Raw genomic sequence first — 57137 nt, 5'->3', positions numbered from 1 at the left:
AGCGGTGATCTGCTGCTCGACGCGCCGACCGACTTCTGGGACCCCTCCGCGCTCAACCAGGGGCTCACCGCCGTCCAGTGGTGCGGCATGTGGGCGATGCCGCAGATGCAGGAGGCACTCGGCGACGATCTCGGGATCTTCCCCTTCCCGAAGGTCACCGACGCGGGCGAACCGGCGGTCACCAACGGCGGTTGGTCGATGTTCGTCAACGCGAAGGGCAAGAACGTCGAGGCGGCCAAGGAGTACGTGAAGTGGCTGTGGATCGACCAGGAGGAGTACCAGGAGGACTGGGCGCTCTCCTACGGCTTCCACATCCCGCCGCGCACCTCGATCGCCCGGTCCGCCGACAAGCTCAGGACCGGCCTGCCGGCCGAGGGTGTCAGGCTGTTCAACGAGTTCGGGCACTTCGACAACATCGGCTGGACCCAGGCCATGATCACCGCCCTGGAGGACGTCCTCGCCGACTGCGTCCGCAAGGGCGGTGACCCGGAGAGTTCGCTCGACAAGGCCGACCGGACGGTCGACCGCGAGCTGCAGAAGCTGTTCGGATAGACCGGCGGACGGGCAGCGACGAGATGTCGACCACCACCGCGCGCGGTGCCGCCCGCCGCGCCCCGGCCGAGGGCTCCCCCCGGCCGCGGCGGCCGCTGCGGACCAGCAGCACCTTCAACTTCTGGCTGTTCGCCGGGCCCTTCCTGACCGGCCTGCTGATCTTCGTCTACGTGCCGATCCTGTGGAGCGCGTGGCTGTCCTTCTTCGAGGCCCGGTTCACCGTCACGCCCAGCGAGTTCACCGGCTTCGACAACTACCGGGTCATGCTCACGGACGACCGGTTCACGGGTTCCCTCGTCACCTTCACGGTGTTCGCGGCGCTCATCGTCCCGGCCACCTGGGCGCTGTCGCTGGCGCTCGCGCTCGCGGTGAACCGGCTGCGGTTCATGCGGGCCTTCTTCCGCTCGGTCTTCTTCCTGCCGACGGCGGTGAGTTATGTCGCCGCCTCGCTCGTCTGGAAGATGTCCATTTTCAACGGGGTCCGCTTCGGTCTGGCGAACACCGTGCTCGGTGTGTTCGGGGTGGACGACACCGCGTGGCTGGCGAACCCGAACCCGCCCTGGTACTGGCTGGTCATCGTGACCGTACGGCTGTGGCTCCAGGCGGGCTTCTACATGATCCTGTTCCTGGCCGCGCTGCAGAACATCCCGCGCGAACTGTACGAGGCTGCCGCCATCGACGGGGCCCGGCCCGGCTGGCAGACGTTCCGGTACATCACACTGCCGCAGGTGCGCGCGACCTCGACGGCCGTGATCCTTCTGCTGCTCGTGGCCGCGTACCAGGCCTTCGACGAGTTCTTCAACCTGCTGAGCAAGACCACGTGGGGGCGCCCGCCACTGGTCGAGCTGTATTACAAGGCCCTGGGCGACAACCAGGACTACGGTGCGGGCAGCGCGGGCGCGCTGATCCTCACGCTGCTGATCTGTCTGGTGACGCTGCTGCAGGGCCGGTTCATGGGCTTCGGCCGGGGGGAGGACGGCAGATGACCTCCGGTACGCCGAAGACGGCGGGCCCCGCACCGAACCGGTCGCGCCGGGGCGGCCCGCGCGCCGGGGTGCTCGGGTCCGCGGGCCTGTACGCCGCGACCGGCCTCGCCGCGGTCCTCTTCCTGGTCCCCTTCTACCTGATCGTCCGAGGCGCCCTGTCCACCGATCCCGAGATCACCGGCGAGGAGTGGGCGTTCTTCCCGTCGGACATCCAGTGGGGCAACATCACCGAGCCGTTCGAGGACCCGACGGTCGACTTCGCCCGCTCGCTGTGGAACTCGGCGGTCGTCGGAACACTGCACACGGTCGGTACCCTGCTGGTCTGTTCGCTCGCCGGGTACGGGCTGGCCCGCATCCCGTACCGGCACTCCACCAAGGTCTTCTACGCCGTCCTGGGGACCCTGATGGTGCCGACGGCGGTCACCTTCGTGCCCAGTTTCGTGCTCGTGTCGTCCCTCGGCTGGGTGGACAGCTACCGGGGTCTGATCATTCCGGGCCTCTTCAGCGGTTTCACGTGCTTCCTCTTCCGGCAGTACTTCCTGGGGTTCCCGAGAGAGCTGGAGGAGGCGGCGCGGGTGGACGGACTCGGCCACTGGGGCGCGTACTGGCGTGTCGTCGTCCCGAACTCGCTGAACTTCTTCGCCGCCCTCGCCACGATCACCTTCATCAGCGGCTGGAACTCCTTCCTGTGGCCGCTCGTCATCGGCCAGGACCCGAGCGCCTGGACCGTCCAGGTCGCCCTCTCCTCCTACATGACCAACCAGACCGTCAACTTCCATCTGATCTTCATGGTCACGGCCATTTCCATCCTGCCCCTGGTCTGCGTCTTCCTGTTCCTCCAGCGCTGGCTCGTCCAGGGCATCGCGCAGACCGGCATCAAGGGCTGACCCAGGAGACCCATGTCTTTGCACACGCGCACCACGGCGACCGACTACGTGGAGGACGTCTCCCCCGGCCGCGGGACCCTTCCCCCGCGTGCCCGGCACGCGTCCTCGGACGCGGCGTCCCTTTCCCTGAACGGCAGGTGGCGGCTGCGCCTGTCGGCGACCGCCGACGCCGAGGACGACGCGTTCGGCGTGCCCGGCTACGACGCCGGCGACTGGGCGGAGGTGACCGTCCCCGGCCACTGGGTGCTCCAGGGCGACGGCGCCTTCGGGGCCCCCGCCTACACGAACCACCTCTACCCGTTCCCCGTCGATCCGCCGTACGTCCCCACGGAGAACCCGACCGGCGACCATCTGCGCGTCTTCGACCTGCCGAAGGGCTGGCCCGCCCGGGCCGAGGGGGACGAGGCCGTGCTGCGCTTCGACGGGGTCGAGTCCTGTGCCCGGGTGTGGCTGAACGGCACGGGCATCGGGGAGTTCAAGGGTTCACGGCTGCCGCACGAGTTCGCGGTCGGGGCGTTGCTGAAGCCCGCCGGGAACGTGCTCGCGGTCCGCGTCCACCAGTGGTCGGCCGGCTCGTATCTGGAGGACCAGGACCAGTGGTGGCTGCCCGGCATCTTCCGTGACGTGACACTGCTGCACCGGCCGGCGGGCTGCGTCGGCGACTTCTTCGTGCACGCCTCCTACGACCACGTCACCGGCGAGGGCACCCTGCGCGTCGACGTCGACACCGACTCCGGTGCCGGCGGGCGGGTGACCGTGCCGGAGCTGGGCGTCGACATCGCGACCGGGGAGAGTGTGACGCTTCCGGTGGATCCCTGGTCGGCGGAGATCCCCCGGCTCTACGAAGGGGTGCTCGCCACGTCCGGTGAACGCGTCCCGCTGCGCGTGGGGTTCCGCACCGTCGCCCTGGAGGACGGCCTGCTCAAGGTCAACGGCAGGGCCGTCCTCTTCAAGGGCGTCAACCGGCACGAGTGGCATCCCGAGCGGGGCCGCGCACTCGACGTGGACACCATGCGCGAGGACGTGCTGCTGATGAAGCGGCACAACATCAACGCCGTCCGCACCTCCCACTACCCGCCGCACCCCGCCTTCCTCGACCTGTGCGACGAGTACGGCCTGTGGGTCGTCGACGAGTGCGACCTGGAGACCCACGGCTTCGTCGAGCAGGGCTGGCGCGACAACCCCACCGACGACGAACGCTGGACCCCCGCCCTGCTCGACCGCGCCGCCCGCATGGTCGAGCGGGACAAGAACCACCCGTCGGTCGTGATGTGGTCGCTCGGCAACGAGGCGGGCACCGGCCGCGGTCTGACCGCGATGGCCGACTGGATCCGCTCCCGGGACCCTGCCCGTCCGGTGCACTACGAGGGCGACGTCGACTGCCGTGACACGGACGTCTACTCACGGATGTACCCGCCGCACGCCGAGGTCGAGCGGATCGCCCGCGGGCTCGACGGCGGATCCCGCCGGCGCCGCCGGCTCCCGCTGATCCTCTGCGAGTACGCGCACGCCATGGGCAACGGCCCCGGCGGACTCGCCGACTACCAGTCCCTGTTCGAGCGGTACGACCGGCTCCAGGGCGGCTTCGTCTGGGAGTGGATCGACCACGGCGTCCGGCACCCCGAGCTCGGCTACGCGTACGGCGGCGACTTCGGCGAGGAGCTGCACGACGGCAACTTCGTGTGCGACGGGCTGCTGTTCCCGGACCGTACGCCCTCGCCGGGGCTGGTCGAGTACAAGAAGGTGATCGAGCCCGTCCGCATCGAGGCAGGTGAGGCGGACGGCACCGTGCGGGTGACCAACCGGTACGACTTCGCCGGCCTGTCCCATCTGGAGTTCGAGAGCTCCTACCTGGTCGACGGCCGGCCGGCCGGGGCGTGCCGCCTCACCGTGCCCGCGCTGGCCCCCGGCCGGTCGGCGGAGGTCGAGCTGCCCGGGGCGCCGGACGGAAAGGGCGAGGAGGTCCAGTGGACGGTACGCGCGCTGCTCGCCGACGACACCGCCTGGGCGGACCGGGGCCACGAAGTGGCGTGGGCGCAGCGGACGGTGGCCCCTCGCGCCCCCGCGGCCGCCGCGGCCGGCGTGCGGCCCGCCGTCGGGGGAGACGGGATCACGCTGGGCCCGGCGTCCTTCGACGCCCGCACCGGTGCGGTGCGCACGATCGCCGGTGTTCCGGTGAGCGGTCTGCGCCTGGACGTGTGGCGGGCGACGACCGACAACGACGACGGCGCGCCCTGGCAGCCGGACACCCGGTACGGCCCGCTCTGGCGTGAGCTGGGCCTGCACCGCATGCGGCACCGGACGGTCGCCGTCGGGACGGACGGCGACGCCCTGGTCGTACGGACCCGGGTGGCGTCCGCCGGCCGGGAGACGGGGCTGCGGGCGGCGTACCGCTGGACGTCCGACGGCAGGCACGTGCGGCTGACCGTCTCGGTCGTGCCGGAGGGCGACTGGCGGGTGCCGCTGCCCCGGCTCGGCATCCGCTTCGGGCTGGAGGGCTCACCGGAGGACGCCGTCTCCTGGTTCGGCGGCGGGGGCGAGGCGTATCCGGACACCAGGGCCGCGTCCAGGGACCTGCGGTGGGACGCGAGCGTCGAGGATCTGCAGACGCCCTACGTCCGCCCGCAGGAGAACGGCGCGCGGGCCGACGTGCGCTGGGTGGAGCTGGGCGGCCTGCGGATCGAGGGCGAGCCCGGGTTCTGGTTCACGGCCAGGCCCTGGACCACCGAACAGCTGGACGCGGCCCGGCATCTCACCGACCTCGTCCCCGGTGGCACGGTGTGGGTGAACCTCGACCACGCCCAGCACGGCATCGGCTCGCAGTCCTGTGGTCCGGGCCCGCTCCCGCGGTACGTACTGAGGGCCGAGCCCGCGGAGTTCTCGTTCGTCTTCTCCGCGCAGCCGGGTTCCGGCTGAGCCGGGCGGACCGCCTCCCGCCGGGCACGGGAACACCTGCGTCCGGCGGCGGGCAGCCGGCCAGGACGGCGGGGCGGGGCCCGTCGGTGGGAGCGCCCACGACAGGGTGCGCGGTGCGGGGGTGTCGTGGCGCACGCCGTCCGGGGCCGCCAGGTGCCCGAAGCCGTGGACGCCGACGGGTACGGCCGGCGGCTCGGGCGTCTCTCCTGCCCGGGTAACGGCCTGCACGCCCCCGTGGCGGCCCGGCGGTGCGGGACCGCCACGGGGGCGTGGGCGTGCGGGCCGGGGCGGGCCGGTCAGTGGTCCGCGCAGCAGGGCGTGGGGTCCGGGTACTCGAAGGGGACGAGGGTGCCGCCGGCGGCGGGCGCGGCGGCCAGGACGAGTAGGCCTTTCTGCCACTGCGGCCGGACGTGGTCCCTCGTCACCATCCGTGTCCCGGGGTCGGGTTCGCCCGGTGACCCGAGGACCGTCACGCGGTCGATGGCGGAGCCCGCGAGCAGATCGGCGACCGTCATCGTGCCGGTGAGCGCCGAGGCCCCCGGGTAGAGGACGGCACGGCCGGCTCCGTCGGGCGGGCCGGGCGACAGGTCGCCGTGTCCGGCCTCGGTGAGCCGCGCCCACGTGGTGCGCAGGTGCGCTTCCGACGGCAGGGTCAGGGAGACGGCCACACGCGGGCGGTCGTCGCGCACCAGGTGCGTACAACCGAACGTGCTCTCCGGCAGGTCCAGTCCGGCTGCCAGCCGCTGGAGCAGGTGGTCGGCGCCGCGCAGGTCCCCGGTGCCCGCGTCGACGGTGACGGTGTACGGCGTCACGAGGGCAGGACCCACACGGGGTTGGTGTAGAACCACAGGTCGCGCCACGGGTCGGCGTCACCGACGACGTCGATGGCGGGACCGGCCGGGTCGACCGCGGCGCCCATCGCTCCGACGGCGGTGCGGTTGCCGTCGGAGCCGCGCAGCCGGACGTACAGCGGACGGTCCACGCGGCCGAGGTCGTAGGTGACCCGGACCGTGCCGGCCGTCTTGCCGATGTCGTACGAGCGGGTGACCTTCGCGGTGGGCGCGGTGAAGGTGTCCTTGTCGGCGACGGGTCCGGTGACGTCGCCCCGGATGACGTCGACGCGGGCCAGCTTCGGCAGGAAGCCCGCCCAGTTGGTGCCGCCGGCGAGTGCGATGTCGGCCGTCAGGGTGACCCTGGTGCCCTTGCGCACGTGCAGCGCGCCACCGAGGGTGGCCCAGCGGCTCCCGCCGGAGACCCGGACGTCGAGGCCGCTGACGAGCTGGCCGTGGTCGACCCAGATGCGGCCGGCACGGATGCCGTCCATGACGGCGGCGTAGGTGAAGCCGTCGGCGCCCACGTGGGTGCGGCTGTACTGGCCGGGCCAGTAGTCGCCCTGGGTGACGTCGATCTGCCCGCCGTAGACGGGGTCCGGGTAGCGGCCGTCGGTGTGGAAGTCGCCGCCCGTGCCGCGGGCGCCGGTGTCGGCGTAGACCTGGTGGGAGTCGGAGTTGGCGGTGATCCACCAGGGGCGGCCCTCGGCGAGGAGGCTGTCCCACAGGCCGCCGACGGTGGCGGTCATCCAGTCGAAGCCGCCCCAGGTGCGGTAGCTCTCCAGCGGGTAGCCGGCGAAGGAGTTGGCGCCGGGGCTGCCGTCGTAGATGCCGCGGGCGCGGCCCATGCCGAGGGGCTTGGGCAGACCGGCCGCCTGGTGGCCGGGGGCGCCTTCGAAGCCGACGGCGATCCGGTGCTTCGCCGACGTGGCGTCGCGCCAGGCACGGATCTCGTGCGGGGAGTCGATGCCCTTGCGCGCCGGGTGGTTGGCGAGCATCAGGGCGTCCTGGACCTTGCGCCGCTTCACCTGCTCGGCGAGGAACTCCAGGCCCGCGACGGCAAGGGCCTCGTTGGCGGGGGTGGAGCTGGACGTGCCGTTGACGCTGCCGTCGTAGTCGGTCTCGAACTGCTTGAGGACGGCGACCTCGTTGCGGCCCGGGTGGACGAAGACGGTGCCGTGCTCGGCGGCCGGGATGTTCCATTCCAGGCCCTGGAAGACCAGCGTGTCCTTGTGGGTGGCGCGGGCCTCCTTGATGTCGGGGTTGACCTTCTCGACGCCGATCCTGGCGTGCGTGGTGTTGCCGTGGTCGGTGATGACCAGCCAGTCCATGCCGTGCTTGGCGCCCTGGCGGACCTGGTCGACGACGCGGTACTTGCCGTCGCTGCTGTACTGGGTGTGGATGTGGTGGTCACCGGCCAGCCACAGGAACCCCTTGCCCTTGCCCCGCCCGCTGCCGTGGCTGCTTCCACTTCCACCGGACTGGGCGGGGGCGGCGGCCGCGGTGCCCGTGGACAGCACGCTGCCGGCCGCGAGCCCGGCACCGAGCAGCCCGGCCCGGCGCAGGAGGGTACGGCGCGACTTCTGCTCCGGGGAGAGGGCCTCGTCGGGCACGGAGGTGTCGAAGGCGGCGGGCAGCGGCGCCGTCGCCTCGTGCCGGTGGTCGTCCCCGTGGTGATGGTGCGGCCCGTGACCGTGGCCGTGCGTGTGCCCGTGTCCCATAAGAGTGCCTCCTGGATGCCACCGGTGGGGGCGGCTGTCCTCCGCGGCGTGACCACGCCGTGTGTGGAGGATCGAGGCCCCGTGTGAACGTCGTACGACGTGGGGGTGAGCGCCGCATGCTCCCCGTGCGGCGGCTCACCGCATCCGCCCGTCCCGTGGCTCCGGGTCGCGGCGCGAACACCGTAGGTCGCGCACCACGGGCGTGTCGCTCCGCACCGGAGGTGCCCGCCCGGGCGTGCTCGCCCGCGCGGGGGCGTCCCGGGACGGGCGTCTGGCGCGCGAGGTGGACCTCTGCGGCGGCCTTCACCCGTGACGCCGACCGCGCGGGCCGCGGGTCGACCCACGTGAGGACGACGGTGCTGCGCGGGCTGCTGCGCGCCGCGCCCGGCTGCGAGGCCCTGCCGGTCCTGCGGGAGGCTCTCGTCGACGGGGCGGTGAGCGATCCGCACCGGGAGCACCTGCGCTGCCGGGGGTACCGGCTCGACCCGCCGTACGGCCCCCCCCCCGTCACCCGTGCACACCGCACAGGCGGTGCTCGCGCTCGGCCGTGCGGCACGCGTCCCGGGCGGGAGCCCGGCGGTGCGGGCCGCCCGTGAGGACGGCGTGCGCCGGCTGCTGTCCTGCCCCGACGCACCCCACCACGTCTGCCGTGACCTGGAGAACGGCCGCGAGGAGGCACGCCGTCCCCGCCCCGACGACCCGGCGCGCCACGAGGTGCTGAACGTGCGGCACTTCACCGCGTCCTGGGGGGTGCGCGCCCTGCTGTGCCGGGGCTCGCCGGAGGTGGCCCGGCAGGACGGCCCGGAGGAGTCCTGGCGGGAACTGCTGGACGGCGCGGCCGCCGGCCTGCGCCGGGCGGGGAGCAGGCGCGAGGCGGGCCTGCGGCACCCCGGTTCCGGTCGGGGTGCCGCAGGGGCTTCATCCCCTCCTGACCCGGCCCTCGGGCATCCCGCCGCCGAGACGGACGTGTACGTCGTAGGTGCCGGACGGGAGGTCGAAGTGGCAGGCGGTGGCGGTGCAGTTCTCCATGCCGAGGGCCGGCCGGTGGTCCCGCGTCCGGGCGGCGGCCGGGGCGGACGACAGCCCGAGCCCGCCGACGACCGTCGCGGCCGCCGCGGCTCCCGCGGCTCCCGCGGCTCCCGCGGCTCCCGCGGCTCCCGCGGCTCCCGCGACGACGGTCCGGGCCGTCCGTCTCCGGCGCGTCCTCATGTTCCGCGGGTCCACTGCTGGTTGTTCCCTCCGTTGCAGGTGTACGTGATGAGGGCGGCCGAGTTGGCGGTCGCGCCGCCGGACACGTCGAGGCATGCGCCGGTCGCACGGGACGTGAGGGTCACGTGGGAGCCGGTGGCGGCCACCGACCACTGCTGGGCGGTGGCCGCGGCGGAGGCGGAGCAGTTCTCCTGCGTGACGGTGCTCGCGTTCTCCTGGAGGCACAACGAGCTGTTGCGCACGACGAGTCGGTGGTAGCCGTTGCCGACCGGCTTGAACCAGAACCGCTGGTTGCCGCCGCCGTTGCAGTCGTACTGCTTGAGCTGGGCGCCCTGCCACAGCGACCGGCTCGTGATGTCGGCGCACTTCCCGCTGTGCCGGGCGGTGAGCGTGTGGTAGGTGGCGGAGGTGGCGCCGACCGTCCCGGCGGCGGTGTCGACGGTGATCTCGGGCGACCAGGACAGGGACATCGAGGTGGAGGACGGGAAGGTCAGCGGCAGCCACACGTACCGGGAGTCGTTGACCCTGCCGCCGAAGGAGTTGCCCCAGCGGTCCCCGAGATACAGGTAGGACGTGCCCGAGGACCCTTGTACCGGCAGGACGGACGCGGTCTGCGATCCGTAGGCGGTCGCGTCCCCCACGTCGCGCATCGCCGACCAGGGGCCGGCGATGCCGGTGGCGGTGGCGTACTGCTGCTGGTTGGGGTTCCAGCCGGTGGCGCCGGACGTCAGCATGAAGTACACGCCGTCCCGCTCGAACAGGGCGGGCGCCTCGCGGTGGCCGCCGGGCCACGGGTTGGCGACCAGGCCCGCGATGCCGGTGTGGTCGGCGGTGAGCCGGTAGATGTGCAGGTCGTAGTTCTCGCGGGCGGCCGAGACCAGGTAACCGGTGCCGTCGGTGTCGGTGAAGACGGTGAGGTCGCGGGACATGTGCTGCCCCAGCGGACGGAAGCTGCCCCGCCACTCGTAGTCGCCGTCCACGGTGTCGGAGACGGCGACGGCGGCGCGGGCCTCGCTGTAGTCGGAGCCGTTCTCCTTGTGCATCCACATCACGAACTTCCCGGTGGCCGCGTTGTACATGACCTTGGGCCGTTCGATGTTCGCGGTGGCCAGCTCCGGGTCGCTGGCCTCGGTGAGGACGTGGTTGCGGAACTCCCAGTTCTTCAGGTCGGTGGAGCGGTAGGCGTCGACGTACCGGAAGGTGTTGTCGTCGCCCCGGTGCTCGCCGAACCAGTAGTAGTACGCGCCGACCTTGATGATCCCGCCGCCGTGGGCGTGCACGGGGTTTCCGGTGACGTCGGTGAATTGGACGCCGTTGCCGATCGTCTGCGGTGCGGCCTGCGCGGGCCCGGCGGTGACGAGGGCGCCGGCGAGGGCGAGGCAGAAGGTGAGCACCACCGCGTACAGGCGTCTCATGTCACACCCCCGTGCCCCTGGCCGCTGCGGTCCCGTCGGCGACGGGGACGCCGAAGTCCGGGGTGCCGTCCGGCTTCCAGCCGAGGACCTGGGCGCGGGTGTGGCGGTTCGGGTCGTCGAGCGGGTCCCCGTCGATCTCCTTGTACTGGCGGGCGTGGTAGACGAGGACGTCGGTGCGGCCGTCCTCGGCGACGGTGAAGCAGCTGTGCCCGGGACCGTACTGCCGGGTCGTGTCGTTGCTGGTGAAGACGGGCACGGGCGACTTGGACCAGCTCGCGGTGTCCATGAGGTCGCTGTCGTCGGGGGCGGTGAGCAGGCCCATGCAGTAGTGGGCGTCGGTGGCGCTGGCGGAGTACGTCATGAAGACCCGGCCGTTGCGCTGGATCACGTACGGTCCCTCGTTGACCTTGTAGCCGATGCGTTCCCAGGCGTACTCCGGTGTGGACAACCGCACCTGGGGTCCCGTCAGGGTCCACGGGTCGGACATCTCGGAGAGCCAGATCGCGGTGTTGTTGTCCATGCCGGGCTCGTGCTGGGCCCAGGAGAGGTAGCGGGTGCCTCGGTGGGTGAAGGTGGTGGCGTCCAGGGAGAAGGTCTCCCACGCGGTCCTGATCCGCCCTTTCTCGACCCAGGTGCCCCGAAAGGGGTTGGGGCGGGCGCTCTCCAGTACCCAGATGCGGATGGCCCACACGTCCTCGGCGGGCGCGGCGGCGAAGTAGACGTACCACTTGCCGGCGACGCGGTGCATCTCCGGCGCCCAGATGTGGGCGCCCATGTCACCGGTGGGGTGGGCCCGCCAGATCACGGACTCGGCGGCGTTCCCGAGCCCGGCCAGCGTGCGGGAGCGGCGCAGGACGATCCGGTCGTACTCGGGGGCGGTGGCGGTGAAGTAGTAGAAGCCGTCGGTGTGACGGGTGATGTGCGGGTCGGCACGGTGGCGCACGAGGGGGTTCGCGTAGGGGGCCACCGCCTCCGGCCGGCCGGCGGGAGCCGAGGGGGCGGCGGCGTGGGCCACCGCGGGGGTGGCGGCCAGGGCGCCTGCCGCGAGGGCACTCTTCAGCAGCAGCCTGCGGGCGGGCGTGTGCGAGGGAGCGGACGACGGCTCGGAGAGGTGGGGGTGGGGGTGGGGGTGGGGGTGGGGCAGGTCGTCGGCGCGGCTCATGCGGTCTGCCTCTCGGGGAGGGGGTGGTCCGTGCACGGACTGTTCGGCTCGTTCCTTCCGTTCGGCATACCGAAAGTCATCTGACATGACGAACATCGGACGCCGAAAAGGTAAGCGCTTGTCATGATTGGGTCAACGGTTCGGACGAGCCGAAGCGGTACGTCCGCGGGAACGAAAAATTTTCGGGTGCCGTTGTCGAGAACCCGTGGCCGGCTCCGTCCCCACAGTGAACGCGACCAGAATGGGTCGCACAGCACCGAGGAGAAGCACCATGACCAAGTACCTGCTGCTGAAGCACTACCGCGGCGCCCCGGCCGCGGTCAACGACGTGCCCATGGACCAGTGGACGCCTGAGGAGATCTCGGCCCACATCCAGTACATGAACGACTTCGCCGCCCGGCTCGAGGGAACCGGCGAGTTCGTCGACGGTCAGGCCCTCTCCCCCGAGGGGACGTTCGTCCGGTACGACGGCGAGGGCCGCCCGCCGGTCACCGACGGCCCGTTCGCCGAGACCAAGGACCTCATCGCCGGCTGGATGGTGATCGACGTCGACAGCCACGAGCGCGCCGTCGAGCTGGCCGGGGAACTGTCGGCCGCCCCCGGGGCGGGCGGGAAGCCGATCCACGAGTGGCTCGAGGTGCGCCCGTTCCTGACCGCGCCGCCCACCATCACGGAATGACGACGGAAACGACGAGGCGATGACCTCCGAGGTGAACGATCTCCTCCTCCGGAGCCTCACACCGGGCGTGCTCGCGGTCCTCGTCCGCCGCGGAGCCGACTTCGCGGCGGCCGAGGACGCCGTCCAGGACGCGCTGGTCGAGGCGGTCCGGGTCTGGCCGGCCGACCCTCCGCGGGACGCCAAGGGCTGGCTGGTCACCGTGGCCTGGCGCCGGTTCCTCGACGCGACCCGCGCGGACACCGCCCGCCGCCGGCGTGAGGACCGCGTCGGCGAGGAACCGGCCCCCGGGCCCTCGCCCGCGGTGGACGACACGCTCCGGCTCTACTTCCTGTGCGCCCACCCGTCGCTGACGCCGTCGTCCGCGGTCGCGCTCACGCTGCGCGCCGTCGGCGGGCTCACCACCCGCCAGATCGCCCAGGCCTACCTGGTGCCCGAGGCGACCATGGCGCAGAGGATCAGCCGGGCCAAGCGCACCGTCTCCGGCGTGCGGTTCGAGCGGCCCGGCGACGTCGCCACCGTGCTGCGCGTCCTCTACCTGGTCTTCAACGAGGGCTACTCCGGCGACGTCGACCTCGCCGCCGAGGCCATCCGGCTCACCCGGCAGCTCGCGGCCGCGATCGACCACCCCGAGGTGGCGGGGCTGCTCGCCCTCATGCTGCTCCACCACGCCCGGCGCGCCGCCCGGACCACGCCCGACGGCAGCCTGGTGCCGCTCGCCGAGCAGGACCGCGGCCGATGGGACACCGCGACGATCGCCGAGGGGGTCGGGATCCTGCAGGCGGCCCTCGCCCGCGACCGGCTGGGCGAGTTCCAGGCCCAGGCCGCCATCGCGGCACTCCACGCCGACGCGCCCACCGCAGGGGAGACCGACTGGGTGCAGATCGTCGAGTGGTACGACGAGCTCACGCGCCTGACCGACAGCCCGGTCGTCCGGCTCAACCGCGCGGTGGCCGTCGGCGAGGCCGACGGGCCGCGCGCCGGCCTGGCGGCGCTCGCCGCACTGGACGACTCGCTGCCCCGCCACGCCGCGGTGGCGGCGTACCTCCACGAGCGCGACGGCGACCCGGTGACGGCGGCACGCCTGTACGCCGAGGCGGCCCGGAAGGCGTCCGACCTCGCCGAGCGCGACCACCTGACCCGCCGGGCCGCCCGGCTCAACGCCCGCCGGGAGCGCTGAGGGGCCGTGCCCGGGTTTTCGGAACCCCGCCCGGAGTGCGACGCGGTCCCCTGCCGGGGAGCCGCCCGGGACGCCCGCCCGTGCCCGGCCCACCGCTCTCGGTTCGACTACCGTCGACGGTATGCGCACCACCCCCGCCCCCGCCCTGGCCGGCCTTCTCGCCGCCGGCACAGCCGTTCTCGACGGCGGCATGTCCAACCAGCTGGCAGCGGCCGGGCACGACCTGAGCGACGAGCTGTGGTCGGCGCGCCTGCTCGCCGAGGACGCCGGGGCGATCACCGAGGCGCACCTCGCCTACTTCGAGGCGGGCGCGGACGTGGCGATCACCGCCAGCTACCAGGCGACGTTCGAGGGCTTCGCGCGACGCGGCATCGACCACGGCCGGACCACCGCCCTGCTCGCCCTGAGCGTCGGGTCGGCCCGCGAGGCGGCCCGGCGGGCGCGGGTCTCCCGCCCCCTGTGGGTGGCGGCCTCCGTCGGCCCGTACGGCGCGATGCTCGCCGACGGCTCCGAGTACCGGGGCCGGTACGGGCTGAGCGTGGCCGAGCTGGAGCGCTTCCACCGCCCGCGCATGGAGGCCCTGGCCGCCGCGGAGCCCGACGTCCTCGCCCTGGAGACGATCCCGGACACCGACGAGGCCGAGGCCCTCCTCCGCGTCCTGCCCGGCCTCGGCGTCCCGGCCTGGCTGTCGTACTCGGCGACGGGCGGCCGCACCCGCGCGGGCCAGCCCCTGGAGGACGCTTTCGCGCTCGCCGCCGAGGTGGACGAGGTCGTCGCGGTCGGCGTGAACTGCTGCACCCCCGAGGACGCCGACCACGCGGTCGCCCTCGCGGCCCGCGTCACCGGCAAACCGGTCGTGGTCTATCCCAACAGCGGCGAGACCTGGGACGCCGGGGCGCGCGCGTGGAGGGGTCACGCCACGTTCACCGCCGAGCGGGTCACGGGGTGGCGGGAGTCCGGGGCCCGGCTGATCGGAGGGTGCTGCCGGGTGGGCCCGAAGACGGTCTCGGCGATCGCCGCGACGCTACGGCGGCCGGCCTAGCGAACGCGCACCGGACGGCCTTCCCGGGGCCCCGCTCCCCCACCCCGCCCGCTGCCGCCCGCTGTCCTTCGCCCGCCCCGCGCCTCGTCTCCGTCTCCGCCGCGGCCGACTGATCGTCGTCCTGCCGGGAGCGGTTGTCAGGGGCAAGCGTTGTCCTCACCGAGCGCTTGCAACACATGTGTCGTACGACCACCGGGGGGTGTCCGTGCACGGCCGTGATCAGAATTTCCCTCAGGACTGTCCGGGTGGCCACCCGGACATGTCGACCGAGGCGGGAATCGACGTCCAACGCCAACTGGAGTCCCCGATCCAGGACTTCCGGGCGGGCGATCCGCCGATGCCGGTGATCGTGCTGCATGCCGAGGATCCCGCCGACAACGGCCGGGTCACCGACCTCATCGACGAACTGCGCGAGGGACAGCAGCAGCACGGCACGCGTCTGGCGGTCGCCTCGACCGAGCCGCAAACGGACGGGGGTGGGGACGGAGACGGGCACGGGCACGATGCCACGAGGCGGGCCACGCACCTCCTGCGCGATCTCGGCGACTCCGGGAAGTGGGGCGACCGGTCCGCCGCCTACCGGCCCTACTCCTTCCCCCGCCTCGGCCTGGTCCGTGCCCTCCAGGAGGTCACCGACGATCCGGAGATGAGCCCGCACTGGCCGACCTCCCCCGCCGGCACTCCGGAGGGGAACACCCAGCGGGGGCAGGCCCGGACCCAGCTGCTGCGCCTCCTGCCCGGCAGCACTGGCGCCCCCGCAAACCCCCGCGCCGGCAGATACTGCTCACCGACGTGCAGCAGTTCCTCCCCGTGGGCGTCCTGGGCGCCTTCACCTCGCTGCTCACCCGCCCCGAGTGGTACATCGCCGTCCTGGCGGGCATCGGGCTGATGGTCCTGCTCGCCGTCCTGAACCACGTCCCGGGCCGCGCCCCTCTCTTCCTGTGGTTACGCAGGGAGAGCCGGTGGTTCCTGACCACGACGTTCCTCCAGTCCGCCGCCCGCCACCAGTCGACCAGTGTGCGGCTGCCGCGGCCCGTCCGCTCCTGGGGGGCCATCGCGGCCCGCGCCTACGACGTGGCCGAGGCCCTGCGGGAGGGCGGCCGGTTCCCGCTCCAGCTGTACGTGCTGGCGCTCCTCGATGACCTGCGGAACAACCACCGGCGCGGCAGCTGGGACCTGCGGGGGTTCAAGCGGACGCGTCCGCCGGTGCTGTTCCTGCGCCGGACGGCACTGGAGAACGGCGGCATCGAACTGATCAGGGCGGTCAGCGACGTCCGCAGCCGGCGCAGCGAACTCGACCCGCTGCTGATCGTGGCGGGCGTGGCGGCGGACGACGCGCCGCTGCTCGACCGCGGCGCGGACGGAAGCCCGCAGGCACCCCCGCCGCCGTCCCGGTACCAGCCCTCCCGGCTCCAGCAGCGGCTGCGGAACTGGTACGACGAATGGGCCGGCAACCTCAGGGCCGGCCAGTCGCCGAGCAGGACGAACGCCCTGCCCTGGGTGCTCAGGATTCCGCTGCCCCGCGAGGAGCTGGTACAGGTGCGGGAGACGGACCGGCGCTGCGTCAGGGCCCGGCACCGCCTGCCGCTGGTCCGCGTGGTGTGGTCGGCGTACAGCCTCACTCTCGCCGTCGTCCTCGCCTGCACGGCGGGCGGTGTCCACTCCTACGAGCTGCACCGGACGTACTGCTCGGCGGACCTGCTGACCGCCAACCGCGACACCGAACGGCATTCCGCGCCCGGTGACGGCACGGAGTGCATCGGGCTGGCCACCGGGGACGTCCGGTTCGGTGCGTACCTCCGGGACACGGGCGACGAGGAGGCCGACGAGCAGGGCGGAAGACTGCACGACCTGGAGGACCGGATCCATGACGAGAACGCCAGGGTGCTGCGCGGCCACTCCGGCACCTACGTCACGGTGGTGTACGCCGGACCACTGAGCTCCTCCAGGCTGAACCCCTCACCGGTCAAGGGCGTCGAGGAGCTGACCGGCGTGTACCTCGCCCAGCGTGTCGTCAACGAGAACCACACGGTGAAGATGCGGGTGCTGCTCGCCAACGGCGGCGCGGACATGGGACACCAGAGTGAGACGGCCGAGGCGATCGCCGCGTACGCCGAACGCGACCCGACCTTCGTCGGCGTCGTCGGCTTCGGCCGTGACCTGCAGAGCAGCCCCGGTGTCACGGACCGGCTCCACAAGGCGGAAGTGCCCGTCGTCTCCGGCACCAACTCGGCGAGCTACCTTCCAAAGGAGTTCTCCAACTGGTTCAGTCTCGCGGCTCCCGACGAGCACCAGGCAGAGGCGCTCGGTCACGTCGCCCGGCAGCTGCGCACCCCCGGCAGGGCCACGTACGCCCTGGTGCTGGCCCGCGACCTCAAGGGCTCGCAGGACCGTTACACCAGCGAGCAGGCCGCCTACGGCGAGGAGATGCTGAAGCGGGAACGCTTCCGGATGCTGCCCACCCAGGAGTACCGGGTGGTGAACGGCGACCCCGAACTGCGGCTGCACGCGGAACGCACATGCCAGGGGGAGAACGTCCCCTCGGTGATCTACTTCGCCGGACGGGTCGAGGACGTCGGACCGTTGATGACCCAGCTGTGCACCCAGCCGGGCTGCGCGAACAAGGAGATCTCGATCCTCACGGGCGACGACCTGAGCAAGGCCAGGTTCTCCGGCACGGGCGGCAGCGACCGTGGCCCCGCGGATCACGCCGTACCACGCGGCCCTGACCGGGCTGGAGGACGCCGCGCCCGCCACCGCCTTCTACGAGGACGCCGCCCGCCACCTCCCCTGGATCGAGCAGGACCGGCTCCCGTACGCCACCCCCGACTTCGCCAGCGGTCAGACGGCCCTCTCCCACGACGCCGCGCGTGCGCTGTACTGGGCGGCCAGCCGCGAGGACGTGCCCCAGAGCCTCGCGGCGACCTGGGTCAACCTCAGGAGCGTCAAGCTCGACAGGACGGCCACCGGGACGATCGACTTCACCACCACGCCCCTGTACGGCGAACGGCACGGCCACAGCATCCTCGTCAAGCGGGTCCGCACCGTAGTGCAAGGCAGCGAGCGTGCTTCCTTCGGCCCGGGGCAGATTGCCCCGGGCGATGGCCTCGGCCTCCTCGTAGCGGGCTTGTCCGCACAGGGCACGGACCACGTCGCTCAGCACGCTCAACTCGATGCCCCTTACCGGTACCAGGTGTTTCAGGCGGGTCAGGTTGCGCAGTACCTCCAGCCCTTCAGCCTCCGCTTCCGCGTAGCGCTCCACACCGTTGAGGACCACCATGCGGTTGTTCCGGATCTCCAGCAGCAGCGTCCGCCCGGGCCCAGCCATCCCGCTCAACTCCGCTATGAGCGATTCCAGCTCGGCCAGCACCTGCACTCCGCGTCCGTGGACGCAGGGCGCCGCCGTGGCCAGGGCCCTGGCGTACCACGCCACAGCGATGCCCCGACCTCGTCTGCGCAGACGTCCCGCTTCCGCCTCGGGCGCCCTGGCCCCGGCTTCGGCCTCCTCGTATTTTCCCTCCTTCCACAGGTGGTGGAGGTGTTCCAAAGCGGCTGCTTCCCGCGATTGTCTCCGCAGCAACGATGCGATCTTCACAACCCGTGACTCCCGCGCACGAGGACGGTCGGCGGCCCCGTCCGGGCGCCCTGGGGTTGGCGGCTTTCGGCCTGACCGCCCGGGCCCGGGAGGCCCACAATGGCAGGCACATGCCAAAGGAGGCCGTCGTGAGTCCCACGCGTTCCGAGAGACCCCTGCGAACCGTCGTCCGGGCCGTCGTCGTACTGGCACTGCTCCTCGGCTGGTCCGCCGCCGCCGGATCGGCCGCCCATGCCGGGGATCGGGCGGGGCGGCAGGCGGCCGTCTCGGTGCGCGGGGGCGACACCCTCTACAGCACCGGCGCCCGCTGCACCGTGGGCTTCAACGCCCGCTCCAACTCCACGCTGTACGCGCTCGTTTCGGGCCGGTGCGCCCAGGGCGCCCGCACCTGGTACGCCGACGCCGCCCTGACCGTCGCCGTCGGCGTCACCGCGGGAGTGAGTTTCCCGGGCAACGACTACGCGAGCATCCGGTACACCAACACGGCGGTCGCCTACCCGGGCGAGGTCTCGCTGGGCGCCGGCGCCGGTACCCGCGACATCACCCACGCGGCGCATCCCGTCGTCGGGCAGTCGGTCTGCCACGTCGGGCGGACCACCGGATACCTCTGCGGGACCGTCCAGGCCGTGAACGTCACCATCAACTACGGCGGGGGAACCGTGTACGGACTGTTCCGGTCCACCATCTGCTCCGAGCCCGGCGACACCGGCGGTCCGGCTTTCTCGGGCGGCACGGCTGTCGGCATCATCGTCGCCGGCAGCGGTAACTGCAGCTCGGGAGGCTCCACCTACTACCAGCCGGTGACCGAATGGCTGTCGGCGTACGGCCTGAGCGTCTACTGAGGCGGCCGAGCCGGACCGACCGCGCACGCGAAGCCCCCGGCGGGCAGAGCCGGGTCGCCGGGGGCTCGTGCGCGGCCCACGGCGGGCCGGCACCGACGGTCTTCCGTCCACTCACCAAGGCCGCGCGGCACGGTGCGACCGAGGAGGCGGAGAAGTCGTCCGTGCTGCTCGCCGACCGTGCTCGCGCCCTCTGCCGGCGCTACGGACACTGGTGGGACAGGGGGATTCCGGGGGCCGGGACCAGGACCGTCAAGGGCTGACCGCCCCGGCCCCCGCGTCCCCTTCCCCGTCCCCGCCGTCCCGGAGACCAGGTCCCCGCGTGCCGCATGTCAGAGGAACCCGGTGCGGGGAGCCGTGACCTCGATGGTGTCCTTCACCAGGGCCAGCGCGGCGCCCAGAGGGCTCGAGCGTCCCCCGCTCACGATGACGTCGCCGGCCTCGGGGCAGCCGAACACCACGGCCTTCTCCGGCCCGGCCAGCGCGTACAGGGGGTCGCCGGGCTCCGTCTCCTCCAGTCGGACGCGGACGAGGTGGGGCTCGTCCAGGGAGGCGCTCGCCACGGCCCGCAGGCGGCGCGCCCGGGAGACCGCGTCCAGCGCCGCCCGGGAAGTTCCCTCGCCCACCGGCTCCGCCCGCACCTGTACGGACGCCGGGTCCCATCCCCAGGCCAGCGCGGACAGCAGCCGCACCTTGGTGGCGGCGTCCTCGCCGGACAGGTCGGACGACGGGTCCGCCTCCGCGGTCCCCCGGCGCCGGGCCTCGCGGACCGCCTCACCCAGCGAGTCGCCCTCGGCGAGGCGGTCGAGGACGAACGTGGCGGTGCCGTTCGGGCAGGCCCGAATCGTCGTGCAGCCCAGACCGCGCAACGAGGTCCCGGCCAGGTCCCCCGCCGGCAGAGCGGCCCCCGTCGCCCCGGAGATCCTGATCATGCTGCCGGCCGCGCGGGCCGCTTCGTCGAGGTCCCGCCAGTGGCTGAGCAGGTGGCTCTTGGTGGCCGTGACCACATGTACCCCTCTGCGCAGGGCGACGAGGGCCTCCTCCGCGGCGTGCCGCCGGAGTGGGGGCGAGGACGGGATCGCCTGGACGAACACGCGGGCAGCGGTTTGGTCGAGCGTCTCCTCCAGCGGGGCCGGCGGACTCCACTCCGAGCGGGGCGGCACGGGCTCCCCCTCACGGAGCCGGCACTGTGCGGAGCTCGCCCGGACGGCACCCACACCCACCCGTACGCCGTGCCGGCGGGCCAGCCCGTCCCCCTGCCGTGCCAGGTGCTCGACGAAGGCCTGGCCGACCGGACCGTATCCGGAGAGCACCACATCGGCCCGACTCACCTCACGCATGGTTCTCCGCTCCTCTTCGGCACCGTTCCTGGTCAGTGAACGGGAGCGGGTCCCGGATCGGTTCCTGCTCACTGCGGACGCCCCGATCGGTGGGGGTGTCCTGGTCGCCCGCGTCCGGCGGCACGGATCGTGTCCGTGGTCCGTGGTCCGTGGTCCGGGAACGCGGGGGCGGGGCGGGGTCCCTCGCGCCCGGGGGTATCCGGTCCGGCCCGGACGGCCCGATGCCCGTGCACACCGCTGCGGTGTGCACGGGGCGGCGCCGTCCGACGCCGGATGGGACACCCCTGGGCGCGTCGCCCGATCGCGATGCTCGCCGCGCCGCGTCGTGCCGGGTGATCCTACGGGGGTGCTGGTCGGGTGCTTCTGCCGGTGCCGGGCGCCCCACCGGGAGGTAGGTGCAGGCCGGGGCGTCGACGCGGTCGCCCGGCAGGTCGCCGAGCGCGGTCCGGCCGCCCGTCGCCGTCGTTCGGGACCTGTCCCCGTGGTCTCTCCGGGCTCACCACGTCACGTCAGTAGTGGGTCGTCGAGAGGGCTGCGCAGGTGGAGCACGAGGTGTCCGTGCCGGCGCCCGGTGCCTGGTCGTCCGGGAGCCCGGGGGTCCTGGGAGGACTCGGGTGGGGCCTCCCAGGACCCGCAGGGGGTCAGCGGTGTTCTTCCGCGGCGTCGTCCGTGCGGGCGTGCGCCGAGGGCCGATGGTGTTCTTCCTTCCGTCCGGTCCCGGTGCGCACCAGGCCGAGCAGCAGGGCGCGGTCGGGGACCGCGCCCGCCCACCGCGACAGCCGTTCCTCCCAGGCGAACTCCGCGTCCACTCCCCTCAGGGACGGCAGGGCGGAGGTGCCGTCGAACACCAGGAAGAGGACGCCGAGCAGGATGAACATCGTCCCGCCGGCCAGGGAGGTGGTGTGCAGCGGTACTTTCCCGACGTGGACCACCCGGCCGCGCAGCCACCGCCGGCGCCATGCTCCGGGGCCGCCGCGCTGCCGGTCCCGACCGGGCCCACCGGCAACTCCCGGTGGGACGGGTCCTGCTGGACGGCACTGCCGTCGGCCTGGCCACCGGTCTGGTCGGCGCGGGCGGCGGCTTCCTCGTCGTCCCCGCCCTGGCCCTGCTGGGCGGCCTGCCCATGCCGGTGGCCGTCGGCACCTCCCTGCTGGTCATCGCGATGAAGTCCGCCGCCGGCTTCGCCGGCTACCTCTCGACCGTGCAGATCGACTGGACCCCGCCCGACCCTGGCCGTCACCGGGTTCGCGGTCGTCGGCAGCCTGGTCGGGACCCGGCTGGCCGGACGCGTCCCCGCACACGTCCTCTCCCGGCTCTTCGCCTGGTTCGTGCTGGCCATGGGCACCTTCGTCCTGATCCAGCAGGCCCCCGCCCACATCGCCGTCCCGACCCTCGCGGCCCTCGCCTCGCTGGGCGCCGGAGCGGGCGTCCGCTACGGCTTCGTCGCCCGCTGCCCGCTGCCCGCTGCGCCGCGCCGTCCACAGGACCTGGCGTTCCCGCTGCGGCCCTGCTCGGGCCCGCTCCGGCGCGACGCCGCTGGAACCCGGCCGTGCGCGGAGCCGCCCTGTCGGCCGCCGGAGGTGCGCACGCCGCGCTGTCCAGGTGCCCGGTAGGGCAAACACCTCACCGCGGAGACCTCCGGACCCCGCCTGCGACGCACCTCCGCGACGGTCCTGCCGGCCGTGACCGCCTTCCTGCCCGCCGACGCCCCGGCATGACGCGGCCCACGGCTCAGGCCAGCGACAGGAACAGCTTCTCCAGGCGCGCGCGCATCCGGTCCCGGTCACCGTCCACCTGGCCCTCCTCGGCCATGCAGTGCTGCAGCCCCGTCGCGATGATCGCGAAACCGGCCCGGTCCAGTGCCCGGGAGACCGCCGCGAGCTGCGTGATCACCTCCTCGCAGTCCCGCCCCTCCTCGATCATCCTGATGATCCCCGCGATCTGCCCCTGTGCCCGCCGCAGCCGGTTGAGCACCCTCTTCAGCTCATCGGCCGCCATCTCCAGCTCCACACATCCTCCTCCATGAATATCCCTTGGGGTATCTTGGTCCATTCGGTGCCCCACGAACGGAAATCCGAGACCCGCTTCATGGACATGACCATAGGCAGGGCGCGGGCGACGACCGGCGAAGGCGGGTGCCGGAGCGTGGCGGGCGCCGAGGGTGAGGCAGGCGCCGGAGGTGAGGCAGCCGGAGGGCCGGGCGAACTCGGGGACGCAAGAGAGCGCTTCACACCCGCGCCTGTCGGCCGCGTACGGGTTCTTCCCGCCGGGTTGCACCGGATCTACAGTAGGAAGCGCTTTCTATGCGGTGGCCCTCGGCGGGGCCGGAGAGGTGGGGTCCCGATGGTCCGTACGGGAGGTGCGGGACGGGCGAGCATGGCGGCCGGACCGACGCTGGCGGTCGTGGCCCGCGAGGCGGGGGTGTCGGTACCGACCGCGTCCAAGGTCGTCAACGGGCGTGAGGACGTGGCCCCGGAGACCCGGCGCCGGGTCACGGAGGCGTTGGACCGGCTCGGCTATGTGCGCAGACCCCGGTTCGACGGGGCGAGGGCACCGCGCAGGGTGGACCTCGTGGTGGACTCGCTGGGGAGTTCGGGAACCGGCGCGGTCCTGCACGGCGCGGAGGAGGCGGCGCACGACGCGGGGCTGGAGATCGTGGTGTCGGCCGCGACGGCCCGCGGCCACTCCGGCCGCCCGGAGCGCGGCTGGCTGGACAAGCTGGTGGCCCGCGGATCGTCGGGGGTCCTGTTCAACCTGGCCGAACTGGGCATGTCCCAGTACGCCTGGCTGGAGCAGCAGCGCATCCCGTTCGTCATGATCGACCCGGTGCTCGAACCCCCGCCCGGCGTCGTGTCGGTGGGCGCGGCGAACTGGCAGGGCGGGGTCACGGCGACCGAGCATTTACTGTCCCTCGGACACGAGCGCGTCGCCGTCGTCGCGGGTCACCGGCACACCCTGTCCAGCGGCGCCCGCGTCGCCGGCTACCGCTCGGCCCTCGCCGCGGCGGGGGTCCGGCACCGCACGGAGTACGTGCGCCACGCCGGGTTCGACGAGGCCGCCGCCCGCTGCCGTACCCATGAACTCCTCGACCTGCCCGAGCCGCCCACGGCCGTCTTCGTCTGCTCGGACCGGATGGCGCTCGGCGCGTACGAGGCCCTGACCGAACGGGGCCTGCGCGTGCCGGACTACATGAGCGTGATCGGCTTCGACGACCTCCCCGAGGCCCGCTGGCTCGCCCCCGCGCTGACGACCGTCCGGCAGCCCCTGTCCGAGATGGCGGCGACGGCCCTGCACCTGCTGCTCCGCAGCATGGACGGCCACCACCCGGAAAGCACCCGCACCGAACTCTCCACCCGCCTGGTGGAACGCGCGAGCACGGCACCACCGCGCGGCCGGCCCACGCGCGGGCCTGTCCGATTCCTTCAAGACCGGGAAGCCGGGGCGCATCTACGGTGAACCCATGAGTGCACGATGTGATGCCGTCGGGCTGGTCGTCTCCGACATGGGCGCGTCGGTCGCCTTCTATCGGCGGCTCGGGTTCGCGTTTCCCGAGGGGTCCGAGGAGCAGGGGCACGCCGAGGCGGAACTGCCGGGCGGGCTGCGGTTGCTGATGGACACCGAGGAGGTCGTCCGGTCGTTCCACGCCGGGTGGGAGCCGCCCTCGGGCGGAGGGCGGGCATCGCTCGCCCTGCGGTGCGACAGTCCCGCCGAAGTCGACTCCCTGTACGAGGAGTTGGTGGCGAGCGGCTGCCGGAGCGCGCTCAAGCCCTGGGACGCGGTGTGGGGACAGCGGTACGCCACCGTCCTCGACCCCGACGGGAACGGGGTGGATCTGTTCGCACCGCTGGTCTTCTGAGCCGGCCATTCCGTTCAGACGTGCGGGCTTGCCGGGTGGCACGGGCCGGGCGGCCGGGCAAGCCCCTTCTTCGTTGCCTCCGGGCGTGAGCGCAGCCGCATCGTGGGCCGGTCCGCCCCGGCCGGTGCATCGAGATGCTTACGGGTGAACTCACCCTTGGTTCTCGGCACATGGTCAACTGCTCGTACTCGGACGGGTCAAGGTCCGTTCTCCGGAGTTCCGTTCATACCGGTCAGGCAGTATGGCGGCGCACCGCCCCACCGGTTGCGGGGCACCGCGAGCGTGCGGCTGCTACGCGGCAGACAGCCGTGAGACCCAAGAGGACCTGGTGTCACTCAAGGCCGGCGACAAGTGTGCCGACGTGTGGTGGGGCAAGGAGGCCAACGGCGCGCCGGTCAGGTTGTGGCCCTGCACCGGCACCGCCCACCAGACCTGGCGGCGCAGCTGACCCCGTCCCCGGCCCCGGAGGGCCCCCACGCCCCAGCCGTCCACGGCATGGGCGTATGACAGGTCCCGGGCGCCCCTGTGTATCGCGCGCGGGCGCCCGGGGCCCGTCCTCGTACGTGGCGTGTCAGAGACTCCGCCGATCCCGGAGCGGTTCACGCCGGGCCCGCTGTCCCTTCGTCGGATGACCACGCCCCACAGGGCGTGACCATCCACGACCGGGATCCGCTTTCACACCAGTCCCCCGTCGTCAGCCGCCAGGAGTCTGCTCAGCGGCAGGCCCGTCAAGTCCCGTACGTCGCGGGAGAGGTGGGCCTGGTCGGCGTAGCCGGTACGGGTGGCCGTCTCCGCGTACGGGGTGCCCCGGCGGGCCAGGGCGAGGGCTCGGGTCAGGCGGAGGATGCGGGCCAGCGTTTTGGGGCCGTAGCCGAAGGCCGTCAGGGAGCGGCGGTGCAACTGGCGTGCGCTCAGGCCGAGTTCGTCGGCTGTTTCGGCGACCGGGCGGCCCGCGTCCAGGGCGGCCACGACCTGTCGAAGCACCGGGTCGGGCAGGGTGGCGGCCTCGGCCGCCCGCCTCAGGGCCAGGTCCTCCAGGCCGCGCGCCGGGTCGGCCGCCGCGTTCACCAGGGTGGTCGCTCGGCGTGCCTCCGCTGTCGGCCACAGGTCCGCCAGGTCGGGTCGCTGATCCCGCACTTCGTGCGCGGGCACTCCCAACAGGGCGGGGAGGGTGCCGGGGTGGAAGCGGATGCCCGCCCAGGGGCCCGACGTGCCGGCCTCGATCAGGTGGGCGCGGGTGTCGGGGCCCGCGACCAGCAGGCGGCCGTCGTGCCAGAGCAGGTCCATGCAGCCGTCGGGGAGCACCCGGCCCGCTCCCGCGCCGGCCGGGGTGCTGGTCCACACGACCGCGTCCGGCAGCCGTGACGCCCGTTCGCTGTACACGTCGCCCAGGCTACGCGGCCCGCGTCCGCCACTCCTGCGGGCTGACGCCGTACGCCCGTTTGAAGGCCGTCGACAGGGCGAAGGCACTGCCGTAGCCGACGTGGCGGGCGATCGCGCCGAGGGTGTCGTCGGTGTCGCGGAGGCGGTCCGCGGCGAGGGCGAGGCGCCAGCCGGTGAGGTACGTCATCGGGGGCTCGCCGACCCGTTCCGCGAAGCGGCGGGCCAGCGCGGCGCGCGAGACGCCGGCCTTCGCAGCGAGCCCGGCGACCGTCCAGGGGTGGGCGGGGTCGTCCTGGAGGAGGCGCAGCACCGGGCCGACGACGGGATCGCCCAGCGCCCCGTACCAGGCGGGCGGTGCCGCCTCGGGACGGGCGAACCAGGTCCGCAGCGCGGCGATGACCAGCAGATCGAGCAGGCGGTCGAGGACGACCTCCTGGCCGGGTTCGTCCCGCACGATCTCCGCCGCGAGGATCGGGGTGAGCGGGCAGCCCCAGTCGTCGGCCGTGAGGAAGACCAGGGGCGGGAGCACGTCGAGCAGGCGGCCGCCGATCTCGCCCTGCACCCGGTAAGTGCCGATGAGCATGACCGCGGCGCCGTCGGGCCGGTCGCCCCAGGTGCGGACGCCGAGGTCCATGACACCGTTCAGGGGGCGTCCGTCGGGGTAGTGGCACTCCCCGCCCGGCAGGATCAGCGCCTGCGGCGGGGTGCCGGGGTCGTCGGCGCAGGTGTACGGGTCGGGGCCGCGCGCGATGGCGAGGTCGCCGGGGCGCAGCAGCCGCCGGTCGCCACGGTCCGGCACCAACCAGGCCTCGCCGCGGACGAGGAGCATGACGGTCAGCGGGGCGCGGTCCTCGATCCGGACCGACCAGGGCGGGTCGAAACAGGCTCGGATCATGAACGCGCCACGGGCGCGGGGGCCTTCCAGCAGGCCGGTGAGAGCGTCCATGGGCTTCAGCGTAGACGCGGGCTTATGGGAACGAGCCGTTCGGCGATGGTCCGGGCGGGCTGGGGGCAGTTGACTCGTTCGCATGACACAGCGAACGGCAGACGCGAAGAACACGACGGGCACGACGAAGACGGGGGGCACGGGGGACACGACGGACGCGGGGAACCCGACCGTCGTCGTCACCGGGGCCCGGGGGCGTACCGGAAGCCGGGTGGCGCGGGCGGCCGAGGCGGCGGGGCTCGCGGTGCGGGCGGCGTCCCGGGCCACCGGGTTCGACTGGGAGGACCGTACGACCTGGGCGGACACCCTGCGGGGCGCCGACGCGGCCTACCTGGTACACCCCTCGGACGTGGGCGCGCCGGGGACCGCCGAGGCGGTCGGCGCGCTCGCCGAGCAGGCGCTCGGGCTGGGCGTACGGCGGCTGGTGCTGCTGTCCGCGCGGGGCGAGGACCAGGCGCTGCCCACGGAGGAGGCGCTGCGGGCGTCGGGCGCGGACTGGACCGTCGTACGGGCGGCGTGGTTCGCGCAGAACTTCAGCGAGGGACCGCTGGTGGAGGAGCTGCGCCGGACCGGGGAGCTGGTGTTCCCGGCCGGTGAGGTGCCGGAGCCGTTCGTGGACACGCGGGACATCGCGGAGGTCGTGGTCGCCGCGCTGACCGGCGGGGAGCGGTACACCGGGCGGAGCCTCACCGTGACGGGGCCGCGGCTGCTGACGTTCGGGGAGGCGGTCGCGGAGATCGCGCGGGCGACGGGACGGGGACTGACGTACCGCGCGGTGTCCGCCCGGGACTACGGGGAGGCGCTCACCGGGTTCGAGGTCGCGCCCGAGGAGGCCGGGTTCCTCACCGAGGTGTTCGGCACCCTCCTCGACGGCCGCAACGCGCAGGTGGAGGACGAGGTGGTGCGACAGGTGCTGGGCTGCCGGGAGCCGCGGGACTTCTCGGACTTCGTACGGGAGGAGGCGGCCGCGGGGACCTGGCGGGCGGTGTGAGTCCGGCCCCGGCGAGGTGTTCCGGGCCGTCGGTCCGCCCCCGGCGAGGTGTTCCGGGCCGTCGGTCCGCCCCCGGCGAGGTGTTCCGGGCCGTCGGTCCGCCCCCGGCGAGGTGTTCCGGGCCGTCGGTGCGCCCCCGGCGAGGTGTTCCGGGCCGTCGGTGCGCCCCGGCCCGCCCCGCTCTACTTGCCCTCGCCGGGCGGCGCCTCCTGGTCCCCCGCCCCCTCCCCGTTCCTCGGGCGGGGGTGGTGGCTGCTCTTCGCGTGGGTGCGCAGGCGGGCCGTGACCTCCTCCGGGGGCAGGAAGCGGGACCATCGTTCGGGGAACTCGGAGGGCATGTCGGGGTCGGCCTCGTCGCCGGCCGCCGCGGAGGTGCGGGCGACGTACTCGGCGACCTGCTCCTGCCGCAGCCGCTCGTTCGCCTCGCGGGCGGCGGCCGTCGCGGCGGCCGGCCAGACCCGGTCGATCGCGGCGTTGACCGCGGCCCCGACGAGCACGGCGAAGGCGGCCACGCCGATCCACAGGAGTACGGCGACGGGGGCGGCGAGGGAGCCGTAGATGGTGGGGCCCTCGATGGTGCTGGTCAGGTAGATCCGCAGCAGGAAGCTGCCGAACACCCACATGGCGAGGGCGACCAGCGCGCCGGGCACGTCCTCGATCCACGGGGAGCGCACGGGCACGGAGACGTGGTAGAGCGTGGTCAGGAAGGCCACGGACAGCAGGATCACCACGGGCCAGTAGAGGATCTGCACGAGCGTCGTCGACCAGGGGACGACGCTGACCACGGCGTCGGGGCCGGCCACCATGAGGGGCAGCGCGACCGAGCCGATCAGCAGGGCGACGATGAACAGCAGGAAGGCCAGCAGCCGGGTCTTGACGATGCCGCGCACACCGTCGAGGCCGTACATGACGGTGATGGTGTCGATGAAGACGTTCACCGCGCGGGAGCCCGACCAGACGGCGAGGAGGAAGCCGAGGGAGATGACGTCGGGCCGGCCGCCCTCCATCACGTCGTCCAGGATCGGCTCGGCGATCTGGCGCACGCCCCGGTCGGACAGCACCGCGCGGGAGGCCTCGATGATGTTGGTCCGCACGCTCTGGGTGGTCTCGGCGCCGGTCCAGGTGTCGACGTAGCCGAGCAGGCCGATCAGGCTGAGCAGCAGCGGGGGCACCGACAGCAGGGTGAAGAAGGCCGCCTCCGCGGCGAGGCCCAGGATCCGGTACTCCATGCAGGAGTTGACGGTGTCCTTGAGCAGCAGCCAGGCGGTCCTGCGTTTGGAGACATTGCGGTACAGGGCCCGGGCCCGGTGAAGTCGGCCGGAGGGCGCGTCGGGGGAATCGCTTGCTGGCTGCACGGACCAAAGGTATCCGTCGTGCCTGGTCGGCCTCACCCGAAGGGTCTCGGGGTGGACGCGGGGTGGACGCGGGGCGTCCGCCGGGTGGTGCCGAGGAGCGAGGTGAAGAGGTGACGCGGAGGAGTGATGCGCAGGGCGGTGCCGGGTAGGTTCGTGTTCATGGCAGGTACCACGCACACCGTGACCAACCAGACCCCGCCGCTGGCGCAGTACGACGTGTTCACCGCCGACCGGGCGCTGACGGAGGCCGTGGAACGGCATCTGGACCCGTCGCTACGGGACGAGGGCCTGTCCGAACTGTCGGCGCTCGGACACACCTCCGGCTCCGCCCAGGTGCAGGAATGGGGGGCGCAGGCCAACGAGAACCCGCCCCGGCTGCGCACCCACGACCGGTACGGGCACCGGATCGACGAGGTCGACTTCCATCCCGCCTGGCACCGGCTGCTCGGCAAGGGCGTCTCGGCGGGTCTGACGGGCGCGTGGGCGCGGCCGGGCGGGCATGTGCGGCGGGCCGCGGGGTTCGTGGTGTGGTCGCAGGTGGAGGCCGGGAACGGCTGCCCGCTGTCGATGACGCACGCGGCCGTGCCCGCCCTGCGCGCGGACCCGGCACTCGCCGCCGAGTGGGAGCCGCGGCTGACGTCGGCGGTGTACGACCGGGCGCTGCGGCCCGCCCACGAGAAGTCCGGCGTGCTCTTCGGGATGGGCATGACGGAGAAGCAGGGCGGCAGCGACGTACGGGCCAACACCACGTCCGCGCGGCCGCTGGCCGAGGACGGGACGTACGAGCTGACCGGACACAAGTGGTTCTGCTCGGCCCCGATGTCGGACGCGTTCCTGGTGCTGGCGCAGGCGCCCGGCGGGCTCACCTGCTTCCTGGTGCCGCGCGTGCTCGAGGACGGCTCGCGCAACGTGTTCCTGATCCAGCGGCTCAAGGACAAGCTGGGCAACCGGTCCAACGCGTCCTCGGAGGTCGAGTTCGCGGGGACGTGGGCGCGGCGGGTCGGGGACGAGGGGGGTGGGGTGCGCACCATCATCGGGATGGTGGCGGCGACCCGGCTGGACTGCGTGCTGGGCTCGGCGGGGCTGATGCGGCAGGCCGTGGCGCAGGCGGTGCACCACTGCACGTACCGGGAGGCGTTCGGCGGCAAACTGGTCGACAAGCCGCTGATGCGCAACGTCCTGGCCGATCTCGCCCTGGAGTCGGAGGCGGCCACCACGCTGGCGCTGCGGCTGGCCGCCGCCTGTGACGACGGGAGCGAGCGGGAGCGGGCGCTGCTGCGGATCGCGGTGCCGGCCGCCAAGTACTGGGTGACCAAGCGGTGTGCGCCCCTCGCGGTGGAGGCGGCGGAGTGCCTGGGCGGCAACGGGTACGTGGAGGAGTCGGGGATGCCCCGGCTGGTGCGCGAGTCCCCGCTGAACTCGGTGTGGGAGGGTGCGGGCAACGTCCAGGCGCTGGACGTGCTGCGCGCGCTGAGCCGGGACCCGCAGGTGCTGGACGCGTACCTCGGCGAGGTCGGGCGGGCACGCGGGGCCGATCACCGGCTGGACGGCGCGATCAAGGACCTGCTGACCGAACTGGCCGACCTGGAGGGTGCCGAGGGGCGTGCGCGGCGGCTCGTGGAACGGCTCGCGCTGGTGCTCCAGGGTTCGCTGCTGGTGCGGTACGCGCCACCGCAGGTCGCCGACGCGTTCTGCGCGGCACGGCTGGGCGGTGACGGGGGCGCGGCCTTCGGGACGCTGCCGCACACCCTCGACCTCGCGACGGTGGTGGAACGGGCCCGGCCGGAGGTGTGAGGGGGCGGGGGCCGACCCCGGTGTGAGCCGCCCCGGGGCGGGGCGGCAGCAGGTGCGAGACGACAGCGGGTGCGAGACGACAGCAGGTGTCCGTCGGCAGCTCTCCGGTGGCGGATCGGGCGGACGCCCGGGCCGGGACGCTCCTGCCCGGACAGCCCGGCTCGTACGGACCGGTTCTGACGCCCTCGCACGGCACCCCGGTGGTGACGCGGGGGTGGTGCTGCGCCGACACGGCACCACCCCCGCCGCACAGGCCCCTTGGAGCCGTGGACGCCGCTCGGGACGGCGTCGTTCAAGTTTCGAACAGCGCGGGCCGGTCCGCCAGGGTTGCAGGGGGTTGCAACGTGCCGCTGTCTGTGTCCGTGGTGAACGGTCCCGCCGGGGACGCACGGCACTACGGACCGACGACAGCCAGAACGGATCTCGGGGGCGCGGCCGGTGGGCCGTGTGCTGTCCCTCCGAGTCTTTCCCCGGGAGGACCAGTGCCGCTCTCGCCGATGGACGTGAGGCATCTGGCCGGCGTGGACACGACGCGCGCGGCCAGGCTGCTGAGCGAGGTCCGCTCCGCGACGCTCTCCGGGCAGCGCGCGCCCATGGCGCCCCGGCCGGTGATCGAGGAGTCCTGGGAGCGGGTGCTGCGCAGCGGCGTCGACCCGGACCACGACGCCCGGGCCGGGCTGCTGTCCCGCGCGGAGGTGCAGCGGCGGCGGGAGGGTTCGGCGCTGCGGCATGTGCTGCCGGTGTTACGGGAAGGGCTGCTGCCGTGCGCGGACGCCACCCGTCACATCATGGTGGTGGCCGACGCGGACGGCAGGGTGCTGTGGCGGGAGGGCAGCCCGGCGGTCCTGCGCAAGGCGGACGCCCTCGGTTTCACGGTGGGCGCGGACTGGCGCGAGGACGTCGTCGGCACCAACGGTGTGGGCACCCCGGCGGTGACCCGGCGGCCGGTGCAGGTGTTCGCCGCCGAGCACTTCGTACGGTCGCACGCCGCCTGGACCTGTGCGGGGGGCGCCCCTGACCGATCCGCGGGACGGGCGGCTGATCGGCGTGGTGGACGTGAGCGGGCCGCTGGAGACGATGCATCCGTCCACGCTGGCCTGGGTCGGCTCGGTGGCCAAGCTCGCCGAGGCCCGGCTCCGGGAACACCACCTGGAGTCGCTGGAACGGCTGCGGTCGGTGGCGGCGCCGGTGCTGGCCCGGGTCGGCGGACGGGCCCTTGTGGTGGACCGGCACGGGTGGACGGCCGCGGTGACCGGCATGCCGTACACGAGACGGCTGGCGCTGCCGGACGCGGTGTCGGCCGGGACGCGGTGGCTGCCGACGCTGGGCCGGTGCTCCCTGGAGCCGCTGGCCGGGGGCTGGCTGGTGCGGGCGGCGGACGGGCCGGTGTCCCGCGCGGCCAGCCGCGTCGTGCTGGATCTGCGGGAGCCGCGCGGCGCGTCGTTGCAGGTGTCCGGCGGCGCGGGTTCCTGGTCCCGGAGACTGAGCCCCCGCCATGCCGAACTGCTGTACCTGCTGGCCGTGCAGCGGGCCGGCCGCAGCGCCGCGGGCCTGGCCGAGGACGTGTTCGGGGACCCGGCCCGTACGGTGACGGTGCGCGCCGAGCCGTCCAGGGTGCGGCGCTATCTGGGCGGCTTGCTGGAGCACCGGCCGTACCGGTTCACGGAGGGCGCCGACATCGACGTCCTGCTCCCGGACGACCCGCGTGACCTGCTGCCGCACCCGACGGCCCCGGCGCTGGGCGACGGCCGCCGGCACCCGCCACCGGAAGAGGGCCGGCACCGCGGCCCGGAAAGTCCACCGGGCACCCGGCCCGGAAAGTCCGGGCCCTGACGGTCCGGCACGGCACATCACCGTGGCCGGGCCGCTCGTTCTGCGGATGTACGGGGTCTCCACCCCCTGCGACGACCCGCGTGACCTGCTGCCGCACCCGACGGCCCCGGCGCTGGGCGACGGCCGCCGGCACCCGCCACCGGAAGAGGGCCGGCACCGCGGCCCGGAAAGTCCACCGGGCACCCGGCCCGGAAAGTCCGGGCCCTGACGGTCCGGCACGGCACATCACCGTGGCCGGGCCGCTCGTTCTGCGGATGTACGGGGTCTCCACCCCCTGCGGGGCTGTCTGCCGTAACATCGCTCCACGGGCCACCCTCACCTGCTCCACGGTCGACGGTCATCGGTCGGAAGGTCAACGGTCGGATCGCCGGACGCAGTTGGCTCGCCTCGGGAGGACGTTATGAAGCATCGCGGCAGACACCGTCGGCGCAGGCGGGGCAAGGCGCTGCGGGCGACGCTGGCCGGAACCGCGCTCGCGCTCACCGCGGCGGCCACCATGATCAGCACGTCGCAGGCCACCGACGCCGACGACCCCGGGGCGCTGAAGCCGCTCACCGGGGCCGCCGAGACCTCACCGCTGCGGCTGTCCGAGACCCGTGTGCCACCGAAGTGGCTCGACCGGCTCTCCTCCGAGATGGGGCGGCCCGTCGGCGTCGGGGCCGTGCTCGACGACACCGACGGTTCCCTGCGCGACGCGGAATCCTGTACGGACGAGGACCGGCGCGGGCTGCCTCTGGAGCCCGCCGCCACCCGCGCGTACTGCTGGGACGGCGCCGACGTCGAGGGTTGGCGTCCCGGCGCCGTCACCACCTCCGGGGACGCGGACGACGACGGGCACTGGGGCCCGGACCGGGTGGTGCTCTCCGCCTGGAGCCAGGGCGGCACCGAGGCGGACGGCACCGCGGCGCAGGACCCGGCCGTGACGGGTGCCGGCGCGGGGCAGGGACTCGCGCGGGTCGCGTTCATCGACGCCGGTGACCCCGACGACCTCCGCTACACCTGGGCGCAGCTCGCCGTCCCGGTCTCCGGGGGCCAGGACTACCGCGGGCTGGTCTCCCCCGTGACGGGCATGGTCTGGTACCAGGACAAGCTGCTGGTCACCGCCGGGCGGGGGGACGGCAGCGCGCTGTACGTGTACGACGTGGACCGCGTCCAGCGGGCCACCGTGGGCGGTTCGACGGTCGGGCGGGTACCCGGCGGCTGGTCGGCGGCGGGGGCGCGGTACGTGCTGCCCGCCGTCGCCGCCTACCGGACGGCCGACGCGGCCGCCCCGCAGCCGGGCGGCATCTCCCTGGACCGCAGCACGGCGCCGGACAGCCTGGTCGCGCACGAGGCGGTCACCGAGGACCACGACGGGCCGACCCGGCTGTGGCGGTACGCGTTCGACGACGGCGAGGCCCGTGCGGGACTGCTGGCCACGGACCCGCTGCTGAAGGTGGACCCGGCCGCGGCGTACGAGACGGAGCTGACCCATGTGCGCAGTGTGCTGTCGCACGGGTCGGACTGGTACCTGGGCCGGGTGACCGGGACGTCGGACGAGCGCGGGACGCTGTGGCGGCAGGACACGGAGGGGGCCCGGCCCACCCGGTGCGGGGCGGACCAGACGCACCGCTGCTGGAGCGGCGCGTCGGCGTCCCTGTCCTACTGGCAGGAGACCGGCGAGGTGTGGTCCCAGTCCGGCCGCATGCTCTTCGCCCTGCCCCTGACCTCCGTCGACGGCTCGCTGGACTGATCCCGGCCGCTGAACCCGGCGGCTGTACCCGGCCAGGGGCCTGCCGCTGCCCGCACCGCACGGACCGGGCACTCGACAGGTGTCCGCGCCGGATGGTTCCCTTTCCGGCATGACGACCGTCGCCGTGACCACCTGGTCCCTGGAGCAGACCGCGCCCACCGATCTCCTGCCGGCCGCCGTGCCGGAGGGCGACGTACGGGTGGTGCGCGCCGAGGTGCCGTCCCCGGAGTTCAGCCGTTTCCTGTACGCGTCGGTCGGCGGTGACATCCGGTGGACCGACCGGCTGGGCTGGACGTACGCGCGGTGGCTGGAGCACCTGGAGCGGCCGGGCACGGAGACCTGGGTGGCGTACGAACGGGGGACCCCCGCAGGGTACGTGGAGCTCCAGGCGCAGGACGACGGGGTCGTGGAGATCGTCCACTTCGGGCTGCTCCCCGCCTTCCGGGGCCGGCGCATCGGCGGGCACCTGCTGTCCTACGGCGTCGCGCGGGCCTGGGATCTGGCGGAGCGTTGGCCGGGGCGCAAGCCGACCGCGCGGGTCTGGCTGCACACGTGCAGCAAGGACGGCGAGCACGCGATGGACAATTACCGGCGGCGGGGATTCCGGCTGTTCGACACCAGGGTCGAGGACGAGCCCGAGGTCGCCGCCCCGGGCCCGTGGCCGGGAGCGCACCCGGCCTGATCACCGTTCCCCGGCCACGTCCCGCGTCGCGGTGCGGGAGACGAAGCGTTGCGCGTTCCGGTGCGAGGCCCTCGGCGATCTCCGCGGAGGCGGCGGCCCGCAAGGCGCCCTGCCGGGAGGGCCGAACCCCCGGACCGCCGGCGCCACCGTCCCCGACCCGCCGTCCCCGACCCGCCGGTTCCGGCGCCCCGACCGGCCGCACCCGCACCACCCGGCGGGACGCCGTCCGTCACCTCCGCCGCCCCGTCCGTCGCTCCCCCGCCACGTCCCCGTTGCCCGCGCTCGTGCGCGTCCCCGGCACGTACCCCTCCTGAGCTGCACGGACAAGACCGCCCGCGCCGCCTGTGACCAAAACCACCCACGTCTCCCATGCCGAGACGAAGGCGTCCGCATCATGGACGAAGCTGGACTGTGTCCAGATCTCCGTGACACGCTTCCGTCATGCCTGGAACGGGAATCGCCTTGGTGAGTCGGCGGCACGTCGACCTCGGCCGCATGTCCAGCGCCATCTGTCCGGCGCACTGAGAGCACGTTCAGCAGCACCCGGCAGCTCTCCTTCGGTCCGCTCCGGTCCACCCCGACCGGTACCACACGGTTCCCTCCGGTTCCTCCCCGCTCCACCGAACTCCCGTGCAATGACGCGCCGCGCACCGTCATGCGCGGTTCAGAGCCGTATCCCCGTCTGTCCCGAAGGGCGTATCAACCATGGCCGCCAGCCCGCAGAACCCTGCCGCCGCGACCCCCCGCCGCAAGGTGAGCCGCCACCGCGGAGAGGGCCAGTGGGCCGCGGGGCACTTCACCCCGCTCAACGGCAACGAGCAGTTCAAGAAGGACGACGACGGTCTCAACGTACGGACACGTGTTGAGACGATCTACTCGAAGCGGGGCTTCGACTCGATCGACCCCAACGACCTGCGCGGCAGGCTGCGCTGGTGGGGCCTGTACACGCAGCGCCGCCCCGGGATCGACGGCGGCCGTACCGGTGTGCTGGAGCCCGAGGAGCTCGAGGACCAGTACTTCATGCTGCGGGTCCGCATCACCGGCGGACGGCTCACCACCGAGCAGCTGCGCGTGATCGGCGAGATCGCCGAGACGTACGCCCGCGGCACCGCCGACATCACCGACCGGCAGAACATCCAGTACCACTGGATCCGCATCGAGGACGTGCCCGCGATCTGGGAACGGCTCGAGGCGGTCGGCCTGTCCACCACGGAGGCCTGCGGCGACACCCCGCGCGGCATGCTCGGCTCCCCCGTCGCCGGGGTCGCCGAGGACGAGATCGTCGACGGCTCGGCGGCGCTGGAGGAGATCGCCCGCCGGTACATCGGCGACCCGCGCTTCTCCAACCTGCCGCGCAAGTTCAAGACGGCCGTCTCCGGCTCCCCGCTGATGGACGTCGCCCACGAGATCAACGACGTGTCCTTCGTCGGCGTGGTCCACCCCGAGCACGGCCCCGGCTTCGACCTGTGGGTCGGCGGCGGTCTGTCGACCAACCCCAAGTTCGGGGTGCGGCTGGGCGCCTGGGTGCCCGAGGCGGACGTGCCCGACGTGTGGGAGGGCGTCATCTCCATCTTCCGCGACCACGGATACCGGCGGCTGCGCACCCGGGCGCGGCTGAAGTTCCTGGTCGCCGACTGGGGGCCGGAGAAGTTCCGCCAGGTCCTGGAGGACGACTACCTGGGCCGCAGGCTGGCCGACGGCCCGGCGCCGGTGATGCCCGCGCAGCAGTGGCGCGACCACATCGGGGTGCACCGCCAGAAGGACGGCCGGTTCTACGTCGGTTTCGCGCCGCGGGTGGGCCGGATGGACGGCTCGCTGCTCACCAAGGTCGCCGCGCTGGCCGAGGACCACGGTTCGGGACGGGTGTCCACCACGGTCGAGCAGAAGATGATCGTCCTGGACGTGCGGCAGGACCGGGTGGACTCGCTCGTCGACGCCCTGGAGGCGCTGGACCTGCGGGTCAGGCCGTCGACCTTCCGGCGCGGCACGATGGCCTGCACGGGCATCGAGTTCTGCAAGCTCGCCATCGTGGAGACCAAGGAGCGCGGCAGCGACCTCATCGACGAACTGGAGCGCCGGCTGCCCGACTTCGGGGAGCCGCTCACCATCAACATCAACGGCTGCCCGAACGCCTGCGCCCGTATCCAGACCGCGGACATCGGCCTCAAGGGGCAGTTGGTCACCGACGCCGAGGGCCGGCAGGTCAGCGGCTACCAGGTGCACCTGGGCGGCGCGCTCGGCCTGGACCCGTCCTTCGGCCGCAAGGTGCGCGGCCTGAAGGTCACCTCGGACGAACTGCCGGACTACATCGAGCGGGTCCTGAAGCGTTTCGAGGCGGAGCGCGAGGACGGCGAGCGGTTCGCCACGTGGGCGGCCCGCGCGGACGCGGAGGCCCTGTCGTGAGCGAGCGCGCCGCGCCGTTCCACTGCCCGTACTGCGGCGACGAGGACCTGCGCCCCGGTGAGGAGGGGCACGGGGCCTGGGAGTGCGGGGCGTGCAACCGGGCCTTCCGCCTGAAGTTCCTCGGGCTGCTCGCCCAGGGGCTCGACCGGCCGGACCCGGGCACGGGCACAGGCACGGGCACGGGCACAGGAGGGGAACGGACATGACGGCGGTTCAGGAAGAGCGCACCACCGACGAGTTGAAGGCGCTGGCCGAGCAGGCGGGCCGCGACCTGGAGGACGCCTCCGCCCTGGAGATCCTCCGGTGGGCCGCCGGGGCCTTCGGCGGGCGCTTCTGCGTAACCTCCTCCATGGAGGACGCGGTGGTCGCCCATCTCGCCTCCCGCGCCCTGCCCGGCGTGGATGTGGTGTTCCTCGACACCGGGTACCACTTCGAGGAGACTATCGGGACCCGGGACGCCGTGGAGGCCGTGATGAACGTCAACGTCATCACACTCACCCCGCGACAGACCGTCGCCGAGCAGGACGCCGAGTACGGGCCGAGGCTGCACGACCGCGACCCCGACCTGTGCTGCGCCCTGCGCAAGGTGCGGCCGCTGGAGGAGGGCCTGCGGGGGTACCTGGCCTGGGCGACCGGGCTGCGCCGCGAGGAGTCCCCGACCCGGGCGGGCACCCCGGTCGTCGGCTGGGACGAGAAGCGGCGGAAGGTGAAGATCTCCCCCATCGCCCGCTGGACCCAGGACGACATGGACGCCTACGTCGCCGAGCACGGCGTGCTCACCAACCCGCTGCTGACGGACGGATACGCGTCGGTGGGCTGCGCCCCCTGCACCCGCCGGGTGCTGGAGGGCCAGGACGCCCGGGCCGGCCGCTGGGCGGGCCGCGGCAAGACCGAGTGCGGACTGCACGGCTGACATGACCGAGCCCTCCACGCCTTCGCGGCCCCGCACCGGGCCCGCCTCGCCCTCTACGAACCAGGAGACCGACGTGACGACCGGAGCCACCGTCTGGCTCACAGGTCTGCCGAGCGCAGGCAAGACCACCATCGCCCACGAACTGGCCGCCCGGCTGCGCGAGCAGGGCCGCCGGGTCGAACTCCTCGACGGCGACGAGATCCGCGAGTTCCTCTCCGCGGGCCTCGGCTTCAGCCGCGAGGACCGGCACACCAACGTGCAGCGCATCGGATTCGTCGCCGAACTGCTCGCCCGCAACGGCGTCACCGCGCTCGTCCCGGTCATCGCGCCGTACGCGGACAGCCGGGCCGCGGTCCGGGGGCGGCACGAGACGAACGGCACGTCGTACGTCGAGGTGCACGTGGCGACCCCCCTCGAGGTGTGCTCCGTACGCGACGTGAAGGGCCTGTACGCGAAGCAGGCCGCGGGCGAACTCACCGGGCTGACCGGCGTGGACGACCCGTACGAGGCTCCCGTCTCTCCCGATCTGCGCATCGAGTCGCAGCACCAGACCGTCCAGGAATCCGCCGCGGCGGTGCACGCCCTGCTGAGCGAAAGGGGACTGGTATGACAACCGTGGCCACGGTCACGACCGGCGACGAGGGCACCGGCGGTGCGGCCGGCCCGTACGCCCTCTCCCACCTCGACGCCCTCGAGTCGGAGGCGGTGCACATCTTCCGCGAGGTCGCCGGCGAGTTCGAGAACCCGGTGCTCCTGTTCTCCGGCGGCAAGGACTCCATCCTGATGCTGCACCTGGCGCTGAAGGCCTTCGCGCCGGCGCCGGTCCCGTTCTCGCTGCTGCACGTCGACACCGGGCACAACTTCCCCGAGGTCCTCGACTACCGCGACCGCACGGTCGCCCGGCACGGGCTGCGGCTGCACGTCGCCTCCGTGCAGGACTACATCGACCGCGGTGTGCTGCGCGAGCGCCCCGACGGCACCCGCAACCCGCTGCAGACGGTGCCGCTCACCGAGAAGATCGCCGCCGAGAAGTTCGACGCCGTGTTCGGCGGCGGCCGGCGGGACGAGGAGAAGGCGCGTGCGAAGGAGCGGGTGTTCTCGCTGCGCGACGAGTTCTCCCAGTGGGACCCGCGCCGCCAGCGGCCCGAGCTGTGGAACCTCTACAACGGCCGGCACGCGCCCGGTGAGCACGTCCGGGTCTTCCCGCTGTCCAACTGGACCGAGCTGGACGTGTGGCAGTACATCGCCCGCGAGAACATCGAACTGCCGGAGATCTACTACGCCCACCACCGCGAGGTGTTCCAGCGGGGCGGCATGTGGCTGACCGCCGGCGCGTGGGGCGGCCCGAAGGACGGCGAGAGTGTCGAGAAGCGGCAGGTGCGCTACCGGACGGTGGGCGACATGTCCTGCACCGGCGCGGTCGACTCCGACGCCGACACCATCGAGAAGGTGATCACCGAGATCGCCGCCTCCCGGCTGACCGAACGCGGGGCGACCCGCGCCGACGACAAGCTCTCCGAGGCCGCGATGGAAGACCGCAAGCGCGAGGGGTACTTCTAGACATGAGCACGATCACGAGCGAGGCGCTCGCGGAGACCACCCTGCTGCGGTTCGCCACCGCCGGTTCCGTCGACGACGGCAAGTCCACCCTGGTGGGCCGGCTGCTGCACGACTCCAAGTCGGTCCTCACCGACCAGTTGGAGGCCGTGGCGCGGGTGTCGGCGAGCCGCGGCCAGGAGGCTCCCGACCTGGCCCTGCTCACCGACGGGCTGCGGGCCGAGCGGGAGCAGGGCATCACCATCGACGTGGCGTACCGCTACTTCGCCACGCCGCGGCGCCGGTTCATCCTCGCCGACACGCCGGGCCATGTGCAGTACACCCGCAACATGGTCACCGGCGCCTCCACCGCGGAGCTGACCGTCATCCTCGTCGACGCCCGCAACGGCGTGGTCGAGCAGACCCGGCGGCACGCGGCCATCGCCGCCCTGCTGCGCGTGCCCCACGCCGTCCTCGCCGTCAACAAGATGGACCTGGTGGACTACGAGGAGGCCGTGTTCGCGCGGATCGCCGAGGAGTTCACGGCGTACGCGACCGAGCTGGGCGTCCCGGAGGTCACCGCGATCCCGATCTCGGCGCTCGTCGGCGACAACGTGGTGGAGCCGTCGGCGCACATGGACTGGTACGGCGGTCCGACGGTGCTGGAGCACCTGGAGACGGTGCCGGTCGGCCACGACCTGGCGCACTGCCACGCCCGGCTGCCCGTGCAGTACGTGATCCGGCCGCAGAGCGCCGAGCACCCGGACTACCGCGGGTACGCCGGCCAGATCGCCGCGGGCACGTTCCGCGTCGGCGACGAGGTGACCGTGCTTCCGTCCGGCCGGACCACGACGGTCACCGGGATCGACCTGCTGGGCACGCCCGTGGAGGCGGCCTGGACGCCGCAGTCGGTGACGCTGCTGCTGGCGGACGACATCGACATCTCCCGCGGGGACCTGCTCGTCCCGAGCAAGGACGCGCCGGCCACCACGCAGGACGTCGAGGCCACCGTCTGTCATGTCGCCGACCAGCCGCTGACGGTCGGTCACCGGGTGCTGCTCAAGCACGGCACCCGGACGGTCAAGGCGGTCGTGAAGGACATCCCGGCCCGGCTGACGCTGGACGACCTGTCGCTGCACCCGCACCCCGGCAGGCTCGTCGCCAACGACATAGGCCGGGTGAAGATCCGTACCGCCGAGCCGCTGCCGGCCGACTCGTACGCGGACTCGCGGCGCACCGGTTCGTTCATCCTGATCGACCCGAGCGACGGCACCACGCTCACCGCGGGCATGGCCGGCGAGTCCTTCGCCGCCCCGGCCCCGGTCAAGGACGCGGCCGAGGACGGCGGATGGGACTTCTGACGATGCGTCACCTCCGCGTCCCGGCCCGCGAACCGGCCGGTGCCCCCGCCACCGACGTCTTCGCCACCTTCGCCAAGGAGGGCGGCCGGATCGGCGGCGGGCAGCTCGGCAGCGGGCAGGGCGGGGTCGCGCGATGCGGGTGACGCTCCCGGCGCACCGGGAGCGCGCGCACCGTTCGCGTGCCGCCCTGGTCCACCGCCGCCACCGCCGAAAACCCGCCGATCCCCCGGACACGGCCGGCTGAGTACGACCAGCCGAGTACGTGAGAGCCGGGCCACCGAGAGGAACACCTCCCGTGTCTGCCTTCCCCGCCACCCCGCGCCGCGCGTTCGCCGCGACGACCGCGCTGGTCGTCCTGCTGGTCCTGGCCGGCTGCGGCTACGGCTCCCGGGCCAAGGAGGATCCCGGCGTCGAGATCGCCGCCGGGGCCCGGAAGACCGACGGTCTCGACACGGTGAGGATCGGCCACTTCGGCAATCTGACCCACGGGACCGCGCTGGTGGGCAAGCAGAAGGGCTTCTTCCAGGAGGAGCTCGGCGCGACCGAGGCACGGTACGCGGTGTTCAACGCGGGGCCGTCCGCGATCGAGGCGCTCAATTCCGGTTCCGTCGACATCGCCTGGATGGGGCCGTCCCCAGCCGTGAACGGCTGGGTGAAGTCGCGGGGCAGGAACCTGCGGATCATCGGCGGTTCGGCGTCCGGCGGGGTGAAACTGGTGGTGAACCCGGACCGGGTGAAGTCCCTGGAGGACGTCGGGGGCAAGCGGATCGCGACCCCGCAGTTCGGCAACACGCAGGACGTGGCGTTCCTCGACTGGGCGGCCGAGCAGGGCTGGACGGTCGACGCGCAGAGCGGCAAGGGCGATGTCACGGTCGTCCGCAGCGACAACAAGGTCACCCCGGACGCCTTCGCGGCCGGGTCGGTCGACGGCGCGTGGGTACCGGAGCCCACCGCGTCGAAGCTGGTCGCCGAGGGCGGGAAGGTCCTGCTGGACGAGGCCTCCCTGTGGCCGGACGAGAAGTTCGTCATCACGAACCTGGTCGTGCGCCAGGAGTTCCTGGAGAAGCACCCGAAGGCCGTGGAGGCGGTGCTCGAGGCGTCGGTCTCCACCAACCGGTGGATCAACGAGCACCCGGACGAGGCCAAGGCCGCCGCCAACGAACAGCTGGCGGCCGACTCCGGCAAGGCGCTGCCCGCCGACGTCCTGGACCCGGCGTGGGAGTCGATCCGGTTCACCGACGACCCGCTGGCCGCCACCCTCGGCACCCAGGCGGAGCACGCCGTGAACGCGGGCCTGCTCGAGCGGCCCGACCTGAAGGGCATCTACGACCTGGAACTCCTCAACAAGGTCCTCGCGGCCGAGGGCGCACCCGCCGTCGACGACGCCGGTCTCGGCACCAGCTGACCCCGGAACCCGAAGAAACGTCCCAGGAGGTGACGACCATGGCCACGACCCTCGCCAGGGCCGCCGACGACACCGAGGCGGTCACCCACGCCGCCCGGATCGAGCACGTCTCGAAGTCGTTCGCGGACCCGGCCGGGCAGCAGCTCGTGCTGGACGACATCACGCTCGATGTCGCGCCCGGTGAGTTCGTCACCCTGCTGGGGGCTTCGGGGTGCGGCAAGTCCACGCTGCTCAACCTGGTCGCGGGCCTCGACGCGCCCAGTGCCGGCGCGATCAGCACGGACGGCCGCCCGGCGCTGATGTTCCAGGAGCACGCGCTGTTCCCGTGGCTGACCGCGGGCAAGAACATCGAACTCGCCCTGAAACTGAGGGGCATGCCGAAGGCGGAGCGGCGCGGCCGGGCCGAGGAGCTGCTGGAGCTGGTCCGGTTGAAGGGCGCCCACGGCAAGCGGGTGCACGAGCTGTCCGGCGGCATGCGCCAGCGGGTCGCGCTGGCCCGTGCGCTCGCCCAGGAGAGCAGGCTGCTGCTGATGGACGAGCCGTTCGCGGCACTGGACGCCATCACCCGGGACGTGCTGCACGACGAGCTGACCCGGATCTGGCGCACTGCGAACACCAGCGGCTCCGCCGCGGGCCGGCTGTCCGTCCTGTTCGTCACGCACAACGTGCGCGAGGCCGTCCGGCTCGCGCAGCGGGTGGTCCTGCTGTCGTCCCGGCCGGGCCGGATCGCCCGCGAGTGGACGGTGGACATCGAGCACCCCCGCCGCATCGAGGACACCGCGGTCGCGGAACTGTCCGTCGAGATCACCGAGCAGCTCCGTGGGGAGATCCGCCGTCATGGCCAGCACTGAAACCACCGCGAAGGCCGCGAAGGACGAGACGGACACGCACGACCTCGCCGGTCTGGAAGCGGGCCTCGACGCGCTGGAGACGAGGCAGCAGACCCGCAGGCCGTGGCGTCAGACCTTCGTCCAGAAGATCCTGCCGCCCGTCATCGCCGTCACCATCGTGCTGGCCGTGTGGCAGGCGCTGGTCTCCTTCAGGATCGTCGACGACCCGACCAAGCTGCCCTCTCCGGGCGCCGTGTGGGACGTCGTCCGGGACGCGTGGCTCCAGGGCGAGCTGCTCGGCTACATCTGGACCAGCGTCTCGCGCGGTCTGCTCGGCTTCTTCTTCGCTCTGCTGATCGGTACGCCGCTGGGACTGCTGGTGGCGCGGGTGAGGTTCGTGCGCGCGGCGATCGGCCCGATCCTGTCCGGGCTGCAGTCCCTGCCGTCGGTGGCGTGGGTGCCGCCGGCGGTGATCTGGCTGGGCCTGAACAACCAGATGATGTACGCGGTGATCCTGCTCGGCGCGGTCCCCTCGATCGCCAACGGTCTGGTCTCCGGCGTCAGCCAGGTGCCGCCGCTGTTCCTGCGGGCCGGCCGCACGCTGGGCGCGACGGGGCTGAAGGGCACCTGGCACGTCGTGCTGCCGGCCGCGCTGCCCGGCTATGTGGCGGGCCTGAAGCAGGGCTGGGCGTTCTCCTGGCGTTCGCTGATGGCCGCGGAGATCATCGCGTCGTTCCCCGATCTCGGCATCGGCCTCGGGCAGCTGCTGGAGAACGGCCGCAACGCGAGCGACATGGCCATGGTGTTCGAGGCGATCCTGCTGATCCTGACCGTCGGTATCGCCATCGACCTGCTGATCTTCAGTCCGCTGGAGCGGTGGGTCCTGCGCGGCCGCGGCCTGCTGGGAAAGGACTGATCCGATCATGCGCCGTCCGGTTCTTCTCGTCATCGCCCACGGCAGCCGCGATCCGCGGCACGCGGCGACCGTGCACGCCCTGGTAGGGCGGGTCCGGTCGCTGCGGCCGGAGCTGCGGGTGGAGACCGGCTTCCTCGATTTCAACGTCCCCTCCGTACCGGGGGTGCTGGACTCCCTGGCGGCGGAGGGCGTGCGCGACGTGGTGGCCCTCCCGCTGCTGCTGACCCGCGCCTTCCACGCCAAGGCGGACATCCCGGCGGTCCTCGCGGACGCGGACGCGCGGCTGCGCGTCCGCCAGGCGGACGTCCTGGGGCCGTCCCCCCTGCTCCAGGCCGCGCTGGAACGCCGGCTGTACGAGGCGGGCCTGACGCCCGCCGACAAGTCCTCGACCGGGGTCGTCCTGGCCTCGGCGGGGTCCACCGACCCGGAGGCGATCGCAGTGATCGCAGAAATCGCGCGGGAGTGGCGGCACACCGGTTGGTGCGCCGTGCGGCCTGCGTTCGCCTCCGCATCCCTGCCCCGCACCGAGGACGCGGTACGCGAACTGCGGGCCCTCGGCTGCGAACGCGTCGCCGTGGCCCCGTACGTCCTGGCTCCGGGCTTCCTTCCGGACCGCATCGCACGGGGTGCGGCCCGGGCGGACGTCCTGGCGGACGTCCTCGGCCCGGCGCCGGAGGTGGCGCGGGTGCTGGTGCAGCGGTACGACGCGGCACGGACACCGGCGCCGGCGGAGGCGACCGGGGCAGTGGGGGCCTGAGGCCTCTGCGCCGACGGCGACGGCGACGGCGACGGCGTCCGGGTCGGTGGGGCGCTCAGCCGCCGGTCACCGCGTCCGGGTCGTACAGCGTCCCCTGGTGGAAGTGGAGCAGCCATTGCCGGCCGGTGCGGCGCCACAGGGAACTGCGGTGGGCGCACCGGCCGTTGTGGTCCGTGTCGAAGGTGAGATGAACGGTGTCGGGGGCCAGTCGCACGGCCCTCATCCGGGAGACGGTGCCGGCGGGGCCCCCGCGTCGCGTTCGCCGGCGAGCAGCGCGATGATCGCGTCGCGGTCCCAAACCCGTCCGGACGCGCCGATCTCCACGAACTCCGGATGAAGCAGTTCCCCGACGCGTTCGGGCGAGCGGCGCACCTCGGGGTCGAGGAGTTTCAGTTCGGCCTCGACGGCCGCTGCTGCGGCTGCTGCTGCGGCGGCGGTGCACGGGTCAGTCACGGGTGAGCTCCATGAGCTTGACGACGGTGTTCCAGTTGCGGGTGGTGGCGATGACGCCCCGGGTGGTCCGGGGCGCGGCCAGGCGCTCGGCGAGCCTGGAGCGGCCCAGGCCGTCCGGGGCGTACAGGTACAGGGCACGGTCGCCGAGGCGGAACTCCTCGGGCAGGTGGGCCGCCCGGTCGATGTGCGCGAAACGGTCGGCGTCGACGGCAGCGGAGAAGTAGGTGACGTGCACCTGCTTGGGCGCCGGCTCGGCGGCCGGGAAAGGACAGGCGTCGACGACCGCCCGCAGATAGGCGTGGTCGCGCACGATCACGTCGACGGCGAAGCCGAAGTGCCGCTCGACGGCGTCGGCGAGTCCGGCGGCCAGCACCTCCTCGGCCGGGTCCGCGCTCTCGTCCCCCGGCCCGTCGCTCCTGGTGGTGAACACGGCCTGGCCGCTTTGGAGATGGGTGCGGACCGCGTCGTGGCCGAGGCCCTCCATCAGGGTGCGCAGGTCGGCCATGGGGACCTTTCTGCTGCCGCCCACGTTGATGCCGCGCAGCAGTGCCGCGTATGTCGTCGCCATCCGCACACCCTAGGACGGCCGTCGTACCCCGTGGGGGCGGGCGCGACGTGCGGGCCGCGCCGGCCGGCTTCCGTGAGCAGGCGGTGAGCCCGGGCGCCTCGCGCGGCCCGGTCGGGACAGGGGGGACACGAGGGACGGAACGCCGCCTTCGTGTACGTGCCGCTGGTGGGCGGCTCCGGCCAGGACAGGGCGGCGGAGAGCCCGCACACGCCGCGCGACGGGGGACGGCCCGCCGTGCCGGGCACGCGGGCGCGCCGGTGGCGAAGGGGGTGTGGACCAGGATCCGGGTCGGGGAACGGGCACGGACCACGGCGCGGACGAGGGCGAGCGGGTGCGGGGCCGACCCCGTGGACGCGCCGAGAGGGCGGGAAGGGGCACGGCGTTCCGGCCGTGCCCCTTCCCGCTCCGGGCCCTAGCCGCGCTGCGGCAGCTCCGCCTCGATGAGGTCGGCCGCCCTGCGGGTGCCGCCCTCCTCGGCCGTCCCGGCCCGGATCTCGTTCAGCCGGCGGGCGACTTCCGGGTCGCCGACGAGATCGAGGGCCGCCGCGCCGAGGGCCTCGGCGGTGGCCTCCTCCATGGGGAGATGCCGGGCGACACCGAGGCCCTGGAGCATGTCCGCGTTGCCGAACTGGTCCACGGCCTGCGGCACGGCGATCATCGGCGTGGCCGTGGCCAGCCCTTCCTGGCTGCCGCCGGCGCCCGCGTGGGTGACGAACAGGTCGGCCTGCCTCAGGACCGCGAGCTGCGGCACCCAGGACCGCACCTCGACGCCGGCCGGCACGTCGCCCAGCTCGGCGGGGTCGACGTGCTTGCCGATCTGGAGCACCAGGTGCCACCCGGGCAGGTCGCCGAACGCCCTGACGCACTCCCGGTAGAAGCCGGGCTGCTTGGTGAACGACGATCCGAGCGACACCAGGACGACCTTCTGCGCACCGGCCGGCCGCTGCCACTCCCCCTCCGCGTCGCGGTCGCCCTGGCAGGCGCCGACGAACGTGTGCGTGCTCTCGTCGACCCGGTCGGCGTTCGGCTGCAGTACCTTGGGGATCAGGACGAGGGAGCGCGCCGGCCGGCCCACGAACGGGTCGGGGTGCGTGCTGATCCCGTTCTCCTCCAGCCAGGCGTGGAAGCGGGCGTAGTAGGCCCGGCCGCGCTCGGTCCTGAGCGGCTCCTCCCACATCGGCTCGCCGACCTCCTTCTCGTACCCCTCCCAGGCGACGAGGTTCGGTGAGAGGGAGACCACGGGCACACCCCAGCGGTGGCCGAGCACGCGTGCCGGGTACGAGGTGATGTCGTGCAGCACCAGGTCGGGGGTGTCCCCCTCGTACGCCTTCGTCAGCTGCGGGAGGGCCTGGACGGCGTCGTCGAGGAACGGTTCGACGTTGTCCAGCAGGGTGGTGCCCCAGTCCCCCGGGTCGTCGTCCGGCCCGGGGAGGACGGAGTTCCAGGGCTTCACCTCGGCGCCGGTCCCGGCGACCTTGTCCGCGAAGACCGGGGGGATCGCGTACGTCACCCGGTGGCCGCGCGCCACGAGCTCGCGGATCACCTCGAGGCTCGGGTTCACGTGGCCGTGGGCGGCGATGGAGAACATGGCGATGTGAGCGGGACTGGTCATGCCCCGAACCCTAGACGAGACGATACGTATCGTGCAATCGGTTGGGGGTGCGCGACGGCCCCCCGCGGCGGCCGTCCCACCCGCAGCCCACCACCGACGGACACCGCGCACGTCGCCGACCTGTGCGAATGGGACACTGACCGAGGGCGCACACGAGCGCGGGACCAGGCACAGGCACGGAGGCGGGCGGATGGACGAGGCACGGGCGCGGGACGTCCTGGCGGCGGCGGACGTGCTGCCGGGACGCGCGGCCGGGGAGGCGCGACTGCTCGCCCTGGGCGAGAACGCGGTGTTCGCCTCCGGCGACCTGGTCGTCAAGGTGGGCCGCGACAGCGGCCTGCTGGAGCGCGCCCGCCGGGAGATGGCGATCGCGCTGTGGCTCGCCGAGGAGAAGGTGCCGGCGGTGCGGGCGGCGCGGCCGCAGGCACTGCTGGTCGAGGGCCACCCGGTGACGGTCTGGCACCGGCTGCCCGCGCCGGTGCGGCCCGCCGAACCCCGGGATCTGGCCGCACTGCTGCGGGTGGTCCACGCCCTTCCCCCTCCCGCCTTCGGGCTGCCGCCCCGCGAGCTGCTGGGCGGCGTGGAACGCTGGCTGCGGCTCGCGGGCGAGGCGATCGCCCCCGAGGACGCGGCATATCTGCGCGAGCGGCGCGACGGTTTCGCGGCGGCCGCCGCGGCCCTGACACCCCGTCTGCCGCCGGGGCCGATCCACGGGGACGCGCTGCCGCGGAACGTGCACGTCGGGCCGGACGGGCCGGTCCTGGTCGACCTGGAGACCTTCTCCGCGGATCTGCGCGAGCACGACCTGGTGGTCATGGCCCTCTCCCACGACCGCTACGGGCTGCCGGCGCAGGCGTACGCGTCCTTCACCGGGACCTACGGCTGGGACGTGCGCGAGTGGGAGGGCTGCGCGGTGCTGCGCGGCGCGCGCGAGACGGCCAGCTGCGCCTGGGTCGCCCAGCACGCCCCGAGCAATCCGAAGGCCCTGGCCGAGTTCGAACGCCGGGTGGCGTCCCTGCGCGACGGCGACCCGACGGTCCGCTGGCACCCCTTCTGACTCGGCCCTTCTCCGACCCGGCCCTTGGCCCCGGCCCCGATCCGGGCCCCGGTCAGATGCGCGAGCCCGCGGGCTCGCGCAGGGGCCAGGTGCCGTCGATCGTCGCGGTGGCGTCGCCCTTGCGGCGCAGGAAGCTCTGGAAGTCCGCCGCCCATGCGGCGTACCACTCGATCTGGCGGCGGTGCAGCTCCGCCGGGCCGAGCGCCGCGACCCCCGGGTGGCGGTCGGCTATCGCGCGGGCCAGCCGGGCGGCGGCGAGGGCGTCGGCCGCCGCGTCGTGCGCGGAGTCGAGAGCGACGCCGTACTCCGCGCAGACTGCCTCCAGGTTGCGCTTGCCTCGGCGGTAGCGGTCGACGCTGCGGTCGATCGTGTACGGATCGACGACCGGGGCGGGCTCCCTGCCGCCCAGCCGGTCACTCAGCGACGGCAGCCCGTACCGCCGCAGTTCGGCGGAGAGCAGGGACAAATCGAACGTGGCGTTGTAGGCGACGACCGGGACGCCCGCGCTCCAGTGGCCGGCGAGGACGTCGGCGACCTGGTCGGCGACCTGGTCGGCGGGGCTCCCCTCGGCCGCGGCCCGCTCGCCGCTGATGCCGTGGACCGCCACCGCGTCCGCCGGGATGGGCACGCCGGGGTCGGCCAGCCACTCCCTGCACCCCTGCGGCACTCCGTCCCTGACCTCGATCACGGCTCCCGTGACGATGCGCGCCTCGTGCGGGTCGGTGCCCGTCGTCTCGAGGTCGAAGCCGATCAGCAGCTCCCGGTGCCAGCCCATGGGCGGCCCCCCTTCCGTGTGGTGCGTTCCCCCGGTGCTTCTTACCTTCGCACGCACCACTGACAACCCGAGGGTCGCATTCCGCTTACCGTCACGAACGGTTCACGACACCGGGCGGGAATCCACCCACATCTGCTCGAACTCCTCACGGTACGTGGGGAACAGCCCACCTTCTTCCGCCTCGCCCGGTTTGACCACCTTGCTGCCGTTGCGCAGCACCAGCACCGGTGCCTCCATCCCCCGGGCCCGGCGCAGATGGCTCTGCACCACGCCGACGCCGTCGGCGCCGTCCCCGTCGACGAGGTACGCCGTACAGCGGGGCGTCTCGTCGTAGACGTGGATCTCGAACGCGCCCGGATCGCGCAGCCGGGAGCGCACCCGGCGCATGTGCAGGATGTTCATCTCGACCGCGCGGCCCAGCTCCCCTCGCTTGAGGCCGAGTTCACGCTCGCGGCGCTTGACCGCGCTGGAGGCCGGGTTCAGGAACAGCAGCCGCACCCGGCAGCCGGACCCGGCGAGCCGCACCAGGCGGCGCCCGGAGAAGTTCTGCACCAGCAGGTTGAGGCCGATGCCGATGGCGTCCAGGCGGCGGGCGCCGCCGAAGATGTCCTCGGCCGGGAACTGGCGCAGCAGCCGCACGCGGTCGGGGTGGACGGCGACCACGTCCGCGTACCGGTCGCCGACCAGGTCCTCCACCGCGTCGACGGGCAGCCGGCGCGCGGACGGCACGTCCCCGTCCGCGCCGAGCATCTCCAGCAGCCGCGCGGAGGCCCGCTCGGCCTGGTTCAGCACCGCCTCGGACAGCGCCCGGTTGCGGGAGACGACGTTGCGGGTCACCTCGAGCTCGTCCAGGGCGAGTTCGACGTCCCGGCGGTCGTCGAAGTACGGCTCGAAACAGGGCCAGTGCTGGACCATCAGCTCCCGCAGCTGCGGGAGCGTGAGGAAGGAGACGACGTTGTCGTCGGCCGGGTCGAGCAGATAGCCCTTGCGACGGCTGACCTCGCGCACCGCGACCGCCCGCTGCACCCACTCCTGCCCGGCGGGTCCGGCGGCGGCGACCACCCAGTCGTCGCCGTGGACGGGCTCGTAGACGGGCCGCAGCACCGCGGCCACCACCGAGCGCAGCCGCTGCTCCACGAGGTTCAGCCATATGTAGGCACGGCCGGCCCGCTGGGCACGGGTCCGCACCTCGCGCCAGGCGTCGACGCCCCAGTCCAGGTCCGGCCCGATCGAGCCCGCGTCCATCGGCCGCGCCAGGGACACCGCACCGGGCGGGACCTCCGTGGAGTTCCCCTCGTGACCCTCGTCACCAGGGGGCAGCTCCAACCCTCCCGAGCCCACCCGCGCACCGCCTTCCGCTCCCCCGAGCACTCCCAGCCCCAACGATCAAGGAGAGTACTCCGCTTGCGGTGCACGGTGCAGCCCGATGGCACGGTCGTTTCTCAACTTCCGCTTTCCGCAACCCTCTTCTACCGCGTCCGTGCACGGCGAGTGCACGAAGTCACAACGCGCATACAGAGGTTGCGGCCGGGGCAGATGCCTGGAGATCCGCGAGGCCACGGAGGGATCACGCCGCGCCGGCCCGCCGGGAACCCCGGCAGTCCGTACGACGGTCGGTAGGACGACAGCACGGCAACGGACGACACGGCAACACTCCGGGCCAAGGCTCCCCATCGGCGCCGTACACCTGAAAGAGTCGTGTCCATGCAGGTCTGGCCTGGCGAGGCGTATCCCCTCGGTGCCACGTACGACGGCGCCGGCACGAATTTCGCGGTCTTCACGGAGGCCGCGGACCGAGTGGAGCTGTGTCTGTTGCACGACGACGGCTCCGAGACGGCGGTCGAACTGCGCGAGAGCGACGCGTTCGTACGGCACGCGTACCTGCCCGGCGTCATGCCGGGACAGCGGTACGGCTTCCGTGTCCACGGGCCGTACGCCCCCGAACGGGGGCTGCGCTGCAACTCGGCGAAACTGCTGCTCGACCCGTACGCGCGTGCGATCAGCGGGGCGGTCCAGTGGGGCGAGGAGGTGTACGGCTACCACTTCGACGCGCCCGACGAGCGCAACGACCTGGACTCCGCGCCGCACACGATGACGTCGGTGGTGGTCAACCCGTACTTCGACTGGGGCGACGACCGGCCGCCCCGGACGGAGTACCACCACACGGTGATCTACGAGGCGCACGTCAAGGGGCTCACCATGCGCCATCCGGGGCTGCCGGAGGAGCTGCGCGGCACCTACGCGGGCCTCGCGCACCCGGCGGCGATCGAACACCTGACCGAACTCGGCGTGACGGCACTGGAGCTGATGCCGGTCCACCAGTTCGTGAACGACCACCGCCTGGTGGACATGGGCCTGAACAACTACTGGGGTTACAACACCATCGGTTTCTTCGCCCCGCACAACGCGTACGCGTCCTGGGGCGACCGCGGTCAGCAGGTGCTGGAGTTCAAGTCGGCGGTGAAGGCGCTGCACGAGGCCGGGATCGAGGTCATCCTCGACGTCGTCTACAACCACACCGCCGAGGGCAACCACCTGGGCCCGACGCTGTCCTTCAAGGGCATCGACAACCCCTCCTACTACCGGCTGGCCGACGACCCCCGCTACTACATGGACACGACGGGGACCGGGAACTCCCTGCTCATGCGGTCCCCGCACGTCCTCCAGATGATCATGGACTCACTGCGGTACTGGGTCACCGAGATGCACGTCGACGGGTTCCGTTTCGACCTCGCGGCGACCCTGGCGCGGCAGTTCCACGAGGTGGACCGGCTGTCGTCGTTCTTCGACCTGGTGCAGCAGGATCCGGTGGTCTCCCAGGTGAAGCTGATCGCCGAGCCGTGGGACGTGGGCGAGGGCGGCTACCAGGTGGGCAACTTCCCGCCGTTGTGGACCGAGTGGAACGGCAAGTACCGGGACACCGTGCGGGACCTGTGGCGGGGTGAGCCGCGCGCGCTCGCGGAGTTCGCCTCCCGGCTGACCGGCTCGTCCGACCTGTACCAGGACGACGGGCGGCGCCCGCTGGCCTCGATCAACTTCGTGACCTGCCACGACGGCTTCACCCTGCACGACCTGGTCTCGTACAACGACAAGCACAACGCCGCCAACGGCGAGGACAACCGGGACGGCGAGAGCCACAACCGCTCCTGGAACAGCGGTGCCGAGGGCGAGACCGACGATCCGGACGTGCTGCGGCTGCGGGCCCGCCAGATGCGGAACTTCATCGCGACGCTGATGCTGTCCCAGGGCGTGCCGATGATCAGTCACGGCGACGAGGTCGCCCGCACCCAGCACGGCAACAACAACGCCTACTGCCAGGACAACGAGGTGGCCTGGCTCGCCTGGCCTGCGGAGCGGGGTCCCGGCGGCGGCCGCGGGCGCGAGGAGGAGGACGGCGAGGGCGCGGGCGACGCCCGCCTGCGGATGCTGGAGTTCACCCGCGCGATGGTGTGGCTGCGCAAGAACCATCCGGTGTTCCGCAGGCGCCGCTTCTTCCACGGCCGGCCGGTCGAGGGCACCCACGACGACCTGTCCGACATCGCCTGGTTCACTCCCGAGGGGGCGGAGATGGCCCAGCGGGACTGGGACCAGGCGCGGGCCTCGGCGCTGACGGTGTTCCTCAACGGCAATGCGATCTCGGAGCCGGGCCAGCGCGGGGAACGCATCACGGACGACTCGTTCCTGCTCCTGTTCAACGCGTCTCCCGGCCCGCTGGAGTTCGTGGTGCCCGTCGGCCACGGCCGGCAGTGGCAGGTGGTCGTCGACACCGCCCGCGAGGACGGAGTCCCGCCGGGTGCCGGCCCGAAGGTGCGGGCCGGCACCCGGCTGACCCTGACCGGCCGGAGCCTGACGGTGCTCCAGCGGCCGGCGTGACGGACGACGGCGCGGACAGCGCGGCGCGGACGAGGCGGCGCGGCGCGGCGCGGACGAGGCAGGGCGGACAGGGCGGGGCAGCGCGGCGCGAACGAGGCAGGGCGGGGCGCGGCCCGTGGCACGGCAGCGGAGGGACTCGTGACAGGAAGGGCGGCAGGGCGGGTACGTACGTCTGCATGACCTCTGAGCGATCCGAGCGATCCCGGCGCCCCGGGCCCCCGGTGCCCACCGCCACGTACCGGCTGCAGCTGCAGCCCGACCTCCCGTTCGCCGCCGCGACGGCCGCTGTGCCGTATCTGGCCTCGCTCGGAGTCTCCCATCTGCACCTGTCGCCGGTCCTGGAGGCGGTTGCGGGCTCCCGGCACGGCTACGACGTGACGGACCCCGCGCGGGTGCGCGAGGAGCTGGGCGGCGAGCCGGCGCTGCGGGACCTGTCGCGCACCGCGCGCGAGCACGGTCTCGGCCTGGTCGTGGACATCGTCCCGAACCACATGGCGATGTCCCCGCGCCACAACCGGGTCCTGTGGGAGGTGCTGCGCGAGGGGCCCTCGTCGCGCCGTGCGCGGTGGTTCGACATCGACTGGGAGGCGCAGGGCGGCCGGATTCTGCTGCCGGTGCTGGGCGGGCCGCTCGGCGCGGAGCTCGGCCGGCTGAAGGTGGACGGCGACGTGCTGCGCTACCACGACCACGCGTTCCCGCTGCGCGAGGGCACCGCCCGTCTGCCGCTGCCGCAGCTCCTGGACGCCCAGTGGTACCGCCTGGCGTGGTGGCGGCTGGCCCGCACCGAGCTGAACTACCGCCGCTTCTTCAGCATCTCCGAGCTGATCGGGGTACGCGTGGAGGACCCCGAGGTGTTCGAGGCCACCCACGCCAAGATCCTCCAGCTGCTGCGCGAGGGCGTCGTCGACGGGCTGCGGGTCGATCACCCGGACGGGCTCGCCGACCCGGACGAATACCTGCGCCGGCTGCACGCGGCGACCGGGGGCCGCTGGACCGTGGTGGAGAAGATCCTCGCCGACGGCGAGCCGCTGCCCGCCTCCTGGCCGGTCGCGGGCACCACCGGTTACGACGCCCTGCGGCACGTGGACGGTCTGTTCACGGACCCGGCCGGGGCCGGGGAACTGCTCGGCCGGTACCGCCGGTTCGCGGCGCCGCAGCCGGACCGGGGCGGCGAGTGGGAGGCGACGGTGCGGCGGGCCGGGTACGAGGTGCTCACGCACGAGCTGGCCACCGAGGTCGCCCGGCTGACCCGGGTCGCCGACCGCGTGTGCGCGGCGTCGCCCGAGCCCGCGCTGCGCGACCGCGCGCCCTGGGCCCTGCGCACCGCGCTCGAGGAGCTCCTGGTCCGGCTCGAGGTCTACCGGCCCTACGCCTCCGTGGACCCGGCCGGCGTGGTCACCGGGGAGGCCGCGGCCGGCGCGCGGCGCGCCTTCGCCGTCCCCGAGGAGGCCGGGGCGGTGGACGTCGTACGGGATCTGGTGCTCGGGCGGTACGGCGACGGGCCGGGGCAGGTGGAGTTCCGTACGCGGTTCGCGCAGACCGCGTCGGCGCTGCGGGCCAAGTCGGTGGAGGACACGGCGTTCTACCGCTACGTGCCGCTGCTGTCGGCGACGGAGGTGGGCCACGACCCCGGCTCCCCGGCGCTGTCCCCGGAGCGGTTCCACGCGTACTGCGCGCGCGTGCAGCGCGACTGGCCGGCGACCGGCACCGTCGTCACCACGCACGACACCAAGCGCAGCGCCGACGTGCGGGCCGCGCTCCACGTGCTCACCGAGTGCCCCGGCCGCTGGGCGGACGTCCTGGCGGAGGTGACCCACGTCGGCGAGGGCGTGCCGGACCCGCAGCTGGCGTGGGCCGCCTGGCAGACGGTGTTCGGACTGGGCCCGGCGGACCCGGAGCGGGTGACGGGCGCGCTGCTCAAGCATGTGCGCGAGGCGGGCCTGTACACGAACTGGACGGAGCGGGAACCGGCGTACGAGGAGGCGGTGGCCCGGTTCGTGGCGGCGGGGCCGTGCGGGGCCACGGGCGAACGGGTCGTACGGTTCCGTGCCTCGCTGGAGTCGTACATCCACGCGAACGTGCTGGGCGCCGCCCTGGTCCATCTGACGATGCCGGGCGTGCCCGACGTCTACCAGGGCACCGAGTCCGAGTACCGGGTCCTGGTGGACCCGGACAACCGGCGTGCGGTGGACTTCCCGGCCGGGGCGGACGACGGCGACGGCGCGGACGCGGCCGGCTGCGGCAAGGCGGCGGTGACGCGGGCCGCGTTGCGGTTGCGGGCACGGCGGCCCGGGGTGTTCGGCGACACGGCGTCGTACGAACCGCTGACCGCCGAGGGGCCGGGGGCCGGGCACTGCGTGGCGTTCGTGCGGTCCGGCGCGGTGCTGACCGCCGTGACCCGGCTGTCGCTGCGGCTGGCGGAGGCGGGCGGCTGGCGGGAGACCCGGCTGGCGCTGCCGCCGGGCCGCTGGACCGACGTGCTGGTGCCCGGCCGGGAGTTCACGGGGCACGTGCGCGTGGCGGAGCTGTTCGAGCGGTCGCCGGTGGCCCTGCTGGAGCGCGCCGGGGAGCCGGGCGGGGCGTAGGACCTGTCGTCGGACCCGCGTCGCGTCGTCCGCCCGGGGTGGCGGTTCGCGGCGTCGGACGGGTCCCGGTGCGGCGGGTGGGGGCCTCCTGTCCGGCGGGCCGGGGGAAGAGCGGACGTGGCGCCGCGCGGCACGGGCCGGGCACGGGCGGGTCCGGCGACAGGGCGTGGAGGAACCTGCCCGGGTCGCCCGGGTGGGAGACGAGACGGGGTGGAGGCGCCGGTCGTGCACGCCGTGTGCGCCCCCTCCGGGGTCTCCCCCGTCGCGCCCTTGACACCGGTCCGCGGCCGTGGGGTACTGCGGTGTGCGACGACGGGTGGTGGACGGGGGGTGGGTCTCCTGCCGGAGCTGCGCTACCCGACGGTGGCCGAACTCGTCTCCGCCGCCCGCGTGCTGACGGCCCGACGGCCCGGCCTGTGCGTCCTGCGGCAGGTGGGGCTCTCCCGCGCGGAGCGACCGCTGCACCTGTTGTCCGTGGGGCACGCCCGGCGGGCCGTGCTGGTGGTCGCGGGCGCCCACGCCAACGAGCCGGCCGGCGGGGCCACGCTGCTCGCGCTGGCCCGGCGGGCGGTGGCGGAGCGGGAGCTGCGGGACGGTACGTCCTGGCACTTCCTGCTGTGCGCGGACCCCGACGGGGCGAGCCTCCATACGGCGACGAGGCCGGACAGCCTGTACGACTACCACCTGGGTTTCTTCCGTCCCGTCGGCCGGGAACAGCCGGAGTGGGCCCCGTCGGCCCTGCCGCCCGACCGGCTGCCGCCCGAGACCCTGGCCCTGACCGGGGTCATCGACGAGCTGCGTCCCTACCTCCAGGTGTCGCTGCACGGAACCGATCTGGGCGGCAGCTGGGTCCAGCTGACGAGGGACGTGCCGGGGCTCGCCGAGCCGTTCGCGAAGTCCGCCGCGGAAATGCACATCCCGGTGGAGACGGGCGCCTCGGACGCGGCGGGCTGGCCGGCGTCCGGCCCCGGGGTACGGGTGATGCCCGCGGCGGGGTCCGGTCCGGCGTATCCGAGCCTGCCGGACGACGCGCGGCACAGCACCTGGTACCACGCGCACCGCTACGGCGGTCTGACGGCGGTCGTCGAGGTCCCGATGTGGGCCGGCGCCCTGGTGGACGATCCGGAGCCGCATCCGGCTCCGGCCGAGACGCTGCGGCATCTCGCGGGCC

Annotated in this window: 52 protein-coding genes and 2 pseudogenes (2 of these 54 running past the window's edge); 36 read left to right on the top strand and 18 right to left on the bottom strand. The window is 73.3% G+C overall.

The window, feature by feature from the left end:
- The 4 genes in view from TU30_RS03320 to TU30_RS03305 are tightly spaced (at most 23 nt apart) and all read left to right on the top strand, a layout consistent with a single transcriptional unit that may run on beyond the window.
- Positions 1-552: the 3' portion of an ABC transporter substrate-binding protein gene (locus TU30_RS03320; protein WP_078878081.1), read on the top strand. The gene continues 714 nt to the left of window position 1, outside the view; only the last 552 of its 1266 coding nucleotides appear in the window; its start codon lies beyond the left edge, outside the window; it ends in the stop codon at positions 550-552.
- Between the two features lie 23 nt (positions 553-575).
- Positions 576-1538, top strand: coding sequence for a carbohydrate ABC transporter permease (locus TU30_RS03315; protein WP_042164277.1), 963 nt, complete (start codon positions 576-578; stop codon positions 1536-1538).
- Positions 1535-2425 carry a carbohydrate ABC transporter permease gene (locus tag TU30_RS03310; RefSeq protein WP_042164276.1) on the top strand — a complete coding sequence of 297 codons (891 nt, stop codon included), beginning with the start codon at positions 1535-1537 and terminating at the stop codon, positions 2423-2425. Before TU30_RS03315 ends, TU30_RS03310 begins: the two co-directional genes overlap by 4 nt.
- Positions 2426-2437: 12 nt before the next feature.
- Positions 2438-5341 carry a glycoside hydrolase family 2 TIM barrel-domain containing protein gene (locus TU30_RS03305; RefSeq protein ID WP_042164274.1) on the top strand — a complete coding sequence of 968 codons (2904 nt, stop codon included), beginning with the start codon at positions 2438-2440 and terminating at the stop codon, positions 5339-5341.
- Positions 5342-5637: 296 nt separating this feature from the next.
- On the opposite strand, the gene TU30_RS03300 is transcribed toward TU30_RS03305, so the two are convergent.
- The 5 genes from TU30_RS03300 to TU30_RS03275 form a co-directional block, all read right to left on the bottom strand.
- Entirely contained in the window at positions 5638-6153 is a 516-nt protein-coding gene (locus TU30_RS03300; RefSeq protein WP_107068359.1) for a hypothetical protein, read from the bottom strand.
- Positions 6150-7892, bottom strand: coding sequence for a PHP domain-containing protein (locus TU30_RS03295; RefSeq protein WP_042164270.1), 1743 nt, complete (start codon positions 7890-7892; stop codon positions 6150-6152). Before TU30_RS03295 ends, TU30_RS03300 begins: the two co-directional genes overlap by 4 nt.
- A 918-nt stretch (positions 7893-8810) precedes the next feature.
- Complete coding sequence (locus tag TU30_RS38180) at positions 8811-9101, bottom strand: hypothetical protein (RefSeq protein ID WP_079139392.1); 291 nt, start codon at positions 9099-9101, stop codon at positions 8811-8813.
- Positions 9098-10516, bottom strand: coding sequence for an RICIN domain-containing protein (locus tag TU30_RS03280; RefSeq protein ID WP_042164262.1), 1419 nt, complete (start codon positions 10514-10516; stop codon positions 9098-9100). Before TU30_RS03280 ends, TU30_RS38180 begins: the two co-directional genes overlap by 4 nt.
- Position 10517: 1 nt before the next feature.
- The gene (locus TU30_RS03275) at positions 10518-11678 is read right to left on the bottom strand and encodes a family 43 glycosylhydrolase (RefSeq protein WP_078878080.1); all 1161 of its coding nucleotides are present in this window, start codon (positions 11676-11678) and stop codon (positions 10518-10520) included.
- A 271-nt stretch (positions 11679-11949) separates the two neighbouring features.
- On the opposite strand from TU30_RS03275, the gene TU30_RS03270 reads away from it, so the two are divergent.
- From TU30_RS03270 to TU30_RS03250, 6 genes are all read left to right on the top strand, one after another.
- Positions 11950-12357 (top strand): YciI family protein, encoded by a 408-nt coding sequence (locus tag TU30_RS03270; RefSeq protein WP_042164260.1) that lies wholly within the window; start codon positions 11950-11952, stop codon positions 12355-12357.
- 19 nt (positions 12358-12376) lie between these two features.
- A complete protein-coding gene (locus tag TU30_RS03265) occupies positions 12377-13534 on the top strand; it encodes an RNA polymerase sigma factor (RefSeq protein WP_199816818.1) in 1158 nt (385 codons plus the stop codon).
- Positions 13535-13655: 121 nt separating this feature from the next.
- Positions 13656-14576, top strand: a complete 921-nt coding sequence (mmuM, locus tag TU30_RS03260) for a homocysteine S-methyltransferase (protein WP_042164257.1) — start codon at positions 13656-13658, stop codon at positions 14574-14576.
- Between the two features lie 259 nt (positions 14577-14835).
- Positions 14836-15465 carry a hypothetical protein gene (locus TU30_RS36820; RefSeq protein WP_234307758.1) on the top strand — a complete coding sequence of 210 codons (630 nt, stop codon included), beginning with the start codon at positions 14836-14838 and terminating at the stop codon, positions 15463-15465.
- Positions 15369-17846, top strand: coding sequence for an ABC transporter substrate-binding protein (locus TU30_RS03255; protein ID WP_234307757.1), 2478 nt, complete (start codon positions 15369-15371; stop codon positions 17844-17846). Before TU30_RS36820 ends, TU30_RS03255 begins: the two co-directional genes overlap by 97 nt.
- Positions 17847-18299: 453 nt before the next feature.
- Positions 18300-19013, top strand: coding sequence for a S1 family peptidase (locus TU30_RS03250; protein ID WP_042164254.1), 714 nt, complete (start codon positions 18300-18302; stop codon positions 19011-19013).
- Between the two features lie 329 nt (positions 19014-19342).
- Here TU30_RS03250 and TU30_RS03245 read toward each other — a convergent pair whose 3' ends face one another.
- Positions 19343-20350, bottom strand: a complete 1008-nt coding sequence (locus TU30_RS03245; protein WP_042164251.1) for a homoserine dehydrogenase — start codon at positions 20348-20350, stop codon at positions 19343-19345.
- Between the two features lie 641 nt (positions 20351-20991).
- Positions 20992-21282, bottom strand: a complete 291-nt coding sequence (locus TU30_RS03240; RefSeq protein ID WP_370626548.1) for an integral membrane cytochrome biogenesis protein — start codon at positions 21280-21282, stop codon at positions 20992-20994.
- A gap of 26 nt (positions 21283-21308) precedes the next feature.
- Here TU30_RS03240 and TU30_RS38175 point away from each other — a divergent pair.
- Both TU30_RS38175 and TU30_RS38170 read left to right on the top strand, forming a co-directional pair.
- Positions 21309-21509 (top strand): annotated as a pseudogene (locus TU30_RS38175) (TSUP family transporter); the annotation flags it as partial.
- A 178-nt stretch (positions 21510-21687) separates the two neighbouring features.
- Entirely contained in the window at positions 21688-21963 is a 276-nt protein-coding gene (locus TU30_RS38170) for a hypothetical protein (RefSeq protein WP_042164247.1), read from the top strand.
- 118 nt (positions 21964-22081) lie between these two features.
- Here TU30_RS38170 and TU30_RS03230 read toward each other — a convergent pair whose 3' ends face one another.
- A complete protein-coding gene (locus TU30_RS03230) occupies positions 22082-22360 on the bottom strand; it encodes a metal-sensitive transcriptional regulator (RefSeq protein WP_042164245.1) in 279 nt (92 codons plus the stop codon).
- 333 nt (positions 22361-22693) lie between these two features.
- Here TU30_RS03230 and TU30_RS03225 point away from each other — a divergent pair, with 333 nt between their 5' ends.
- The 3 genes from TU30_RS03225 (at position 22694) to TU30_RS37935 (ending at position 24654) form a co-directional block, all read left to right on the top strand.
- A complete protein-coding gene (locus tag TU30_RS03225) occupies positions 22694-23806 on the top strand; it encodes a LacI family DNA-binding transcriptional regulator (RefSeq protein WP_042164243.1) in 1113 nt (370 codons plus the stop codon).
- A 4-nt stretch (positions 23807-23810) separates the two neighbouring features.
- Positions 23811-24206 (top strand): VOC family protein, encoded by a 396-nt coding sequence (locus tag TU30_RS03220; RefSeq protein WP_042164241.1) that lies wholly within the window; start codon positions 23811-23813, stop codon positions 24204-24206.
- A gap of 328 nt (positions 24207-24534) precedes the next feature.
- On the top strand, positions 24535-24654 hold the full coding sequence (locus TU30_RS37935) for an RICIN domain-containing protein (protein ID WP_199816817.1): 120 nt from the start codon (positions 24535-24537) through the stop codon (positions 24652-24654).
- 227 nt (positions 24655-24881) lie between these two features.
- On the opposite strand, the gene TU30_RS03215 is transcribed toward TU30_RS37935, so the two are convergent.
- Together TU30_RS03215 and TU30_RS03210 are read right to left on the bottom strand one after the other, a co-directional pair.
- Complete coding sequence (locus tag TU30_RS03215) at positions 24882-25589, bottom strand: helix-turn-helix domain-containing protein (RefSeq protein WP_042164239.1); 708 nt, start codon at positions 25587-25589, stop codon at positions 24882-24884.
- Between the two features lie 10 nt (positions 25590-25599).
- The gene (locus tag TU30_RS03210; protein ID WP_042164237.1) at positions 25600-26535 is read right to left on the bottom strand and encodes an AraC family transcriptional regulator; all 936 of its coding nucleotides are present in this window, start codon (positions 26533-26535) and stop codon (positions 25600-25602) included.
- An 82-nt stretch (positions 26536-26617) separates the two neighbouring features.
- Here TU30_RS03210 and TU30_RS03205 point away from each other — a divergent pair, with 82 nt between their 5' ends.
- The gene (locus TU30_RS03205; RefSeq protein ID WP_107068358.1) at positions 26618-27526 is read left to right on the top strand and encodes an SDR family oxidoreductase; all 909 of its coding nucleotides are present in this window, start codon (positions 26618-26620) and stop codon (positions 27524-27526) included.
- A 182-nt stretch (positions 27527-27708) separates the two neighbouring features.
- Here TU30_RS03205 and TU30_RS03200 read toward each other — a convergent pair whose 3' ends face one another.
- A complete protein-coding gene (locus TU30_RS03200; protein ID WP_078878079.1) occupies positions 27709-28881 on the bottom strand; it encodes a YihY/virulence factor BrkB family protein in 1173 nt (390 codons plus the stop codon).
- A gap of 32 nt (positions 28882-28913) precedes the next feature.
- Entirely contained in the window at positions 28914-29042 is a 129-nt protein-coding gene (locus TU30_RS37930; protein ID WP_267889323.1) for a hypothetical protein, read from the bottom strand.
- On the opposite strand from TU30_RS37930, the gene TU30_RS03195 reads away from it, so the two are divergent.
- The 16 genes and pseudogenes from TU30_RS03195 to TU30_RS03130 all read left to right on the top strand — a co-directional run bounded on the left by TU30_RS03195 (position 29041) and on the right by TU30_RS03130 (position 45043).
- A complete protein-coding gene (locus tag TU30_RS03195) occupies positions 29041-30675 on the top strand; it encodes an acyl-CoA dehydrogenase family protein (protein WP_042164757.1) in 1635 nt (544 codons plus the stop codon). The two genes, TU30_RS37930 and TU30_RS03195, sit on opposite strands and share 2 nt — an antisense overlap.
- A 497-nt stretch (positions 30676-31172) precedes the next feature.
- Positions 31173-32508 (top strand): annotated as a pseudogene (locus tag TU30_RS03190) (GAF domain-containing protein).
- Positions 32509-32908: 400 nt separating this feature from the next.
- Positions 32909-34240, top strand: a complete 1332-nt coding sequence (locus TU30_RS03185; protein ID WP_042164234.1) for a hypothetical protein — start codon at positions 32909-32911, stop codon at positions 34238-34240.
- Between the two features lie 109 nt (positions 34241-34349).
- On the top strand, positions 34350-34922 hold the full coding sequence (locus TU30_RS03180; RefSeq protein WP_042164232.1) for a GNAT family N-acetyltransferase: 573 nt from the start codon (positions 34350-34352) through the stop codon (positions 34920-34922).
- Between the two features lie 441 nt (positions 34923-35363).
- Positions 35364-35447 carry a putative leader peptide gene (locus TU30_RS38165; RefSeq protein ID WP_350328477.1) on the top strand — a complete coding sequence of 28 codons (84 nt, stop codon included), beginning with the start codon at positions 35364-35366 and terminating at the stop codon, positions 35445-35447.
- 180 nt (positions 35448-35627) lie between these two features.
- On the top strand, positions 35628-37325 hold the full coding sequence (locus tag TU30_RS03175) for a nitrite/sulfite reductase (RefSeq protein ID WP_042164229.1): 1698 nt from the start codon (positions 35628-35630) through the stop codon (positions 37323-37325).
- Positions 37322-37531 (top strand): hypothetical protein, encoded by a 210-nt coding sequence (locus tag TU30_RS03170; RefSeq protein WP_042164227.1) that lies wholly within the window; start codon positions 37322-37324, stop codon positions 37529-37531. Before TU30_RS03175 ends, TU30_RS03170 begins: the two co-directional genes overlap by 4 nt.
- Positions 37528-38238, top strand: a complete 711-nt coding sequence (locus tag TU30_RS03165; RefSeq protein WP_042164225.1) for a phosphoadenylyl-sulfate reductase — start codon at positions 37528-37530, stop codon at positions 38236-38238. The genes TU30_RS03170 and TU30_RS03165 overlap by 4 nt, the downstream gene beginning before the upstream one ends.
- Positions 38239-38311: 73 nt before the next feature.
- Positions 38312-38848 carry an adenylyl-sulfate kinase gene (cysC, locus tag TU30_RS03160; RefSeq protein WP_042164224.1) on the top strand — a complete coding sequence of 179 codons (537 nt, stop codon included), beginning with the start codon at positions 38312-38314 and terminating at the stop codon, positions 38846-38848.
- Positions 38845-39798, top strand: coding sequence for a sulfate adenylyltransferase subunit CysD (gene cysD / locus TU30_RS03155; RefSeq protein WP_042164221.1), 954 nt, complete (start codon positions 38845-38847; stop codon positions 39796-39798). Before cysC ends, cysD begins: the two co-directional genes overlap by 4 nt.
- Positions 39799-39800: 2 nt before the next feature.
- Positions 39801-41135 (top strand): sulfate adenylyltransferase subunit 1, encoded by a 1335-nt coding sequence (locus TU30_RS03150; RefSeq protein WP_042164219.1) that lies wholly within the window; start codon positions 39801-39803, stop codon positions 41133-41135.
- The gene (locus TU30_RS33565; RefSeq protein WP_158719297.1) at positions 41123-41278 is read left to right on the top strand and encodes a hypothetical protein; all 156 of its coding nucleotides are present in this window, start codon (positions 41123-41125) and stop codon (positions 41276-41278) included. The genes TU30_RS03150 and TU30_RS33565 overlap by 13 nt, the downstream gene beginning before the upstream one ends.
- 152 nt (positions 41279-41430) lie before the next feature.
- The gene (locus tag TU30_RS03145; RefSeq protein ID WP_042164217.1) at positions 41431-42540 is read left to right on the top strand and encodes an aliphatic sulfonate ABC transporter substrate-binding protein; all 1110 of its coding nucleotides are present in this window, start codon (positions 41431-41433) and stop codon (positions 42538-42540) included.
- Positions 42541-42578: 38 nt separating this feature from the next.
- Positions 42579-43391 carry an ABC transporter ATP-binding protein gene (locus TU30_RS03140; protein WP_042164215.1) on the top strand — a complete coding sequence of 271 codons (813 nt, stop codon included), beginning with the start codon at positions 42579-42581 and terminating at the stop codon, positions 43389-43391.
- Positions 43378-44286, top strand: a complete 909-nt coding sequence (locus tag TU30_RS03135; RefSeq protein ID WP_042164213.1) for an ABC transporter permease — start codon at positions 43378-43380, stop codon at positions 44284-44286. The genes TU30_RS03140 and TU30_RS03135 overlap by 14 nt, the downstream gene beginning before the upstream one ends.
- Positions 44287-44293: 7 nt before the next feature.
- Positions 44294-45043, top strand: a complete 750-nt coding sequence (locus TU30_RS03130; RefSeq protein ID WP_042164211.1) for a sirohydrochlorin chelatase — start codon at positions 44294-44296, stop codon at positions 45041-45043.
- 55 nt (positions 45044-45098) lie between these two features.
- Here TU30_RS03130 and TU30_RS38160 read toward each other — a convergent pair whose 3' ends face one another.
- The 4 genes from TU30_RS38160 to mgt form a co-directional block, all read right to left on the bottom strand.
- Positions 45099-45266: a hypothetical protein gene (locus TU30_RS38160; RefSeq protein WP_360618722.1), complete on the bottom strand. Its 168-nt coding sequence runs from the start codon at positions 45264-45266 to the stop codon at positions 45099-45101.
- Positions 45263-45496 carry a DUF4440 domain-containing protein gene (locus TU30_RS38155; RefSeq protein WP_370626547.1) on the bottom strand — a complete coding sequence of 78 codons (234 nt, stop codon included), beginning with the start codon at positions 45494-45496 and terminating at the stop codon, positions 45263-45265. Before TU30_RS38155 ends, TU30_RS38160 begins: the two co-directional genes overlap by 4 nt.
- Complete coding sequence (locus TU30_RS03120; RefSeq protein ID WP_042164209.1) at positions 45489-46064, bottom strand: DUF1697 domain-containing protein; 576 nt, start codon at positions 46062-46064, stop codon at positions 45489-45491. Before TU30_RS03120 ends, TU30_RS38155 begins: the two co-directional genes overlap by 8 nt.
- Before the next feature lie 412 nt (positions 46065-46476).
- A complete protein-coding gene (gene mgt / locus TU30_RS03115; RefSeq protein ID WP_042164207.1) occupies positions 46477-47676 on the bottom strand; it encodes a macrolide-inactivating glycosyltransferase in 1200 nt (399 codons plus the stop codon).
- 190 nt (positions 47677-47866) lie between these two features.
- Between mgt and TU30_RS03110 the strand changes: the two genes are divergently transcribed.
- A complete protein-coding gene (locus tag TU30_RS03110; RefSeq protein WP_042164205.1) occupies positions 47867-48733 on the top strand; it encodes an aminoglycoside phosphotransferase family protein in 867 nt (288 codons plus the stop codon).
- A gap of 52 nt (positions 48734-48785) precedes the next feature.
- Here TU30_RS03110 and TU30_RS03105 read toward each other — a convergent pair whose 3' ends face one another.
- Positions 48786-49508: a 3'-5' exonuclease gene (locus TU30_RS03105; RefSeq protein WP_042164203.1), complete on the bottom strand. Its 723-nt coding sequence runs from the start codon at positions 49506-49508 to the stop codon at positions 48786-48788.
- A gap of 102 nt (positions 49509-49610) precedes the next feature.
- Positions 49611-50849, bottom strand: coding sequence for an SAV2148 family HEPN domain-containing protein (locus TU30_RS03100; RefSeq protein WP_042164200.1), 1239 nt, complete (start codon positions 50847-50849; stop codon positions 49611-49613).
- A 363-nt stretch (positions 50850-51212) separates the two neighbouring features.
- Here TU30_RS03100 and glgX point away from each other — a divergent pair, with 363 nt between their 5' ends.
- From glgX to TU30_RS03085, 3 genes are all read left to right on the top strand, one after another.
- Positions 51213-53381 (top strand): glycogen debranching protein GlgX, encoded by a 2169-nt coding sequence (gene glgX / locus TU30_RS03095; protein WP_042164197.1) that lies wholly within the window; start codon positions 51213-51215, stop codon positions 53379-53381.
- 176 nt (positions 53382-53557) lie between these two features.
- A complete protein-coding gene (gene treY, locus TU30_RS03090) occupies positions 53558-55966 on the top strand; it encodes a malto-oligosyltrehalose synthase (RefSeq protein WP_042164195.1) in 2409 nt (802 codons plus the stop codon).
- A 330-nt stretch (positions 55967-56296) separates the two neighbouring features.
- Positions 56297-57137 carry the 5' portion of a M14 family zinc carboxypeptidase gene (locus TU30_RS03085; RefSeq protein WP_042164192.1) on the top strand. 440 nt of this gene lie beyond the right edge of the window, so only the first 841 of its 1281 coding nucleotides appear in the window; its start codon is at positions 56297-56299; its stop codon lies off the right edge, out of view.

The sequence above is a fragment of the Streptomyces sp. NBRC 110035 genome, assembly GCF_000829695.1.
GTDB lineage: Bacteria > Actinomycetota > Actinomycetes > Streptomycetales > Streptomycetaceae > Streptomyces.
This window is presented reverse-complemented; position numbering and strand designations above follow the sequence as displayed.

Coding starts and splice junctions, on each gene's coding strand:
- TU30_RS03205 (WP_107068358.1), top strand. CDS start 26,618: ATGACACAGCGAACGGCAGACGCGAAGAACACGACGGGCACGACGAAG.
- TU30_RS03185 (WP_042164234.1), top strand. CDS start 32,909: ATGAAGCATCGCGGCAGACACCGTCGGCGCAGGCGGGGCAAGGCGCTG.
- TU30_RS03225 (WP_042164243.1), top strand. CDS start 22,694: ATGGTCCGTACGGGAGGTGCGGGACGGGCGAGCATGGCGGCCGGACCG.
- TU30_RS03175 (WP_042164229.1), top strand. CDS start 35,628: ATGGCCGCCAGCCCGCAGAACCCTGCCGCCGCGACCCCCCGCCGCAAG.
- TU30_RS03120 (WP_042164209.1), bottom strand. CDS start 46,064: ATGGCGACGACATACGCGGCACTGCTGCGCGGCATCAACGTGGGCGGC.
- TU30_RS37930 (WP_267889323.1), bottom strand. CDS start 29,042: ATGAACACGAACCTACCCGGCACCGCCCTGCGCATCACTCCTCCGCGT.
- TU30_RS33565 (WP_158719297.1), top strand. CDS start 41,123: ATGGGACTTCTGACGATGCGTCACCTCCGCGTCCCGGCCCGCGAACCG.
- mmuM (WP_042164257.1), top strand. CDS start 13,656: ATGCGCACCACCCCCGCCCCCGCCCTGGCCGGCCTTCTCGCCGCCGGC.
- TU30_RS38160 (WP_360618722.1), bottom strand. CDS start 45,266: ATGAGGGCCGTGCGACTGGCCCCCGACACCGTTCATCTCACCTTCGAC.
- TU30_RS03310 (WP_042164276.1), top strand. CDS start 1,535: ATGACCTCCGGTACGCCGAAGACGGCGGGCCCCGCACCGAACCGGTCG.
- cysD (WP_042164221.1), top strand. CDS start 38,845: ATGACAACCGTGGCCACGGTCACGACCGGCGACGAGGGCACCGGCGGT.
- mgt (WP_042164207.1), bottom strand. CDS start 47,676: ATGACCAGTCCCGCTCACATCGCCATGTTCTCCATCGCCGCCCACGGC.
- TU30_RS03220 (WP_042164241.1), top strand. CDS start 23,811: ATGAGTGCACGATGTGATGCCGTCGGGCTGGTCGTCTCCGACATGGGC.
- TU30_RS03130 (WP_042164211.1), top strand. CDS start 44,294: ATGCGCCGTCCGGTTCTTCTCGTCATCGCCCACGGCAGCCGCGATCCG.
- TU30_RS03150 (WP_042164219.1), top strand. CDS start 39,801: ATGAGCACGATCACGAGCGAGGCGCTCGCGGAGACCACCCTGCTGCGG.
- TU30_RS03210 (WP_042164237.1), bottom strand. CDS start 26,535: ATGGACGCTCTCACCGGCCTGCTGGAAGGCCCCCGCGCCCGTGGCGCG.
- TU30_RS36820 (WP_234307758.1), top strand. CDS start 14,836: ATGTCGACCGAGGCGGGAATCGACGTCCAACGCCAACTGGAGTCCCCG.
- TU30_RS03180 (WP_042164232.1), top strand. CDS start 34,350: ATGACGACCGTCGCCGTGACCACCTGGTCCCTGGAGCAGACCGCGCCC.
- TU30_RS03110 (WP_042164205.1), top strand. CDS start 47,867: ATGGACGAGGCACGGGCGCGGGACGTCCTGGCGGCGGCGGACGTGCTG.
- TU30_RS03265 (WP_199816818.1), top strand. CDS start 12,377: ATGACCTCCGAGGTGAACGATCTCCTCCTCCGGAGCCTCACACCGGGC.
- TU30_RS38170 (WP_042164247.1), top strand. CDS start 21,688: ATGGGCACCTTCGTCCTGATCCAGCAGGCCCCCGCCCACATCGCCGTC.
- TU30_RS03315 (WP_042164277.1), top strand. CDS start 576: ATGTCGACCACCACCGCGCGCGGTGCCGCCCGCCGCGCCCCGGCCGAG.
- TU30_RS03275 (WP_078878080.1), bottom strand. CDS start 11,678: ATGAGCCGCGCCGACGACCTGCCCCACCCCCACCCCCACCCCCACCCC.
- TU30_RS38180 (WP_079139392.1), bottom strand. CDS start 9,101: ATGAGGACGCGCCGGAGACGGACGGCCCGGACCGTCGTCGCGGGAGCC.
- TU30_RS03135 (WP_042164213.1), top strand. CDS start 43,378: ATGGCCAGCACTGAAACCACCGCGAAGGCCGCGAAGGACGAGACGGAC.
- glgX (WP_042164197.1), top strand. CDS start 51,213: ATGCAGGTCTGGCCTGGCGAGGCGTATCCCCTCGGTGCCACGTACGAC.
- TU30_RS38165 (WP_350328477.1), top strand. CDS start 35,364: ATGCCTGGAACGGGAATCGCCTTGGTGAGTCGGCGGCACGTCGACCTC.
- TU30_RS03105 (WP_042164203.1), bottom strand. CDS start 49,508: ATGGGCTGGCACCGGGAGCTGCTGATCGGCTTCGACCTCGAGACGACG.
- treY (WP_042164195.1), top strand. CDS start 53,558: ATGACCTCTGAGCGATCCGAGCGATCCCGGCGCCCCGGGCCCCCGGTG.
- TU30_RS03280 (WP_042164262.1), bottom strand. CDS start 10,516: ATGAGACGCCTGTACGCGGTGGTGCTCACCTTCTGCCTCGCCCTCGCC.
- TU30_RS03245 (WP_042164251.1), bottom strand. CDS start 20,350: ATGCGTGAGGTGAGTCGGGCCGATGTGGTGCTCTCCGGATACGGTCCG.
- TU30_RS03195 (WP_042164757.1), top strand. CDS start 29,041: ATGGCAGGTACCACGCACACCGTGACCAACCAGACCCCGCCGCTGGCG.
- TU30_RS03305 (WP_042164274.1), top strand. CDS start 2,438: ATGTCTTTGCACACGCGCACCACGGCGACCGACTACGTGGAGGACGTC.
- TU30_RS03270 (WP_042164260.1), top strand. CDS start 11,950: ATGACCAAGTACCTGCTGCTGAAGCACTACCGCGGCGCCCCGGCCGCG.
- TU30_RS03140 (WP_042164215.1), top strand. CDS start 42,579: ATGGCCACGACCCTCGCCAGGGCCGCCGACGACACCGAGGCGGTCACC.
- TU30_RS03165 (WP_042164225.1), top strand. CDS start 37,528: ATGACGGCGGTTCAGGAAGAGCGCACCACCGACGAGTTGAAGGCGCTG.
- TU30_RS03295 (WP_042164270.1), bottom strand. CDS start 7,892: ATGGGACACGGGCACACGCACGGCCACGGTCACGGGCCGCACCATCAC.